We start from the raw sequence: 54,774 nt of genomic DNA, 5'->3' as shown, positions 1-54,774 counted from the left end.
GATGATGTGCGGGGCCTGATGCGCGCTCGGTATCAGCAGGTCGGCCCAGGATAGCGGCGCCTGCTGAAGACGGTCGGCGCGGTACGCGATGCCCAGCGTTCCCCACAGGTAGGGGACGCTGTAGGGGCCGCAGCTGTCTCGCCAGCGCTGTGAGACGTGGCGCAGGTTCGGCAGCTTCTCATCCTCGATGGTATCGAGCAGGGCGCGCTCCCCGAAGCGCCCGGAGCTGATGCGCTCGGTCAACACCAGATCGATCTGGTGATCCGGCCTGGCGAGTATCTCGTCGCGCTTGTCACCGCTGTCGAAGTAGATCTGCTGGATGCTCACGCCGGTCTCGGCCTGCCAGCGCTCGATCGCCGCCTCGCTCAGGTACTCCTCCCAGTTCAGCAGAGTGAGTGTCTGCGCAGCGCGTACCGCCGGCGCGGGAATCAGCAGGCTGGCGGCAATCAATGTGGCTGCGCAGAGGCGCCGCAGCTGAGGCAAAGCCGGTGTCGTGCTGTTCATCGATTGCTCCATCCGCTGGTTTCCTTGCCCGGATCGACGCGCTGAGTCCGGCTGCATGGCGAAGCCGAATGCCCACCCGCTTCCGCTCAGCAATGCTGGGCATGGCTGGTTGAGAGTTGGGCAAGTTGTCGGCTCGCGATGGTGGCACTTTAATGACGTCAGACGAATGGCAGCAATGCTTTTTGATGGCTTTTTGCTTTCATCCGATCAGCGGGCGGAGAGCGGCTGCTTGGATTCGCGGATGGGTGGGCGTCGCGGGGCGTGCAGCCAGGGCGCCAGCAGGCGCGTGGACAGCGGGATGAAGAGATAGGTCATCAGTGGCGTCAGGGCCAGGGTGCTGAGCAGAATGCGCGTCACCAGGTTGAGTTCGCCGAGCAGACCTCCGAACAGCGTGTTGAACAGCAGCGAGACCGGAAAGAACGCCAGCCAGATCGCCACGCTTTGCTTCCAGCGCGGCGGCGGTGGGCTGTCGGTGCCGCCGAACCAGGCATCGATGCCGCGGGCCCGGTGCTCGTGGGGCTGGCCGAACAGCTCGCTACCCCGCTGCAGCCAGGCCCGACGCGAAGCGGAATGCTCCCAGGCGTCCAGGGTGTGTTCGTCGACGAAACGGAAGACGATCTGGAACTCGTCGTCGCCAGGCGGCGGGGCCAGCACGCCGGAGCCGAGGTAGCCAGGAAAGTCCGCGGCCAGCAGTTCACCTTCGTGCAGCCAGGCCAGAAGATCGTGATAACGGCCATCGCGCACGCGGCGGGCCACCATCAGGGTGACGGGTTTGGTAGACATTCGTGTATCTCCAGCATCAGGCCGGCCACCCGGATAGGGCATTCGGCAAACGCAGCGCCGGGGTGATGGGCTGCGGTATAGGTCAGGCAAGGATCATGCCCTGAGCTTCGGCAAGCGCCAGACCTGGTGAAGTCGGCGCACCCGAAGGCGACGGCGCACTATACGGGGAATTTCTGCACTTGGAAGGGGCGTCCCTGCCCGGGATGGGGCGAGTGCCGCTGTTGCAAGGCAGCAACGCCTGCGCGATGCGCTGATCGCTCGATGGAAGCGGGCACGCAGCCTCGCTTGAGCGTGTGGGCTCAGCGAAACGCGCTACCGGCAATGCATTGAAACAAGCCTGAGCACCTGTTTGGCGGAACGCTGCACCGCCCGTCCGTTCAATACAGAACGTGGCACGACAAGGAGGGGCAGCAATGAGCGGACTCAGGGGGCAGCACCGCTGGCTGGACGGGCTGGGCTGGGTGGCCCTGTACGCATTGATGTGGGCGCTGTTTACCGAAGGTGATGGTTGGAGCCTTGGCGTGCCGAGCGTGCTGCTTGCTGCCGCGTTGTCGCTCTGGTTGGGCCTGCGACCCTGGCATCCCTCACTGCCTGCGCTGCCGGGCTTCCTCGGGTTCTTTCTCGGCAAGATGGCTGCGGGCGCCTGGGATGTGGCGTTGCGCGCACTGCATCCCAGGCGATCGCTGCAGCCAGCCTGGCTTGATTACAGCCTCACGTCTCCTTCATCCCAGGTGCGGCTGGTGCTCTCGGCGCTGGTCGGCCTGTTGCCGGGGACCCTGGCGTCGCGGGTCGACGGTGACCGCATGCGCGTGCACGTGCTCGATCAGCGCCAGCCCTGGGAAGCCACCGTGCAGGCCCTTGAACGGCGACTGGAGCGATTGCTCGCCCCCGGGGCCTGGCGTTGATGGCGCTGTACTCTGCTCTGTTGCTGCTGACCATCCTCGTTGGCCTCGGGCGCGTGGTGCTTGGCCCGGCACGGGTCGACCGGCTGTTGGCCATCCAGCTGTTCGGCACCACCGGCACCGCCCTGCTGCTGGTGCTGGCCCAATGGCAACAGCAGCCGGCGTTGCGTGATGTAGCGCTGCTGCTGGGGCTGCTCGCAGCGGTGGCGAGCGCCGCGCTGGTGCAATTGCTGCGCAGGGGCGGGCATGGCTGAGCTGCTGGACGGCCTCAGCTGGCTGTTGCTGATCGGCGGCCTGTTGTTCTTTGTCGCCGGTAGCGTCGGCCTGCTGCGCTTTCCCGATACGGTCAGCCGCCTGCACGCCCTGACCAAGGCCGACACCCTGGGACTCGGGCTGGTCATCGCCGGTCTGTCGCTGCGTGCCGACAGCCTTTGGGAAGTCGGGCAGATGCTGCTGATCTGGCTGTTGCTGCTGGCCTCCAGCGCCACGGCGTGCCAATTGCTGGCGCGGCAGGCCGACGAGGAACCACGCGATGACTGAGTGGCTGTTCGACGGGGTGCTCGGCGCGCTGCTGCTCGGGCTTGCCTTCGGTGCGCTGCACGGACGCAACCTCTACGCCAGCGTGCTGCTGTTCATTGCCTTCGGCCTGGCGCTGGCGCTGATCTGGGCGCGGCTCGGCGCTGCGGACCTGGCGCTGGCCGAAGCGGCGATCGGCGCGGGACTTACCGGCGTTCTGCTGTTCACGGCACTGGCGGGCCAGCCCGGCTCGGCCGATCTGCCGGATGTCTCCCGTACGCGACTGCGCCTCGGCGCGGCAGCTGTGGTGCTGCCACTGCTCATCCTGCTGGTGCAAGGGCTCGCGCCGCTGAGTGGATTGGAGCCGCGTTTGCCTGCGCTGATCGCTCGGCACCTGGATGAAAGCGGCGTCAGCCATCCGGTGACCGCCGTGCTGCTGAACTACCGCGCCTGGGACACGCTGTTGGAGCTGGCCGTCCTGTTATTGGCGCTGCTTGGCGCCCGGCAACTCGGCCCGCGACCGCTGGACCTGGCCGAACCCTGGCCGCTGTTGCGGGCTTGGGCACGGGTGCTGGCGCCGTTGCTGGTGCTGGCCGCTGGCTACATTCTCTGGCGGGGCGCCAGTGCGCCGGGTGGCGCCTTTCAGGCTGGCGCTTTGCTCGCCTCGGGGGTCGTGCTGCTGCGACTGTCCGGGCACCTGCCTCGGGTGCGCTGGTCGTTCGCGCCGCTGCGCCTGCTGGTGCTGGGCGGCTTGCTGGTGTTCATCAGCGTCGCGCTGGCAACCGCCTGGCTGGGCGAGGGCTGGCTCACCTACCCGGATGGCGCGGCCAAGCCCCTGATCGTGCTGATCGAAGCGGTCGCGACGCTGGCGATTGGCGCCAGCCTGAGTCTGCTGGTGGTGGGCGAAGGCGAGGAGGTCGCCCCATGAGTAGCAGTCTGTTCTGGATGATCATCGGTGCGGCCCTCTGGCTGCTTGGGCTGCACGGACTGCTGACCTTGCGTCAGGCGCTGCGGCGGATCATCGCCTTCAACCTGATGGGCAGCGGCGTGTTTCTGGTGATGATCGCGCTGGCGGCGCGCCGCCAGCCAACCGATCCGCTGCTGGTGGCACTGGTGGTGACCGGGCTGGTGGTCGCGGTCAGCGCCACCGCTCTGGCGCTGCGGCTGGCCGGGGTGGCGCATCGAGAGGAGCCGCGCCGATGAGTGCGGCGTTGCTGAGCCTGTCGTTGCCGCTGGTTGGGGGCCTGCTGCTGGTCTTGTTGCGGCCAGGTCGCAGTGGCCTCTGCGTGATCCTGATGAGCATCGCGAGCCTGGTCGCGGCGGCGTTTGCCTTGCAACAGGCGATGCACCTCGGGCCGCAATTGCTGCAGATCGGTGGTTGGGAAACGCCGCTGGCGATCCGTTTCCAGCTGACGCCACTGACGGCGCTGCTGTTGGTGTTCACCGCCGGGTTGCACCTGCTGGTGGCGTTGTACGCCGCGCGTAGCCCGCACGCCACAGGCAGTGAAGATTACTGGCCTTTGTCCTGTCTGCTGCATGCCTCGCTGGCGGCGCTCTGGCTGTCGGCGGACCTGTTCAACCTGTATGTGACGCTCGAACTGCTGAGCCTCAGCGCCGTGGCACTGGTGGCTCTGGCCGGGCGCAAGGCGTATCGCCCGGCGTTCAATTACCTGATGCTGTCGCTGGCCGGCTCGCTCGCCTACCTGTTCGGCGTCGCGTTGTTCTATGGCCGTTACGCTGTGCTCGATGTCCAGGTGCTGGCGGAGCTCACCGAGGCCGATCGCACAACCCGGTTGGCACTGCTATTGATGAGCCTGGGGCTGATGCTCAAGGCGGCGCTCTGGCCGCTGCACCTCTGGCTGCCGCCCGCCCATGCTGGCGCACCGACGGCGGTCAGCGCCTTGCTTTCCGCGCTGGTGGTCAAGGGGCCGATCTACATCCTCTGGCTGATCTGGAGCGAGATCGCACCGCCGGAGTTGGGGCGCCAGGCCGGGGTTCTGTTCGCCGGTGCCGGCATCCTCGCGCTGCTGTCCGGTGGCTGGTCGGCGTTGCGTGCGCCGCGTCTGAAAGTGCTGGTGGCCTATTCGACGGTCGCGCAGCTGGGCTATGCGCTGCTGGCGCTCGGCCTGCTGTTGCATTGGCAGGAGCCGCGCCTGGAGGCCGCGCTGTGGCTGTTCATCCTCGCCCATGGCCTGGCCAAGGTGTCGATGTTTCTGGCGGCCGGCGAGCTGCAACGTGTGCTGGGTACCCGTCGGGTGCGCGCATTGAAGGGCGCCAGCCAGAACATGCCGGTGGCGATGGCGACGTTCGCCGTCGCGGGCGGTAGCCTGATCGGCCTGCCGCCCAGCGGCGGGTTCCTGGCCAAGTGGTTGATGCTGCAACCCTTGTTCGAGCATCCGCAACACTGGCCCTGGGCATTCGGCGTGTTGCTCGGCACCTTGATGTCCGCTGCCTATGTGTTCCGCGTGGTGGCGCTGGGCTTCGACCGTGCGCGGCCCAATCCGCCCAGCCTCAAGCCCGATGCGGTGGCGCAATGGCTGGCGATGCTGCCGGCACTGTTGGTGCTGAGCCTGGCGCTGATCAGCGAACCCTTGCTGCTCTGGCTTGGTGGGGTGGCCCGATGAACTGGACCCACTGGTTACCGCTGGCGATCGTGCTCAGTTCGCTGATCCCCGGGTTGCTGATTTTCACCCTGCGAGAGGACCAGCAGCGTCTGCGGGTCACGCTCAACCTCGTAGGCGTGGTGATCAAATTGCTGCTGGTCGCGGCGATGATCTACGGCGTCAGCCGCGGCCTGGAGTTTCGTTTCAGCTTGCCATTTCTGCCCGGCGCGCCGCTGGTTCTGCAAGGCGATGCGCTGTCGCTGCTGTTCGTCACGCTGTCGTCGGTGCTGTGGATGGCCACGACCATCTACGCCATCGGCTATCTGGAACACTCGCCGGCGCAATCGCGTTTCTTCGGCTATTTCAGCCTCTGCGTCAGTGCCACGGTAGGGCTCGCGCTGGCCGGTAATCTGGTCAGTTTCCTGCTGTTCTACGAAATGCTGACCTTGGCGACCTTTCCGCTGGTGGTGCATCGCGGCACGCCGGAATCGCTGCGGGCCGGGCGCGTTTACCTGACCTACACCATAGGCGGTGGCGCGCTGGTGCTGATGGGCGTGGCCCTGCTGCATGAGCTGGCCGGCGGCCAGGATTTCCAGCCGGGCGGTTACCTGCTGCAGGCGGTAGACGAGCACGGCCTGGCCTTGCGGGTGGCCTTCGTGCTGCTGATCGCCGGGCTTGGGGTCAAGGCGGCGCTGATCCCGCTGCATGGCTGGCTGCCCAAGGCGATGGTGGCCCCGGCGCCGGTCAGTGCGCTGCTGCACGCCGTCGCGGTGGTCAAGGCCGGTGCGTTCGGCATCATCCGAGTCGTTTACGACGTCTACGGCGCCGAGGCGATGGAACAGCTGGACATGGCCGGCCCGCTGCTCTGGCTGGCCGCGGCGACCATCCTTTACGGTTCGTTGCGCGCCCTGCAGCAGCAGGAGCTGAAGAAGCGCCTGGCCTATTCCACCATCAGCCAGGTGTCGTACGTGACCCTGGGCGTTGCGCTGCTCGGGCCGATCGCGGCAGTTGGCGGGCTGGTGCATCTGGTCCATCAGGGGCTGATGAAGGTGACGCTGTTCTATTGCGCAGGCAACTTCGCCGAAACCCTGGGCATCCATCGCATCCGCGAAATGGACGGCGTCGGCCGGCGTATGCCGCTGACCATGGCGGCGTTCAGTATCGGGGCGCTGGGCATGATCGGGATTCCACCGATCGCCGGTTTCGTCAGCAAATGGGCGCTGGGCATGGGCGCGCTGGAAGTCGGGCAGGATTGGGTGCTGCTGGTCCTGATGGGTTCGGCGCTGCTCAACGCGGGGTACTTCCTGCCGCTGCTCTGGCGTGGCTGGTTCGCCGCGCCGGCCGACTGGCATGCAGACAGCTGGCGCGAGGAGCGCTGGGAAACCCATTGGATGCTGCTCTTGCCCGCGCTGTTCACCGCTGCATTGTCGGTGCTGGTCGGGGTATTGGCGGGCACGGCCTTGAGCCCGTTGGGCTGGGCGCAACTGATCGTCAACCGGGAGTTCGCGCTATGAGTGCGGGGCTCTGGCTACTGGTGCCGCTGGCGCCACTCCTGGCCGCCGTTGGCCTCGCTGTCTGGCGCGAGCACGCGATCGGCTGGCTGTGGCTGGCCTGCCTCCCGGCCCTGGCGATGGTTCTCTTTCCGGCGCCGACATTGGCCTTGCCAATGCTTTGGGACGGCGTGCGCTGGGGCGCTGCGGACGACCTCTCCCGCGCCTGGTTGGCGTTCACGGCGTTGCTCTGGGGCTGTGCGGGTATCTTCGCCAGCAGCAGCCAGCAGGACGACCCGCAGCGGCTGCGCTTCTGGACCTTCTGGCTGCTGGCACTGGCCGGGAACCTGCTGCTGATCATCGCCACTGACGCGCTGAGCTTCTATCTGGGATTCAGTGTCATGAGCCTCGCCGCCTACGGGTTGATCGTTCACCAGGGCGGACCGGGCCCGCGCCGCGCCGGGCGGCTGTACCTGCAACTGGCGATCTGCGGCGAGATGGCGCTGTTGGCCGGCTTGATGCTGCGCAGCCATGCCGCGGACGGCGCTTTCAGCTTCGCCGCCTGGCAGGCGCTGCCTCTGGACGGCCTGACGCTGAGCTTGTTGTTGCTCGGTCTTGGTTTGAAGGCCGGCTTCTGGCCCCTGCATGTCTGGTTGCCGCTGGCACACCCGGCCGCACCCGCGCCGGCCAGCGCTGTTCTGTCCGGGGCGATGCTCAAGGCCGGCTTGCTGGGGCTCTGGCGCTGCCTGCCGCAGAGCGATCCGCTGCTCTCGAGCTGGGCGGAGGTATTGCTCGGCGTGGGTATCTTCGGTGCGGTCTATCCGGCACTGCTCGGGCTGGTTGCGGACAAGGCGAAGGCAGTACTGGCGTACTCATCGGTCAGCCAGATGGGCTACCTGGTGATGCTGCTGGCGCTGGTCTGGCGGCATCCGGAGCAGTGGCAGGCGCTAACCATCGTGCTGATGCTCTACGGCGTTCATCACGGCCTGGCCAAGGGCGCGCTGTTTCTGGCAGCGGGGTTGATTCACGCCGGTCGTCTGCCGCGTATCGGCTGGCTGCTCTTGGCGCTGCCGGCGCTGGCAATCGCGGGGCTGCCGCTGACCAGCGGCGGGGCAGTGAAGACGGCCTTGAAAGACGCCTGGCACACCGGTGAGTTCGAAGGCTGGCTGATCTGGCTGAGCCTCGGCAGCCTGACGACCTCGCTGCTGCTGATCCGCGCACTGTGGCGACTGGGTCAGGATGCCCGCGATGCCCCAGCGAGGCCGCTGCCGCTGGCTCAGCTGTTGCCTTGGGCTCTGCTCAGCTGCTGTTCGTTGCTATTGCCCTGGCTGTGGCCCGCCTTGCGCGATTCGATGCTGCACGGCCTCTATCCGGGGGGCATCTGGGCTGCGCTATGGCCGCTGCTGCTCGCGCTGGGTATGGCAGCCGTGGCGCTCAAGCGCGATTGGACGGTCCCGACACGCCTGGCCCATCTACCCAACCCGGCGCTGACGCTTTCGTTACGGCTCCGACGGCTGGTGTTGCGCCCTCCGTTGGCTGTGCCGACTCTCCACCCGGATGCCTCGCGCTGGCGACAACGGGAGCGCCGCTGGAACCGTTTCTGGAAGGCCGGCGTGCTGGCGTCGAGCGCCTGGTTTCTGGCGGCTTTACTGTGGTTGGGCTGGTTGTGGTGATTGTTTCTTACAGTGTCTGGTTTTTTTCGAGACGACTCGACTACAGGCACTCGAATTAAATGCACTTCTAATAACAGCAAAAATTAACTCAATAAAAAAGGCGCCTACGGCGCCTTGAGTTGAAACATCAGGTTCAGACCGAACCTAATGCGGTGCGGTCGCTGCCGTCCTCAGCCACCAGTTGCCCAAGCGGGGTGCGGTCGAAACCGTCGTCTGCAATCTGATCTGCTTGGGGCGTCAGGTCAAACCCGTCCTCGGCGACCTGGTTGGCTTGAGGTGTGTAGTCGAATCCGTCTTCTGCAACTTGCTCGCTGATCGGCGTGCGATCGAAGCCGTCTTCCGCAATTTGCTCGCTCAGCGGCGTACGATCGAAACCGTTTTCCGACACGGTGCGATCAAGTAGAACCGGTGCGTTAACGGTTGAAGCGCCCTGAGCTTCGCCCACGATAGGTTGCGGATGGCTGGGCGGCACGGCGAAGGCAGTAGAGGCGACGCTGGCCAGGATGACGCTTGCAAAGAGCTTTTTCATGAGAGTGTCCTCGGTAGTAGTTGGGTACGGGACTTATGCTACGGACGAAGACAAGTTGGACAAACGCGAGCGTATCAATAGTGAAAATCGACGGAGCTGATATATATGTGGTGCCGGAATTATTGATTAATTCAGCCAATAATATTATTCAATTAAATCGATAGTTATTTTTTAGTGATTCCCTTATCCCGATGGCCGTTCAACGTGGCTGGGTAGCGCCGCAGGTCCAGGCGTCGGCGCCCTGGCTTCGCTCAGGGCAGCGCTTTTTCCGCAAAGGGACGCGTCGCCAAGCCGAGCTGAGCGCGGAAGCTTTCCATGTCGAATATGGTGCAGATTTCGCGAATCTGCTGCGCAGGCGTCAGGGTCCAGAAGGCCATCGCGGAGATGCTCAGCACCTTGTCGCTGGGCGGGTAGCCGAACGCCGGTTTTTCGATGGTGCCAATCAGGGTGCTCCAGGTGACCACCTTGTCGCCCTCGGCAATGCACTCCTCGATGACCACCTCGAGATCGGGCATGGCGCTGCGGATCTCGCTGACCATCGCGGCGAACGCGGGGCTGGCCAACGGGTGGCCGACGAAGGAGCTCTTGTAGAGGAAGTCCTTGCTGTGCAGCTGCTCGGCCAGCGCCATGTGGCCGCGGTTCCAAGTCAGTTCGATGTGTTGACGGACCAGCCGCTTGTTGTCGTCCAATGACATCTGTCGCATCCGGTAGTGTGCCGAGGGATTAGGAACTTTAGCAGCCGATGCGAGCATCTGACAGCCATCGTCAGAGCCCTTCGTCTTGTTCAGTCGAGCGGCAGACACAGTCGGAACGCCGCGCCACCAAGCGCGGAGTCTTCCAGCCTGAGCTCGCCGCGGTAGCTGTCGAGTATGTCTTTAACCACGGCCAGGCCGATGCCCTGACCCGGGTGCTGGGCGTCCAGCCGTTCGCCGCGACGCAGAATGCGCGCACGTTGGTCGACCGGCACGCCTGGGCCGTCGTCTTCCACGCTCAAGGTCAGATAGCCGTTGCCCTGCTGAAGGCTGACGCGTACCTGATGCAGGCAGAGCCGATAGGCGTTTTCCAACAGGTTGCCGAGCAGCTCCATCAGCGCGCCCTGCTCCAGCGGCACGGTGGCGTCCGCCGGGAGGTCAAGCGCGACCTGCACGCGCTTGTCCTGGTAGACCTTGTCCAGCGTGCTGCACAGGCGATCCAGCAACGGTTGCAGTGCCACTCGATGGCGCACCAGACCGCTCTGACCCAGGCTGGCGCGTTGCAACTGATAGCCGATCTGTTGGCTCATGCGCTCGATCTGGTCCCGCATGACACGGGCCTGCTCGCGATTGTGCGGTTGGGTGCTGATCACCTCGCCAACGCTCTGCAGCACCGTCAGTGGTGTTTTCAGGCTGTGCGCCAGATCGCCGAGGGAGTTGCGGTACTGCTCGCGCTGGCGGCGCTCACCGTCAAGCAACCGGTTCAGCGAGCGGGTCAGGCGCAGCAGTTCGCGCGGGTGTTGGTCGCTGAGGCGATCCCGCCGTCCGGCCTCGGCCTGATCCAGTTCGTGGCTGAGCCGCTTGAGCGAGCGAAAGCCCCAGGTCAGGCCCAGCCACAGCAGCGCCAGCAAGACCAGCAGGCCGCCGCCTAGCCAGGGATAGAGCTGCTGGCGGAATTCGTCGAAGAGGCTGCGGTATTCACTGGTGGGTTGCATGGTGACGAAGCTGAAGGCCTGCTGTTCGTCATTGGTCAGGCGCAGCTCGACGTCGTAGACGAAGTACTCGATGCCCTCAGCGTCGCGGACCCGCCGGAACTCGGTGATGTGGCCGTTCAGACGCGGGTGATAATCGATGCTTTCGTCTTCGGCCGAGCGGGACTGCCAGAGCCGTTTACCCTGCGGGTCGAAGATGTAGCCGAGCAGCTTGGCATCGGGCAGGTCGAATTCTTCATCCGGTAGCCGCTCCGGCATGATCAGCCGCCCGTCTTCGATACGCGATGCGGTAATCAGCGTGTTGGCGTCGGCAGCGAGGCGATCTTCGATGACCCGCTCGAATGCGAGGCTGAAGGCGGCCTGCAGCACGGGCAGCAGGGCGAGCATGAACACAATGGCGAGGCAGGCCGCGCCGAGCATCAGCCGCAGGCGCAACGACGAGTTCTCGTTGCGAGACGCTTTTGCCCGAATCCATCCGCTATGCCCGCGCCGGCTCATCGACAGCGCTCGGTGAACAGGTAACCCAGGCCGCGAACGGTATCGATGGGTTTCAGCCCGCCGTGGGCCTCCAGCTTGCGCCGCAGCCGGCCGACCAGCACTTCAATGATGTTGGCGTCGCGTTCGTTGTCGTCCGGGTAAAGCTGCTCCATCAGGCGTTCCTTGGCCACCACCTGCTGCTGATGGCGCATCAGGTATTCGAGGATGCGGTACTCGAAGGCGGTCAGCGGCAGCGGCTCGTCATCGACCAGCGCCTGCTTGCGGTTGAGGTCGAGCTTGAGCGGGCCGGCCTCGATACTCGCCTGGGTAAAGCCGGACGAGCGTCGCAGCAACGCGTTGAGCCGCGCCTCCAGCTCCTCGAACTGGAAGGGTTTGACCACATAGTCGTCGGCGCCGGCGGCCAGCCCTTCGACCTTGTCCTGCCAGTTGCCGCGTGCGGTGAGGATGAGAATGGGGAAGCGCTCGCCATTGCTGCGCAGCTGGCGAATCAGGTCCAGGCCGGAGATGCCCGGCAGGCCGAGGTCGACCACCGCCAGGTCATGATTGAACTCACGGGTCTGGTACAGCGCCTCTTCGGCATTCGCCACCGCGTCGACCACGTGCCCGCTTTCGCTCAGGCGGGTCAGGAGGTGGTGGCGCAGCAGCGCCTCGTCTTCCACCACCAGTACTTTCATGTGCGGCTCCTGTCATGCAAACGGCCGGGACAATCCCGGCCGTGTTCCTGTCGATGCAAGCGTGCGGCCTGGGGCCGCCGGCTCAGAACTTGTAGTTCACGCCCAGGTAGGCCTGCTTGGTGCTGTGCAGGTCGATCGAGCCGACCTTGCCAACGCCGCGCTCGGACACTTCGGTACCCGCGTTGCTGCGCAGATAGCGGTAGCCCGCTTCGATCGACGCATTGTTGCCGAGGTCTTGCAGAACGCCCGCCTGCAAACCGACCAGATAACCGATGTCGCTGTCGCGGCTATAACCGCTGGACTCGTTCTCGAGCTTGGTCAGACCGGCACTGGCGCCGCCGAACAGGCGAGTGGTATCACCCACCGGCAGGAACATGTCGTAGCTGCCGATCAGATTTTGCTGGCGCAGCTTGAGTGAACTGCCGTAGTTGTCGGAGACGTTTTCGTAGGTCGCATAGTAGCGTGCCTCGTCGGTCATCTGACCGGCACGGATGCCCCAGGTGCCGCTGTTCTTGATGGTGTCATCGAAACGGTTGGCCCCCGGCATGTTCTGCTTCAGGCTGCCGGAACGGTCAGTGTTGATGGTGCTCTTGCCCCAGGTGAGGCCGGCGAAGTTGTCCGCGGCTTGGGCGCTGACGGCGAAGACGCTGAGGGTCGTGGCGATGGCCAGGGTGTGCAGCTTGTTCATGTGTCGCTCCTTTGCAGGCATGGAAAAGTGACGTTTCCATCGTGCCTGCGCGCCGCTGAACCGCGCCTGAACCCTGGCTGAACCTGAGCTGAACGACGATGCAACCGGCGCAACCAGGCTGCGCTGGTGATCCGTTAGTGCCCGCGACGTCCCAGCAGGGCGACCAGCGCTGCGGCGCCCACGGCCACGGCGGCGGTAGTCGCGACGGGGTGCTGCGTGGCGCGGGTGTAAAGGCTGCGTGTCAGCACCAGGCCGGGGTAATTGCCGCTGACGCTGCCGTCGCCTGCACGGCCGACGTCGCTGGCATGAAGCGCGCCGTGCGGGTGCCGGTCCGGGCGGCCGCTCTTGATGGTGTCGTAGACAAAGGTGCGGTTCACCCAGTCCGCCAGGCGCGGTGCGTTTTGCGCGAGCCGCGAGAGCAACTTGGCATTGCCGATATAGACGTCGCGCTGCGGATGCTCGGCAGCATGGAGGATCGCGCGGGCGACGACCTCGGGTGCATAGACCGGTGGCGGAAACACCGGCGCGCTGGGCAGGTAGTTCTTGGAATGGTCCATGAACTGGGTATCGGTCGAGGAGGGGCGCACCAGGGTCACCGATACCGGTGTGCGCGATTTCTGCAGCTCGACGCGCAGCACGTCGGTCATGGCCTTGATCGCATGCTTGCTGGTGCTGTAGCTGCTATGGAAGGGCAGGGCATTGGCTGACTCGACACTGCCGATGTTGATCAGAGCCCCGCCTTTGTCTCGCAGGTGCTTCACCGCGATGGACGAGCCGTAGTGGGTGCCCCAGAAGTTGGTCTGCATGACCTGGTAGTGGTCCTCGTCGCTGACCTCGTCGAAGCGGCCCCAGACCGAGCTGCCGGCGTTGTTGATCCAGGTGTCGAAGCCGCCGAAGCGGGCAATCGTCTCGCTGGCCACGCGTTCCAGCTGCGCGCGTTCGCCGACGTCGGCCATGACGTGGAGCACGCGACTACCGGCATTGAGTTCGCGCTCGATGTCGATCAGGGCTTCTTCGTTGCGTGCCACCAACACCACGCGTGCGCCTTGCTCGATGGCAAGGCGGGCGGTCGCCAGGCCGATTCCGCTGGAGGCGCCAGTGATGACGATGACTTGTTCATGCAAGGGTTTCAGGGAAATGCGCATCGGGTCTCCTCGGAGGTCGGCAATGGGGCTGGCTCGGTAGAAGCCATGGCCCCGCTTGCGGTTCCGGGCAGGCGATGGATGGCGGAGGTGAGGTGAGCCCAACCTGGAGGTCGACGCTGCTGTGCTGGAGGCGAATCGCTTGCTCGAGGCTTGTCTGGTCAGGAGTGGCTCGAGGAAATATGTAGAAATGTTTCAGATTTGTCGGAACTCTTTTGATGGCCAATTGCTCTCAATCTTGCACGGGAAATTCCTCCCGCTTACCCCATTGACAGGAAGCCTGCACGTCCCTCGTGCAGCGGTATGCCTCGGCTTCGAGCAAGGTGAAAGGAATGAAACGCTTTGTCGTACTGGATAGTTTTCGCGGTGTGTGTGCGGTTGCGGTGGTGTTGTTTCATACCCAGATCTTGCTGAGTTTCTCCGAGCTCAGTCTTTTTCGGCACGCTGATCTGTTCGTCGAGTTCTTCTTCGTACTCAGCGGTTTCGTCATGTTCCATGCCTACGGCACCCGCGAATTCGGTCCGCACGTGCTCAAACGCTTCGTCATCAGCCGGACGTTCCGCCTGTACCCGCTGCACCTGCTGATGTTGCTGGTGTTCATCGGCCTGGAGTTCGGCAAGCTCTGGGCCGAGCATCATGGTTTCTCGTTCAACGATGCGGCGTTCAGCGGCAAGACCGCCCCGAGCGAAATCCTGCCCAATGCGCTGCTGTTGCAAAGTTGGATCAGCAGCTTCAACAGCCTGTCATTCAACACACCCGCCTGGAGCATCAGCATCGAGTACTACCTGTACATGCTGCTGGGGTTGGTGCTGCTGTGGGTGCCGCGTTATTGCGGACAAGTACTGGCGTTGGCCACGCTGGTGTCCTTTTCGGCACTGTACGTCGAGCTCGACGTGATCAAGCCGTTCATCTGGCGCGGCGCGTCGTGCTTCTTTGCCGGCGCGTTGACCCATCAGGTCTATCGGCGCTTGGAGCCGGCCGTCAGCCGCATGACCGACCGGGCGTTTTTCAACGTGCTCGAGCTGGTGTGCCTGCTGCTGGTGTACCGCACGCTCACCCACGAGACGCCGCATCAGGGCATCATCGCCAGCCTGCTGTTCTGCGTGGTGGTGCTGGTGTTCGCCTACGAGCGCGGCGTGGTCTCGCAATTGCTGCAGCGGCGCGGCTTCGCGCGCCTGGGGGAGCTGTCCTTCTCCATTTATCTGACTCACGCGGCTGTGATCTTCGCCTTTACCAGCGCGGCGGTGGTGCTGTCCAAGCTCACCGGGACGAGTTACACCGTCATCCTCGATAAACCTGGGACCGACCAGATCATGCGCTACATCAGTTCGGGCAGCGTGCTGATCGACGATCTGCTCACCTTGTTGGAGCTGGCGATGGTGCTGGCCATATCGACCTTCACCTATCACTACGTCGAGCTGAAGGGTATCGAGGTCGGGCGCCGTCTCGCGCGCAGCGAGCCGCTGCGGCTATCGCAGGTGTGAATCGGCGTTGACGAACAGCTCGCCGGGCGCACGCGGCTCTTCCAATGGCGGCAGGGCTGGCTCGGGAGGTACCGGGCTGGCCGGTTGCGTTGCAGGATAGGCCTGGTGCAGCGGTGGCTGCTCTTGGCCGTCGACGGTCCAGGTCAGCGTCGCTTCGATTCGGCTGTCGTCAGCCAAGCCGAGACGGTTGTTCAGCGGGCATTGCTCCATGGGACCACTGATCAGTTCGCCCGACTGGCGGCTGCGGCTGGTGCCGGCGCGTCCATTGGTACGCACCTCGAGGTGGTAGGTCAGCGGGTGGGGCTGCGAACTGCTGAAGCACAGCCGCAAACGCAGCTGGTCATCGTCAGGGCTCAGTTCCAGCCGCGCCTGGACGGGTGCGGCAGTGGTGGTCAGCATCAAGGTTGCCAGGGTAAGGGTGAGCATGGGCGAACAGTCATGCGCGGGTGCGATCAGGCGCAGCGGCTTACTGCTGAGTGATCATGGCCTGGTTGCCGCTGCCGGTCTGCTGGATCACGGCATGCATGCCCGCGGCGCTCTGGGTGATTGCCGCCTCGTTCGCTGTGCCGACCTGGCTGACGCGAGCCTCGTTGTATTCGGCCAGTTGGCGGATATCGGCGAGGTTGCCATCGCCGGTCTGTACGACGCTGGCCTGGTTGCCGTCGTACCACTGCACCAGTTCGACGTCGTTGCCGTTGCCGGTCGATGAGCCCCGGAAGCCGTTGCCGCGCCCACTCTGCTCCACGTTCAGACGATTGTCGTCACCGAGCTGCTGGAAAACGACCTCGCCGAACAGCGTGTTCTGCAGGATCTGAGCACTGTTCCGGTTGCCGTTCTGGGCCAGTTGCAACTGGCCGGCATCGCCCTGGTCGATGTTGGCCAGGTTATCGTCGCCGACCTGGTAAACGGCCAGCCGAGTACCGTGGTAGATGCCGTCCTGGGTGAGCGTCACCGAGTTGTCGTTACCGATCTGGTAGGCCTCGGCCTGGGCGAGGCCCTGTTGCGTGGCGGAGATGAAGTTGCCATCGCCCACGCTGCTCAGTTGCAGGTCGTTGGCGTACCAGCTCTGCTCGACCTCGGTGCGGTTGCCGGTGCCCTGCTGGTAGACGCTCGCGGTGCCGAAGTGGCTTTCGGGACCCTGATAGACGGAGACCTCGTTGCTGCTGCCGATCTGCACGACGCTGGCCTGGTTCGACTCGGCGAACTGGGAAACCGAAGCGTCATTGCCGACGCCGTTCTGCCGGATTACGGTTTCGTTGAGCGTGCCGGTCTGATCCGCGATGGCCGAATTGTCGTTACCGTTCTGTGCGATCCGGACGCTGTTGTCGGCATACAGGTGCGGGGCGGTGCTCAGCAGCACGGCGAGGGTGAAGAATGGCAGGCGGCTGCGCATGGCAAAGTCCCTTTTCGGTCGACTGGCTATTGATGTTGCACGATCTGAATGTGCTGACCGCTTCCGTATTGGATGACGCTACTGCTCAGGCCACTGCCAAGCTGCTCGATGCTGGCGTTGTTATTGGCGCCGATCTGGGCGATGGCGGCCTGGTTGTCGCTGCCGATCTGGCTGATGCCGGCGATATTGCCCTGGCCGACCTGAAGGATGCTGGCCAGCTGGTTGTCGCCTTGCTGCAGGATGAAGGCTTGCTGATCGCTACCCTGCTGGACGATGCCGGCCAACTGACGGTCGCCGACCTGGGTCAGCTCGGCCAGGTTGTCGTTGCCCTGCTGCAGCACCTGCGCGCTCTGTCCGTCCAGCGGCAGCGCCAGCATGGCGGGGTTTTCGAGACTGAGCGGGCCCTCGGCCAGGTCGCCATTGTCGAGCAGGTCTGCAGCCTGCGACGCGGCGTGGCCGATGAGCAGAAGCGCGGCGAGCACGCCACGGCGAAACAGGGCTAGACGATCCATGCAGGCACCTCGGAGTAGTGCTCGGATTCTTGACTGGCAGCAAGCCGCTGAACATCCATCGAACGGTTCAAAGCGTCGCGCCACGATAGGTGGAGCGGATTAATCCCTTGGCCCCGGTCAGAGTTCATCACGGTCCATGTCGAAGGTGTCCTGCAGCAGGCTTTCGAGCTTGCTGCGGCTGACTTCCTCGAGTATCAGTTGCGCGGCCTGTGCCGCGATCGGCTCGATCTCCGCCGCGTTGGGCTGCAGGAAACGGCGATAAACCGTGCGCTGCCCATATTCCACCCAGACCAGGCTGCCCCAGCGGGCCGACGGCCGTTCGCGGACCACCAGATCGGCCTCCAGCTCGCTCGCGTCCTGTAAACGGGCGCTCAGGTAGCGGTGGAAGTCGTGGCCGAAGCGGCTGATGGTGTTGTCGATGATCAACCCGCTCAGCGCTGCCTCGCGCTGTGCCTGCCCAGCCGCCGCTTGCGCCTGCGGCACGGCGAGCAGGGCCAGGAGCAGCAGGTGCGTCAGGCGTGGCACGACTCGGACCAATCCAACCGCCCACGCAGCAGGAACGCCGCCTCGGCACGGTTGGAGGCGCCGATCTTGCGCAGCAGGTTGTGGATATGGCTCTTGATGGTGTGTGGGCTCAGGCACAGCTGCTCGGCGATCTCGGCATTGGACAGGCCTTTGCCGGCCAGGCTGAGAATCTCGCGTTCGCGCAGGGTCAGCGACGGCTTGCTGCCGGCCAGCTGACGCATGCGACGCCATTGACTGAGCAGACGCTCGGTCAGGACCCTGGGCAGCCAGTCACCGCCGTCGAGCAGGACCTGGATGCCATCGAGCAGGTGCTCTCGGGTGGCGTGGCTGTAGAACACGCCACGAATGCCGGGGTGCTTGTCCACCAGCAGCTCGGCTTGTTCGGGGGCGATGTTCACCAACGCCACGGGGGTGTCGTCCTCGAGCTGGTCAAGAAGCCGCGAAAGCTGTTCGGTCTGGCTGCTGCCTGCGTCGACGAGAAACAGGTCGCTGGTCTCGCGGACGCTCTCCCCGATCCGTGACAGGGCGACGTCGAGCTGGGCCTGTTCGCCGAGGAAATGTCTGAAGAACAATCCCAGGAGTTCATTGCCGGTTAACAGAGTGACGGTAGGCCGGGTACGTTCCTGGTGGGTGAAATCCGCTTCGTCCATGGTCGATCCTTGGTCTGAGTGCCGTTATGCCACATAGAAAAGTTACTAAACGACCGACGCTTATTGACGAAGTTCAGCGTTTACGCGTCGATTGGGTCGGTATCTGCGCTGGGATGGCAATAACCCGACGAGCGGTTGAGCGATCGAGTCGGTGGAAACGATGGGCTAAGGTGAGTCAATCACCCATTCGATGGAGCTGGCATGAGTGAACCCCAACGCGAATTAACGCTGCGCGCATTGGCGACCGGCCTGCTGCTCGGTGCCGTGCTGACGCCTTCGAATGTCTACTCCGGGCTGAAGATCGGTTGGTCGTTCAACATGTCGATCATTGCGCTGCTGGTCGGCTTCGGCTTCTGGCAGAGCCTGGCGCGAACCGGGCGCCAACCGGCCTGGTCGCTGCATGAGAGCAATATCAACCAGACCGCCGCGTCCTCCGCGGCGTCGATCATCTCCAGCGGACTGGTGGCGCCCATTCCGGCCTACACGCTGATCACCGGGCAGTCGTTCGATACCTTGCCGTTGATGGCTTGGGTGTTCTCGGTGAGCTTTCTCGGTATCTGGGTCGCCTGGTACCTGCGGCCCTCATTGATCGTCGAAGGCGGTCTGCGGTTTCCCGAGGGGATGGCGACCTTGGCGACCATGCAGCAGATCTACAGCCACGGCGCCGAAGCGGTCAGGCGGTTGTGGGTGCTTGGCGCTGCCGCCGTGCTGGCCGCACTGAGCAAGCTGGTCGACAGCCTCTGGACCTTGCCGCGCTGGGCGCCTGGCATGCAGCTGGAACGCCTCACGTTCAGCCTCGAACCCTCGCTGCTACTGGTGGGCTTTGGCGGCATCATCGGTTTGCGGGTCGGCCTGTCGCTATTGCTCGGGGCGGTGCTGGCCTGGGGGCTGCTGTCGCCCTGGCTGATCGCCGAAGGCCTGGTCGCGATGCCGGCCGACGCGCGCGGGCCGCAGTTCGCCCTGCTCATCGAGTGGTTGCTCTGGCCCGGTGTCAGTCTGATGGTGTGCGCCACCTTGACCTCCCTCGGGTTGCGAGCGGTGCGCGCCCGCCGCGCGCCGGCGTCACGGGGGTGGGCACCTCGTCGGCCCAGCCCGCTTCCGCTGCTCGGATTGGCTTCGGCGGCGTTGTGGGTGGTGGCCATGCAGGTGATCTTGTTCGACATCCAGCCGCTGATGGCTGCGCTGTCGATCCCCTTGGCGGTGCTTCTGGCAATGGTGGCTGCGCGAGTGGTCGGCGCGACAGGTATCCCGCCGATTGGCGCGATCGGTCAACTGTCGCAATTGAGCTTCGGCGCCGTTGCGCCGGGTCAGGTGGCGATCAATCTCATGAGTGCCAACACGGCCGGTGGCGCCGCGGGCCAATGCACCGATCTGCTCAATGACTTCAAGGTGGGGCACGCCATCGGCGCGGCACCGTCACGCCAGGTGGTCGCTCAGTGTCTGGGCATTCTGGTGGGCAGCCTGGTGGGGGTGATGGTTTACCAGCTGCTGATCCCCGATCCGCAGGCCATGTTGATCACCCCCGAATGGCCGGCGCCCGCGGTGGCAACCTGGAAGGCTGTCGCCGAGGCCCTGACCGCCGGACTCGGGTCGATCGGTCCGGACATCCGCTGGGCGATGCTGGTTGGCGCGCTGGCCGGTATCGGTCTGGGCATTCTCGAAGGGCTCGCCTCGGTATCCCGCTTGCGCTGGCTGCCCAGTTCCGCCGCGCTGGGCTTGGCCTTCATCATTCCCGCCTCGATCTCGCTGATGATGGCGTTCGGTTCGCTGCTGGCCTGGGCGTTCGCGGCGCGCTGGCGCGGCCTCGCCGAGCGATTCGTGATCGTGGCGGCGGCCGGGTTGGTGGCGGGCGAAAGCATGGCGGGCGTCGGCATCTCGCTCTGGCAGTTGCTGCGCTGAGGTCGAGCCGTCCGGTTTCGACCGGCTGAGGTGGCCAAAAGCGGCGACGAACGGTCGTCTTCGGCGATCGGCGACGAACGGTCAACCTGCACCGGGCGGCTTGGCATGGCGCTTTGCGCCCTGTGGAAACAATTTATCGCATGCGCTGTGCAACCCCTGCGCCCGGGTAATGCCCGAATAGATGTAACCCACGGAAACAGGAGAGCACACATGCAAATGACCAAATTGGCTGCCTTGACTCTGGCCGGGCTGATGTCCACGGGTGTTTTCGCCGCGGGTACCACCAGCACCGACAGCGCCACCAGTGCTGAAACCAAGCAGGAGTCGATGGACGGAAAAACCACCGACGACACCAATCGCTCCGGCCTGACCACCGGTGCGGGTACCACGACCGGTAGCGGCGAGGCAGCAGGCCCCGGAACCGGGACGGGCACCAGCGTGGGCAATACCACCGGGACCGGCAGTAGTGAAACCGGCGCGGGTACTGGTTCGGGTACCGGTACCGGTGGCACCGGCGGCAGTAACTGACCGGGCGTCAGCAGACCCGAAGCCCCGGCGTCTTGCTGGGGCTTTATACCGAGGGCAGTCTCGTCGCCTGGCGCTTCGCTGAGGGTTGCCACGCGGCGGGCTGTCCTCGAGGAGCAGGCCATGGACCTACGCCTTGGGTTTTTCATTGCCAGCCTGATGCTGGCCAGCTCGGCAAGCGCGACCGGCACCGGTCCGACCTTGCCGGAGAAAAGCCGCGAGCATCCGCTGGATAATCGCGAGCCGCGCCAGGAAATCATCGACCGCCAGGATGACCGCCAGCCTCGTCCACCGACGCTCGAGGCACCTCCCGAAATCCCGCCGCAAGCGCCGGTCGAGCGCAGGCTACCGTCGGAAGGGCCCGCGCCGCATGGCAGCGAGGCCGGCAGCCACAACCGGCCGGCCAGCTGAGCTTTTTTGGCCGCCAATGAAAAAGGGAGGCCGGAGCCTCCCTTCCTACCCGCTGCGCTGCGACTTAGAACAGTACGCGGCTGCGGATGGTGCCGTTGACCTGCTGCAGTTTTTCCAGCGCCAGGTCGGAGTACTCCTTGTCCACGTCGATGACCACGTAGCCGACCTTGTCGTTGGTCTGCAGGAACTGGCCGCAGATGTTGATGCCGTTGTCGGCGAACACCTTGTTGATTTCGCTCATCACGCCCGGGATGTTCTCGTGGATGTGCAGCAGACGGTGCTTGCCCGGATGCGACGGCAGGGCCACTTCAGGGAAGTTGACCGAGGACACCGAGGTGCCGTTGTCGCTGTACTTGACCAGCTTCTCGGCGACTTCCAGACCGATGTTGGCCTGGGCTTCGGCGGTGGAACCACCGATGTGCGGAGTCAGGATCACGCGATCCAGACCGCGCAGGGGGCTTTCGAATTCCTCGTCGTTGGACTTCGGCTCGACCGGGAACACGTCGATGGCGGCACCGATCAGGTGCTCGTCCTTGATCGCTTCGGCCAGGTGGTCCAGCTCGACCACGGTACCGCGGGCAGCGTTGATCAGGATGCTGCCCTTCTTCATCGCGCGGATTTCCTTCTCGCCGATCATCCATTGGGTCGACGGCAGTTCCGGAACGTGCAGGGAGACGATGTCGCACATGCCCAGCAGCTCGTACAGCGAGCCGATCTGGGTGGCGTTGCCCAGCGGCAGCTTGGTCACCACGTCATAGAAGTAGACCTGCATGCCGAGGCTCTCGGCGAGTACCGACAGCTGCGTGCCGATCGAGCCGTAACCGATGATGCCAAGCTTCTTGCCGCGAATTTCGAACGAGTTGGCCGCGGACTTGATCCAGCCGCCGCGATGGCAGGAAGCGTTCTTCTCCGGGATGCCGCGTAGCAGCAGGATGGCTTCCGCCAGCACCAGCTCAGCGACCGAACGGGTGTTGGAGTAGGGCGCGTTGAACACCGCGATGCCGAGTTCGCGCGCGGCATTGAGGTCGACCTGGTTGGTGCCGATGCAGAAGCAGCCGACGGCAATCAGTTTGCTCGCGGCTTCGAAGACTTCCTTGGTCAGCTGGGTGCGCGAACGAATGCCGATGAAGTGGACATCAGCGATCTTTTCCTTCAGCTCCGCGTCGGTCAGCGCAGTCTTGAGGTACTCGATGTTGGAGTAGCCTGCGGCCTTGAGGGTGTCGACCGCGTTCTGGTGAACGCCTTCGAGAAGAAGGAACTTGATCTTGCTCTTGTCGAGAGAGGTCTGGCTCATCTGCATTAAAACCTTAAGGCCGAAGGGAAGGACAAAGTGTCCAGCGAAGGCTGGCCAGCCCGGTAGTACCGGTGCCGGGAGTCTGCCGAGGCACGTTTCAAAGGGGGGCGTATGCTAGCATACGGGCCCCTCGAAACACTCCCTGTCCTGAGCTGAAGCGTACTCAGGGTGACCATGAATCGAATGAGAGTTCCGATGATGACCGATTCTGTCCTGATCGACGAGCTGAAGGCCCTGGTCGAGCCCGGCAAGGTGCTGACCGATGCCGATTCGCTGAACACCTTCGGCAAGGACTGGACCAAGCATTACGCACCGGCCCCCACCGCCATCGTGTTCCCGAAAACGGTCGAGCAGGTGCAGGCCATCGTGCGCTGGGCCAACGAGCGCCGGGTCGCCCTGGTGCCGTCCGGCGGTCGCACCGGACTCTCCGCCGCGGCGGTCGCCGCCAACGGTGAGGTGGTGGTGTCCTTCGACTATATGAACCAGATTCTCTCGTTCGACGAGATGGATCGCACCGTCGTCTGCCAGCCCGGGGTCATCACCGCCCAGCTGCAGCAGTTCGCCGAGGACAAGGGCCTCTACTACCCGGTGGATTTCGCCTCGGCCGGCTCCAGCCAGATCGGCGGCAACATCGGCACCAACGCCGGTGGGATCAAGGTGATTCGCTACGGCATGACCCGCAACTGGGTGGCGGGCCTGAAAGTGGTCACCGGCAAGGGCGACCTGCTGGAGCTCAACAAGGACCTGATCAAGAACGCCACGGGTTACGACCTGCGCCAGCTGTTCATTGGTGCCGAGGGTACGCTGGGCTTCGTCGTCGAGGCGACCATGCGCCTGGAGCGCCAGCCCACCAACCTCACCGCGATGGTGCTGGGCACGCCGGATTTCGAGTCGATCATGCCGGTGCTGCACGCCTTCCAGGACAAGCTGGACCTGACCGCCTTCGAGTTCTTCTCCGACAAATGCCTGGACAAGCTGCTCGGTCGCGGTGACATCCCCGCACCGTTCGAGACCCGCACGCCGTTCTATGCGCTGCTCGAGTTCGAGGCGACCACCGAGGAGCGCGCCGAGCAGGCCCTGGCGACCTTCGAGCGTTGCGTCAACGAAGGCTGGGTGGTCGACGGCGTGATGAGTCAGAGCGAACAGCAGCTGCAGAACCTCTGGAAGCTGCGCGAATACATTTCCGAGACCATCTCGCACTGGACGCCCTACAAGAACGACATCTCCGTGACCGTTTCCAAGGTGCCGGCCTTCCTTGCCGATATCGACGCCATCGTCACGCAGAACTATCCGGACTTCGAGGTGCTCTGGTACGGCCACATCGGCGACGGCAACCTGCACCTGAACATCCTCAAGCCCGAGGCGCTGTCCAAGGATGCCTTTTTCGACAAGTGCGCCGCGGTCAACAAGTGGGTGTTCGAGACGGTTGAACGGTATAACGGCTCGATTTCCGCCGAGCATGGCGTCGGCATGACCAAGCGCGATTACCTGACCTATAGCCGTTCGCACGCCGAAATTGCCTACATGAAGGCGATCAAGGCGGCCTTCGACCCCAACGGCATCATGAATCCGGGCAAGATTTTCGCCTGAGGCCCCTTTGAGGATTGCGCGATGAACTACAAGCATCAGTACACCGACGGCACCACCATTCATTACCCGCTGGGCAAGGTGGTCTGCATCGGTCGCAACTACGCCGAGCACGCCAAGGAACTGAACAATCCGGTGCCGACCGAGCCGCTGCTGTTCATCAAGGCCGGCAGCTGCACCGTGCCGCTGGAAGGGGGCTTCAGCATCCCCACCAACCGTGGCGCTGTGCATTACGAAGCGGAAATTGCCGTGTTGATCGGCAAGCCACTGTCACGCAAACCGAACGAGGAAGAAGTGCGTGACGCCATTTCCGGCTTCGCCCCGGCGCTGGATCTGACCCTGCGCGACGTACAGGCCAAGCTGAAAGAGAAGGGTCATCCATGGGAAATCGCCAAGAGCTTCGACGGTGCCTGCGTGCTTGCGCCCTTCGTCCCGGGTGATGCGGTGCAGGACCTGACCGATATCGGCATTCGCCTGACCATCAACGGGGAAGTTCGCCAGGACGGCAACAGCAGCCAGATGCTCAACGCCATCCTGCCGCTGCTGCAGCACATCGCCGGACATTTCAATCTACAGCCCGGCGACGTGGTTTTGACCGGCACGCCCGCGGGCGTCGGCCCCTTGAACCAGGGCGACGAACTGGTCCTCGAGCTGGTCGGCCTGTCCCGTTTCGAGAGCCGCGTGCACTGAACGCCTGGCGATCGAGCGCCTCGCGCGCCGGTCGCCGTTTCCCTGCCGTCCCCGGCCATGCTGTAATCGGGCGCCTGTTTCCAGGAAGTCCCCGATGACCGCGATTTTCGCCCGACCGTCGCGCCTGCGCCGGTGCCTTTACGTCTTGCTCTTGCTCACCGTCTGCGCCGCCCTGCTGACCGGCTGGATGCTGCACTGGAACGATCAGCTCGGCCTTTACTGGCGGGAGCAATCGGTGAACGCCGAGGAGCGTGCGGCGAGTGTCTGGCTGCCGGACTACGAGCTGGTACTGGAAACCACCCTTGCCGGCCTGGAGGACGACCAGACTTCGGGGCTGACCTGGAACCCGTCAACCGGCACCCTGTTCACCGTGACCGGGCATACCCCACAGCTGATCGAGTTCTCTCCGGGCGGTGTGGTGCTTCGGCGTATCCAGCTGACTGGCTTTTCCGATCCCGAAGCGGTCGAGGCATTGGACGATGGACGCATGGGTATCGTCGACGAGCGCCAGCGGCTGGTCGCCGTGTTCCGGCTGCGCCCGGGCGCCGAAAGCCTCGATGTGACCGAGGCGTACCGCTACGACCTGGGTTTCGAGCACGCCGGCAACAAGGGCTTCGAGGGCCTGGCCTGGAACCCGCGCACTCGCCGCTTGCTACTGGCCAAGGAGCGCGATCCGCAGGGCTTGTTCGAGCTGCAGATCCCCGACAATGGCGGCCTGGCCAGTGCGCTCGAAGCACTGCCTGAGCAGCCGCTGCTGGTGCGCGATATTTCGTCGGTGGCAATCGATCCGCGCACCGGCCATACCCTGATGCTGTCCGATGAATCCCGCCTGCTGGTCGAGCTCGACCTGCAAGGTCGACCGCGTAGTTTCATCCGGTTGCTCGGCGGGCTCAACGGCCTCGTGGACGGCATCGATCAGGCCGAGGGCGTGGCGATGGACGAGCGCGGCAACATCTATGTCGTCGGCGAACCGAATCGCTTCTATGTTTTCAGTCGGCGACGGTGACACCCGGCGCGCGGCGTGGTCCTAGCGCTGCGGTAGCGGCTCGTCGTTAAGTTTCGGCTAAGCGACGCGACGGACAATCGCGCTTCCTTTCCGGTAAACGAGTATTCCATGCGTCGTGCATCAACCATCGTGCTGGCTGGGCTGGCCAGCCTCGGCCTGTTGCTGGCCATCGCAGCCGGGCTGCACTTCAAACTGTTCGAACGTGCCTGGTTCAACCTGGCCCAGTGGTACCACGCCGATACGCGTCAGGCCGCCTCGTTGTGGCTGCCCGACTACCGCGCGGTTATCCAGGCTCGCCAGGTGGAGGGCATCGATGACGACCTGTCGGCGCTGACCTTCGATCCCGACCGCCGCAGCCTGATCGCCATTACCAACGGCGACCCGCAGCTGCTCGAGCTCAGCCTCGAAGGCGAGCTGCTGCGCTCGATTCCATTGGTGGGATTTGGCGACCCGGAAGCCATCGAGTACATCTCCCGCGGCGTCTACGTGATCAGTGATGAGCGGCTGCAGCGCCTGTTGCGCGTGGACATCAGCGAGCACACCGAGCGGATCGACGCGGCCGCCAGCCAACAGCTTTCGCTGGGCCTCGGCCAGAATGGCAACAAGGGGTTCGAGGGGCTGGCCTATGACGTTGCGGGCCAGCGGTTGTTCGTCGCCAAGGAACGCGATCCGGTGCGCATCTACGAAGTGGAGGGCTTTCCCTACGCCGACGATGGCCAGCCACTGGCCGTGCACGTGAGTGACGATCTCGAGCGCGACGCGGATCTCTTCGTGCGGGACCTGTCGAGCCTGCAATACCACGCGCAGACCGGTCACCTGCTGGCGCTGTCGGACGAGTCGCGCCTGATCGTCGAGCTGGACACCCACGGCAAACCCATCAGCACGCTATCGCTGCGCGGTGGCAGGCATGGACTGGAGCGGGACGTGCCGCAGGCCGAAGGGGTCGCCATGGGGCCGGACGGCACGTTGTACCTGGTGAGCGAGCCGAATCTGTTCTACGTGTTTCGCAAGGACGATTAGCCCGCTCCCTTGCGGCTCACTCGGGCTTGAGCGTCTGCACGCCTTCTGCCGTGCCGAGCAGCAGGATGTCGGCCGGACGCGCGGCGAACAAGCCGTTGGTCACCACGCCGACGATATTGTTGATCTTCGCCTCGACCTCAGGTGCGAAGCCGATCATCAGGTTGTGCACGTCGAGGATGACGTTGCCGTTGTCGGTCACCACGCCTTCCCGGTAGACCGGATCGCCGCCCAGCTTGACCAGCTCGCGGCCGACATGGCTGCGCGCCATGGGAATGACCTCCACCGGCAGCGGGAAGGTGCCGAGTCGGTCCACCAGCTTGCTGCCGTCGGCGATGCAGATGAAGGTCTTGGCCACGGCGGCGACGATCTTCTCGCGAGTCAGCGCGGCACCGCCGCCCTTGATCAACTCCAGATGGCGGTTGGTTTCGTCGGCGCCATCGACATAGAACTCCAGATCGGCGACCGAGTTGAGGTCATACACCGGGATGCCATGGCCCTTGAGGCGCTCGGCGGTCGCGTCGGAACTGGCCACGGCGCCGTCGAACGCTGCCTTGTGCTTGGCCAGCAGATCGATGAAGAAGTTGGCGGTGGAGCCGGTGCCGACGCCAACGATACTGCGGTCGTTGAGCTGCGGAACGATGAGATCGACAGCCGCTTGGGCGACGGCCTGCTTGAGTTGATCCTGGGTCATGGCGTAAGGCTCCGGGCGAGAGGAAACGAGGGGCGAAAGTATAGCGGGGCCGCACCGGTGGGTCTGTACAGGAAGCGGTAACGCCGTGTGCCGCGCTGATTGTCGGTGGTCGACGGCAGGTTCGCGGGGTAGACTCGTGGACCCCGCAACGCCCGCCAAGATAGCCCACGATGCTCGAAAACTACGTCAAGAAGATCCTCACCTCGCGCGTCTACGACGTCGCCGTCGAAACCCCCTTGCAGCCCGCCCGCCAGCTGTCCGAGCGGCTGGGCAACCAGATCCTGCTCAAGCGCGAGGATTTGCAGCCGGTGTTTTCCTTCAAGATTCGCGGCGCCTACAACAAGCTGGCGCAGTTGTCCGCCGAGGAACTGGCGCGTGGTGTGGTCACCGCCTCGGCTGGCAATCATGCCCAGGGCCTGGCGCTGGCGGCGCGGGAGCTGGGTATCAAGGCGACCATCGTGATGCCGCGCACCACGCCGGAATTGAAGGTGCAGGGCGTACGCGCCCGCGGCGGCAAGGTGGTCCTGCAGGGCGACGCCTTTCCGGAGGCGCTGGCCTATTCGCTGAAGTTGGTCGAGGAAAAGGGCTACGTCTATATCCATCCCTATGACGATCCCCACGTGATCGCCGGGCAAGGCACGGTGGCCATGGAGATCCTGCGCCAGCACCAGGGCCGGCTCGACGCGGTGTTCGTGCCGGTGGGCGGCGGTGGCTTGATCGCGGGCGTGGCTGCCTACATCAAGTATCTGCGGCCGGAGGTCAAGGTCATCGGCGTCGAGCCGGACGATTCCAACTGCCTGCAGCAGGCGATGGCAGCGGGCGAGCGCGTGGTGTTGCCGCAGGTGGGACTGTTCGCCGACGGCGTCGCGGTGGCGCAGATTGGCCAGCACACTTTCGACATCTGCAAGCACTACGTCGATGAAGTGATCACGGTCAGCACCGACGAGATCTGCGCGGCGATCAAGGACATCTACGATGACACCCGTTCGATCACCGAGCCGGCCGGGGCCCTGGCTGTCGCCGGGATCAAGCGCTACGTCGAACGCGACGGCGTGGCCAATCAGGTGCTGGTCGGCATCGATTCGGGTGCCAACGTCAATTTCGATCGGCTGCGCCACGTGGCCGAGCGTGCCGAGCTGGGCGAGAAGCGCGAGGCGATCATCGCCGTCACCATTCCGGAAGAGCCGGGCAGCTTCAAGGCCTTCTGCGAGGCCATCGGCAAGCGCCAGATCACCGAGTTCAACTACCGCTACCACCAGGACCGCGAGGCGCACATCTTCGTCGGCGTCCAGACGCACCCGGAAAACGATCCGCGGGCGGCCCTGGTAGAGGGGCTGCGCGCCAAGGGCTTCCCGGTGCTCGACCTGACCGACAACGAACTGGCCAAGCTGCACACGCGGCACATGGTCGGCGGGCATGCCTCGGGTGTCAGCGACGAAGTGGTCTATCGGTTCGAGTTCCCCGAGCGTCCGGGCGCGCTGTTCAACTTTCTCAATAACCTCGGCGGGCGCTGGAACATCTCGATGTTCCACTACCGCAACCATGGCGCGGCGGACGGCCGGGTAGTGGCTGGCCTGCAGGTGCCGGCGGAAGAGCGTCACCTGCTGCCGGCGGCGCTGGACAAGATCGGCTATCGCTACTGGGACGAAACGGACAACCCTGCCTATCAACTGTTTCTCGGCTGAACGGCCGTACCGCGAGGATCCATGGAACACTATCAGCTGTTGAACATCGTCCATGCAGCCCTGGCGATCCTGCTGACCCTCGGGCTGATTGCCCACATCGCCATGCTCTGGAAGGCCAAGCGGCGTGGCGACCCTGCCGTGCTGCAAGCCAAGTTGCGGCGCACGCGCCTGATGTCGCTGCCGCTGCTCGCCTTGCTGGGCCTGCTGCTGCCGGTGACCGGCTGGTGGATGGCTCATCTGGCGGGCTTTGCGCTGGGTCAGCTGTGGCTGCTGGCGAGCTCGATCCTGTTCCTCGTCCTGGTGCCCCTGACGCTGCTGCTCGGCGGGCGCCTGCGCGCCTGGCACGCGCTGGGGAACAGCCCGGCGCCGGCGGCATTGCCGCGTTTCGCGCTGGTCTACGCCGGGCTCATCCTGCTGATTCTCGTGGCGATCATGGGTCTGATGGGCGCCAAGCCAGTCTGATTTTCAGCCGAGCGGATGCGGCATCAGGGCGGTTCTCCGCGTTTGGAACGCTGCCACCAATAGCCGGCAAGCAGGGTGAGCAGCAGGCTGCCGCCCGCGTAGAGCCAGCCAAAGCCGCCGGTCAGGCTGAACAGGATGTAAGCCAGGAGCGGGCCGCAGGCGGCGCCCAGATCCTGGCCGATGGAATAGCGGGTCATGAACCCCACCGCATCGAGGCGACTGGCGGTTTCGGCGGCCAGTGCGTCGCCAAGCGTGGTCAGCGCCGTGGCGGCGAGCAAAGCCAGCAGCGCCACCAGCAGCCACAGGGGCAGCGGCAGACCCAGCGCCAAGGGCGCAAAGCTGGCCGCGCCTAACAGCAGTGCGCCGGCCAGCAGGGGCAGGCGCTGCTGCGGCTTGTCGGACCAGCGCCCCATGCGGTGCGCGAGCCAGGGCTCCCAGCCCCAGCGCAGCGCCTGCAGCGTGCCCGATGCCGCGGTGGCGCTGATCGCCAGGCCGAACAGGTCGAGCTCCACGCCTTGGTAATGGCCGATCAGCGCGCTCAGGGTCGACGCGAAGATGCCCTGTATGAGCAGGGCGATCACCAGGCCGGTGAACATCACGGGCCAGTTGTGCGTCTGGCCGACGGCATGGCTATGCGAAGCGAACGCCTGAGGCTGAGCGGCGCTTGGAGCCGCCAGCTGAAAGCCGAAGAACAGCAGCGGCAGCCCCAGCAGGGACAACAGGCCAAAGGCCCAGGAAAGGGCCGGCAGCCCGATGAACGCCACCAGCAAACCGCCGAACAACATGCCGAACAGGCTGCCCAGGCGATACAGGCCGTTGTACAGCCCGATCGCATGCCCCTGGCCGCCAGGTTCGGCGCAGCGCACCACGGCGGTCAGCCCACCGATGCGAAACAGCGACCAGGCGATGCCCCAGAGGCCGCGTAGCAGCAGCCAGGCGATGAAACCCTGGGCCCAGCCGTAGCCGCAGGTGCTGATCGCTCCGAGCAGCACGGCCAGTAGCAGGCCGGTCCGCAACGAAATACGCTGGTAGAGCAGGCCGATCAACGGATTGACCGGCAGGCGCACCAGGCGATTGACCGCCAGTAACGCGCCGACCTGCCACAGCGAATCCAGTCCCGCCTCCTGCCAATGCAGGGGCAGGGCGATGTAGAGCATCGAGTCGCCCAGCAGGCTGAGTGCGGTGGCCAGCGACACCATGACCACGGGCCGCATGCCGGGCTTTATTCTGTCATCCCTGTTCACGCGGCTCTCCTGGGTTCAGCGCAGGCTGATGATCTCCCAACCGCGCTGTTCGGCGATGGCGCGCAGGGTCGGGTCCGGATCGACCGCCACCGGATGGCTGACGCGCTCGAGCAGCGGCAGGTCGTTGCGCGAGTCGCTGTAGAAATAGCTGTCGTCCAGGCTCTGGTCGTTCTCTTGCAGCCAGCGTTCGATCCGCGTGACCTTGCCTTCCTGGAAGCACGGCACGTCGGTGAGCCGTCCGGTGTAACGGCCGTCCTGCATTTCGCATTCGGTGGCCAGCAGCGTATCGACGCCCAGGCGTTTGGCGATCGGCCCGGTGATGAAGCGGTTGGTCGCGGTGATGATCACCACCCGATCCCCGGCCTGATGATGCTGGCGCACCAGCGCCTCGCCCTTGGCCAGCACGATAGGCTCGATATGGTCGCGCATGAACTCGGCGTGCCACTGCTCTAGCTGGCTCATTTCGCTGCGGCCGAGCAGTTCCTGGCAGAAGTTCTGGTACGCCAGCACGTCCAGCTCGCCTGCCAGATAGTCCTGATAGAAGGCGTCGTTGCGCGCGCGATAGGCATCGGCTTCGACCAGCCCGCGCTGGCAGAGGAATTCGCCCCAGGCATGGTCGCTGTCGCCGGCCAGGAGTGTGTTGTCGAGATCGAATAGAGCCAGGCGCACGCTGCGTTCCTCGGGCGATGAAAAGAGCGCGAAGCATAGCGGGATTGCCCGCTGCCTGGCACCCTCGGGCCTTGCGGCTACGCCTCGGCCGGGTGGATCAATGGCCCGTCAGCGTGCTTCCTGCTTTTCGTCTTTTTGTGGAACAATGCCGTGACATGCGTTTGCGAGGTTGTATGCCGTGATCGACTCCGATGGTTTTCGCCCCAATGTCGGCATCATCCTGACCAATGACGCCGGCCAGGTGCTCTGGGCCCGGCGGATCAACCAGGATGCCTGGCAGTTTCCGCAAGGCGGAATCAATCCACGTGAAACGCCCGAAGAGGCGCTTTACCGCGAACTGAACGAAGAAGTAGGGCTCGAGCAGCAGGATGTGAAAATCCTCGCCTGCACCCGCGGCTGGTTGCGCTATCGTCTGCCGCAACGCCTGGTGCGCACCCATAGCCAGCCGCTGTGCATCGGGCAAAAACAGAAATGGTTCCTGCTGCGCCTGACCGGCGCCGAAGACCGCGTGCGCATGGATCTTACCGGTAAGCCCGAGTTCGATGGCTGGCGCTGGGTCAGCTACTGGTATCCGCTGGGGCAGGTCGTCACCTTCAAGCGCGAGGTTTACCGTCGCGCCTTAAAAGAACTCGCCCCGCGCCTGTTGGCGCGGGACTGACGGGAGAAAGCCCCTGAGCATGCTCGGCACGCTGCGCAAGATTGTCCAGGAAGTCAACGCTGCCAAGGACCTCAAGGCGGCCTTGGGCATCATCGTACTGAGGGTGCGCGAGGCCATGGCCAGCCATGTCTGCTCGGTCTACCTGCTCGATCCGGAGTCCGGCCGATTCGTGCTGATGGCGACCGAGGGTCTGAACAAGAAGGCCATCGGCAAAGTCAGCATGGCGCCCAACGAGGGCCTGGTCGGTCTGGTCGGCACGCGCGAGGAACCGCTCAACCTCGAGCACGCTTCCGAACACCCGCGTTATCGCTATTTCGCCGAAACGGGCGAAGAGCGCTACGCGTCCTTCCTCGGCGCGCCGATCATCCACCATCGGCGGGTGATGGGCGTCCTGGTCATTCAGCAACGCGAACAGCGCCTGTTCGACGAGGGTGAAGAGGCCTTCCTCGTAACCATGAGTGCGCAGCTCGCCGGCGTCATCGCCCACGCCGAGGCGACGGGCTCGATCCGCGGGTTGGGCCGGCAGGGCAAGGGCATTCAGGAAACCCGCTTCATCGGTATACCCGGTGCGCCCGGCGCGGCGGTGGGTACCGCGGTGGTGGTTCTGCCGCCGGCGGACCTGGACGTGGTGCCGGACAAGTCGATCAGTGATATTCCCGCCGAGCTAGCGCTTTTCGAGTCCGCGCTCGAGGCGGTCCGCGCTGACATGCGCGCGCTGTCGGAGAAGCTCGCCACGCAGATGCGCAAGGAAGAGCGCGCGCTGTTCGATGTCTACCTGATGATGCTCGACGATTCCGCGCTGGGCGGCGAGGTCACCAAGGTGATTCGCACCGGGCAGTGGGCCCAGGGTGCGCTGCGCCAGGTCGTCAGTGACCACGTCGGCCGTTTCGAGATGATGGATGATGCCTATCTGCGCGAGCGCGCCTCGGACGTCAAGGATATCGGTCGGCGTCTGCTCGGCTATCTGCAACAGGCCCGCCAGCAGACCCTGACCTACCCGGACAACACCATTCTGGTCAGCGAAGAGCTGTCGCCGTCCATGCTCGGCGAGGTGCCGGAAGGCAAGCTGGCGGGCATGGTCTCGGTGCTCGGCTCGAGCAACTCCCATGTGGCGATCCTGGCCCGCGCCATGGGCATTCCCACGGTCATGGGTGCAGTGGACCTGCCGTATTCCAAGGTCGATGGCATCGAACTGATCATCGACGGTACCCGCGGCGAGATCATCACCAACCCGGCCAAGGTGCTGCGCGAGCAGTATCTGGTCCTTGCCGAGCAGGAACGCCAGTTGTCCGCCGGCCTGGATATCCTCCGGGAATTACCCTGCGAAACCACCGACGGCCGACGCATCCCGCTATGGGTCAACACGGGGCTGCTGGCGGATGTGGTGCGTGCGCAGGAGCGCGGTGCCGAAGGCGTCGGTCTGTACCGCACCGAAGTGCCTTTCATGATCAAGGAGCGCTTCCCCAGCGAGAAGGAGCAGATGGCGATCTATCGCGAACAGCTGCAAGCCTTCCATCCGCTGCCGGTGACCATGCGCAGCCTCGACATCGGCGGCGACAAGAGCCTGCCGTATTTCCCGATCAAGGAAGAGAACCCCTTCCTTGGCTGGCGCGGGATTCGCGTGACCCTGGATCATCCGGAGATCTTCCTGCTGCAGACCCGCGCCATGCTCAAGGCCAGCGCCGGGTTGAACAACCTGCGCATCCTGCTGCCGATGATTTCCGGAACCCGCGAACTGGAAGAGGCGCTGCACCTGATTCATCGCGCCTGGGGAGAGGTGCGCGACGAAGGCACCGATGTCGAGATGCCGCCCGTGGGGGTGATGATCGAGGTGCCGGCCGCGGTCTACCTGACCCGGGAACTGGCACGTCAGGTCGACTTCATCTCGGTCGGCTCCAACGACCTGACCCAGTATTTGCTGGCGGTCGACCGCAACAATCCTCGGGTCGCCGATCTCTACGACTATCTGCACCCGGCGGTGCTCGAGGCGCTGCAGCGGATCGTTCGCGAGGCGCATGACGAAGGCAAACCGGTGAGCATCTGCGGCGAGATGGCCGGCGATCCCGGTGCGGCTATCCTGCTGTTGGCCATGGGCTTCGACAGCCTGTCGATGAACGCCACCAACCTGCCGAAAGTGAAATGGATGCTGCGCCAGATCAGCTCGACGATGGCCAGCGAGTTGCTGACCAAAGTGATGGTCATGGACAGTCCGCAGGTGATCCACGCCACCGTGCAGCTGACGCTGCGCAATCTCGGCCTGGACCGCATGGTCAATCCGTCGGCAGCGCTCTAGGACTCATCCACCTGGGCCAGTGGGGATAGCTCGATCCGGCTCTGGCCCAAGAGGCCGGCCGGGCCGAAACGGCGCTCGGTAATCTGTGCTGCACCGTTGACGTGGCGGATCAGGACAGTGCTGGCGCGGGTGCCGTAATCGGTGCCGGTTATGAACACGCTGGACAGCCGCTTTTCCCATTCATAGGGCACGCCCGTGCTGGGCAGTTCGTGATCGTCCGCCAGTTGCGGATCGCTTAGCAGCTGCAGCAGCGTCTCGGCCTGCGGCGCCTCGATCGGCTCCTCGAGACAGTCCCTGAGGGCCTGGCGAGCGCGCAGAAGCTTCGGCCATGGCGTATCCAGCGCTGCATTGGACAGGCCGTAGATCCCTTCGCCGAGCTGCTGCGGCGTGCCCCGCTGTGAATTGAGGTACCACAGTTCACGCGCATCGCCGACCAGCAGGTTGAATCCCGAATAGTGCTCGAGATGGCCCGTCAGTTCGGTCAGATACGCCTCGGGCGACAGCGCTCCGCGCAGATAGCGCTCCGGTAGTTCGCCGCGGGAACGGGTTCCGAGCCGGGCGCCTGGTGCGCGGATGTTGGTCAGTGCGGCGAAACGGCCGGCAGTATCGACCCCGAGCCAGGTACCTCCTGCCTGCAGGTCGCGCCCGGCGACGAGGGTGGGTGCCTCGTCCCAGGCCGCCAACGGCAGGCTGGGGCGCGCGTGGAACTCGTCACGGTTGGCGGCGACGATCAGCGGCAGCGCATGGCTCGGGCGCCAGGCGAACACGATCAGGCACATTAGGTCGGCTCAGTTGCAGGCATAAGCCGGAAGCTTGCAGCCAAGCAACCGACTCGGCAACCTGTTCCTGCTTTTCGGCTACCATGCGGCTTTGCTTTTCAGGGTGTCCCAATGGAGTTCGTGCTTTACCTGCTGCTGGGCGGGTTTGCTGGCGTGCTGGCGGGGTTGTTCGGCGTCGGCGGCGGGATGATCATCGTCCCGGTACTGGTTTTCAGTTTCACCCTGCAAGGGTTCGATCCGTTGGTGCTGACCCACATGGCGGTGGGCACCTCGCTGGCGACCATTATCTTCACCTCGCTGAATTCGATCCGGACCCACCATCTCAAAGGCGCAGTGCTCTGGCCGGTGGTGTTGTGGATGACCATCGGCATCCTACTCGGCGCAGCGCTGGGCAGTGTGACCGCCGCCGCCATCCAGGGGCCGGTGTTGCAGAAAATCATCGGCGTCTTCGCCATCGCCATGGCGATCCAGATGGCCTTTTCGCTGCAGCCCAAGGCCAGCCGCGGCGTACCCGGCAAACCGGGCCTGACGTTGGCGGGGGTAGTGATCGGCTGGGCCTCGGCGATCTTCGGCATCGGTGGTGGATCACTCACGGTGCCCTTCCTCAGTTGGCGCAGCGTACCCATCCAGCGAGCAGTCGCGACCTCCGCCGCCTGCGGGTTGCCGATCGCCATCGTCGGTGCGTTGAGTTTTGCGGTGGTCGGCTGGCAGGATGCGCGTCTGCCAGCCTGGAGCCTGGGTTTCGTTTATTTGCCGGCGGTGCTGGGCATCGCCCTGACCAGCGTGTTTTTTGCCCGTCTCGGCGCACAGCTGGCGCATCGGTTGTCGGCGCTGGTGCTGCGGCGGCTGTTCGCGTTGTTGCTGCTGGCCGTTGGTATCAATTTCTTGATCTGAGGAAAACCGGATGCTGCCTTATCCGCAGATAGACCCTGTGGCCGTTTCGCTAGGCCCGCTGCAAATCCACTGGTATGGCTTGATGTACCTCGTTGGCATCGGTGGTGCCTGGTTGCTGGCGTCGCGCCGGTTGCACCGTTTCGATCCCACGTGGGACAAGGACAAGCTCTCGGACCTGGTGTTCTGGGTGGCCATGGGGGTGATCGTCGGCGGGCGGCTGGGCTACGTGCTGTTCTATGATCTGCCGTCCTACCTCAACGACCCGACCTTGATCTTCCAGGTGTGGAAGGGCGGCATGTCGTTCCATGGCGGGCTGCTCGGCGTACTGCTGTGTACCTGGATCTTCGCTCGGCGCAACGGCAAGAAGTTCTTCGAACTGATGGATTTCATCGCGCCCTTCGTGCCCATCGGCCTGGGTGCCGGGCGCATCGGCAACTTCATCAATGCCGAGCTCTGGGGCAAGGCGACCGATGTGCCCTGGGCCATGGTCTTTCCGACCGATCCACAGCAGCTGGCACGGCATCCCTCGCAGCTCTACCAATTCGCTCTGGAAGGTGTGGCGCTGTTCATCATCCTCTGGATTTATTCCAGCAAGCCGCGGCCGACCATGGCCGTGTCCGGCCTGTTCGCCGTCTGCTACGGCTTCTTCCGCTTCATCGTCGAATTCGTGCGGGTGCCCGACGCGCAGCTCGGCTACCTGGCGTTCGGCTGGTTGACCATGGGCCAGTTGCTCTGTGTGCCCATGGTGTTGTGCGGCCTCGGCATGATCGCCTGGGCCTACCGCCACGAGCCGGCCAAGGCGTCGGCGTGATCGGCGTGGTTCGGCTTGTCGCCCAGCAGGCGACAAGCCGAACGCGGCCTTTTACTATGTCCTGCTTACTTGTCACCGCGCCTCGGCGCCCGCTTCGAGCCCATCGATGAAACAGTACCTCGACCTGATGCGCCATGTGCGCGACAACGGCACCTTCAAGAGCGACCGCACCGGCACCGGCACCTACAGCGTCTTCGGCTACCAGATGCGCTTCGACCTGGCCGACGGCTTTCCGCTGGTGACCACCAAGAAGTGCCACCTCAAATCCATCATTCACGAGCTGCTGTGGTTCCTCCAGGGCGACACCAATATCAAGTACCTGCAGGAAAACGGCGTGCGGATCTGGGACGAGTGGGCCGACGAGAACGGCGAGCTCGGCCCGGTCTACGGCTACCAGTGGCGCAACTGGCCGGCCCCCAATGGGGAGTCCGTGGACCAGATCGCCAAGCTGGTGGAGATGATCAAGAGCAGGCCGGACTCACGCCGGCTGATCGTCTCGGCCTGGAACCCGGCGCTGGTCGATCAGATGGCGTTGCCGCCGTGCCATGCGCTGTTCCAGTTCTATGTGGCAGAGGGCAAGCTGAGCTGCCAGCTGTACCAGCGCTCGGCAGACATCTTCCTCGGTGTCCCCTTCAACATCGCCAGCTACGCGCTGCTGACCCTGATGGTCGCGCAGGTCTGCGACCTGCAACCGGGGGAGTTCATCTGGAGCGGCGGCGACTGCCACCTGTACGCCAACCACCTGGAGCAGGCCGATCTGCAGCTGAGCCGTGAGCCGCTGCCGCTGCCGACCATGAAGCTCAATCCGGCGGTAAAAGACCTGTTCGCCTTCCGCTTCGAGGACTTCGAGCTGGTGGGCTACGAAGCGCATCCGCACATCTCGGCCCCTGTCGCCGTCTGATACGCGCTTTGGTCGGGTTTGTCCCTGCGGGTAACCCGACTGTCACATTTGCCGTATAGACTCGACCGCTCAGGGTCTCGAGGGTTTGGCATGCGCAGGGTCGTGTTCAATCAGAAGGGCGGTGTCGGGAAGTCCAGCATCGCCTGCAACCTGGCGGCGGTGAGCGCGGCGCAGGGTTATCGCACGCTGCTGATCGACCTGGATGCGCAGGCCAACTCCAGCCATTACCTGTCAGGCCTGACCGGCGATGCGTTGCCCACGGGCATTGCCGACTATTTCAAACAGGTGCTGGCCGGTGGCGCGGCCGGCAAGAAAGCACGACCGCCAATCACCGAAACGCCCTTCGACAACCTGCACCTGATCACCGCGACCGCGGAGCTGGCCGACCTGCAACCCAAGCTCGAAGCCAAGCACAAGATCAACAAGCTGCGAAAACTGCTCGAAAGCCTTTCCGAAGAGTACGAGCGGATCTACCTCGACACACCGCCTGCACTGAATTTCTTTACCGTCTCGGCATTGATTGGTGCCGATCGCTGCCTGATTCCCTTCGACTGCGACAGCTTCTCGCGCCAGGCGCTGTACAGCCTGCTCGATGAAATCGAAGAACTGCAGGAAGACCACAACGAAGGACTTGAAGTCGAAGGCATCGTGGTCAACCAGTTCCAGCCGCGGGCGGCGCTGCCGCAGCAGATCATCGACGAGTTGTTGGCCGAGGGGCTGCCGGTGCTACCGGTGCACCTGATGAGCTCGGTGCGGATGCGCGAGTCGCACCAGGTCTGCACGCCGCTGATCCACTTCGACGCCCGGCACAAACTGACCCAGCAGTTCGTCGAACTGCACGAGTACCTGGACCGCCAGGCCTGAAGCGGATCACTCGTCGCGCGAGCGCTCGATCCAGCGGCCCAGGCGTGAGGCGTAGAGCTCGCCGATAATGCCGCGGCGGAAGATCAGGACACAGACCATGAAGATGATCCCGGTGACCAGGGTGACCGGCAGTTCCGAGGTCGCGAAATAATTGCCCAGCGTGGTCACCAGCGCGGCACCGAACACCGGCCCCACCAGCGTGCCGATGCCGCCGAGCAGGGTCATCAGTACGACTTCGCCGGACATCTGCCAGCTGACATCGGTGAGGGTGGCGAACTGGAACACCAGCGCTTTCATGCCGCCAGCCAACCCCGCCAGGGCTGCCGACATGACGAAGGCGCCGAGCTTGTAGCGCGACACCGTATAGCCCAGGGAAATGGCCCGGTTCTCGTTTTCGCGGATCGACTTGAGGATCATCCCGAAGGGCGAGTTGATGATCCGCCAGATCGCCAGCATGCCGAGCAGGAACACGGTCAGCACGAAGAAATACATATTCAGCGGTTCTTTCAGGTCGATCAGGCCGAACAGGTGGCCGCGCGGAATGCCCTGGATGCCGTCCTCGCCATGGGTGAAGGGCGCCTGCAGGCAAAAGAAGAAGAACATCTGCGACAGCGCCAGGGTGATCATCGTCGAATAGATGCCTTGCCGGCGGATCGCCAGGAAACCGATCACCAGCCCCAGCAACGCGGCGCCGATGACGCCGACCAGTACGCCGAGCTCCGGCGTCAGACCCCATTCCTTCACCGCATGGGCGGTGAAGTAGGCGGCGCCGCCGAAGAACGCCGCGTGGCCGAATGAGAGGATGCCGGTGTAGCCCAGGAGCAGGTTGAAGGCGCAGGCGAAGAGTGCGAAGCACATCACCTTCATCAGGAACACCGGGTAGAAATGCAGCGGGGCCAGGACCAGTCCGACGACCGCGATGAGGATCAGGATCGTCTCTGGATTCCAGGTCTTTCGCTTTGCTGCTTGGGTCATGGTCGTTTGCTGCATGTCAGCCATCCCTTCCCATCAAGCCCGCAGGGCGCACGAGCAACACGATCGCCATGACCACGAAGATCACGATATTGGAGGCCTCGGGGTAGAACACCTTGGTCAGGCCTTCGAGGATTCCCAGCATATAGCCAGTGATGACCGCACCAAGGATCGAGCCCATGCCGCCTACCACCACCACGGCGAACACCACGATGATGAGGTTCGAGCCCATCAGCGGACTGACCTGATAGATCGGCGCTGCGAGAATGCCGGCCAGCCCGGCCAGGCCAGCACCCAGCCCATAGGTGAAGGTCAGCAGCAGCGGCACGTTGATGCCGAAGGTGCGCACCAGCGTGGGGTTCTCGGTGGCGGCCCGCAGGTAGGAGCCAAGCTTGGTTTTTTCGATCAGCAGCCAGGTACTCAGGCAGATCAGCAAGGAGGCCACCACCACCCAGGCGCGGTACTTGGGCAGGAACATGAAGCCCAGGTTGTAACCGCCTGACAGCAAGCTCGGCACCGCATATGGCTGGCCGGACGAGCCGTAGTAGTAGCGGAAGGCGCCTTCCAGCGCGAGGGCCAGGCCGAAGGTGAACAGCAGGCCGTAGAGATGGTCGAGGTTGTACAGCCGGGACAACGCCAGCCGCTCCACCGCCGCACCGACCAGGCCGACGATCAGCGGTGCCAGGATCAGCGCCGGCCAGTAGCCGATGCCCAGCACCTTCAGCAGCAGAAAGCCGGCGAAGGCGCCCATCATGTACTGCGCGCCGTGAGCGAAGTTGATCACCTTGATCAGGCCGAAAATGATCGCCAGGCCCAGGCTGAGCATGGCGTAGAAGGAACCGTTGATCAGGCCGATCAGTAACTGCCCGAGAAAGGCCTGTACAGGTACGCCGAAGATCGCCGTCATCAGACCCCCAGGGTTTCGTTGAGTATGGTCATGCGGTCCGACAGCTCGCCGACCTGGAAACTGTCGACGATCCGCCCATGGTCGACCAGGTAGAAGCGGTCAGCGACTTTGCTGGCGAAGCGGAAATTCTGCTCGACCAGCAGGATGGTCATGCCGCGCTGCTTGAGCGTCAGCAGCACATCGCCGATGCGCTGGACGATCACCGGGGCCAACCCTTCGGTGGGCTCGTCGAGCAGCAGCAGCTTCGCGCCGGTGCGCAAGATGCGCGCGATCGCCAGCATCTGCTGCTCCCCGCCGGACAGCTTGGTGCCCGGGCTGTTGCGGCGCTCCTTGAGGTTGGGGAACAGCTCGTAGATCTCGCTGGCGGACATGCCGCCCTTGGCGATGATCGGCGGCAGGTTGAGGTTCTCGTCCACCGTCAGGGTGGCGAAGATGCCGCGCTCCTCCGGCACGAAGCCCATGCCCGTATGGGCGGCGCGATGCAGCGGTATGCGCATCATGTCGTGGCCGTCGAAGTGGATGGTTCCGGTCCGTTTGCGGATGATGCCCATGATCGAGCGCAGCGCCGTGGTCTTGCCCACGCCATTGCGGCCGAGCAGTGTCACGGTCTCGCCCTGATGCACGTCCAGGTCGATGCCGTGCAGGGCGTGGCTCTCGCCATACCAGGCGTTGAGTTCGCGCACGCTCAACAAAGGGGTCGCGTCATTCATCTTCGGTCCCCATATAGGCTTCGCGCACGCGGGCGTCCTGGCTCACGCTGCGGTAGTCGCCGGACGTGAGGATTTCCCCGCGCTGCAGCACCGTCACCTGATGACAGAGATCGGCGACGACCTTCAGGTTGTGCTCGACCATCAGCACCGCGCGATCACGGGCGACCTCGCGGATCAGGTCGGACACGATGTGCACGTCTTCATGGCCCATGCCCGCCATCGGCTCGTCGAGCAACAGCACTTTCGGTTCCAGGGCCAGGGTGGTGGCGATCTCCAGTACCCGTTTGCGGCCGTAGGATAGATCCGCCGCCGGGCTGTTGCAGGCGTCCTGCAGGCCGACCGACTCGATCAAGGCCATGGCGCGGTCGTTCAATCGGTTCAGCGAGCGCAGCGGCAGCCAGAACTGGGTCGCCAGGCCGCCGGGCCGCTGCAGCGCTACGCGGACGTTCTCCAGTACGCTCAGGTGCGGAAACACGGCGGATATCTGGAACGAGCGCACCAGTCCCATACGGGCCACCTTGGCCGGGTCGGTGCGAGTGATGTCGTGGTCGAGCAGGCGGATAGTGCCGCTCGAGGGTTGCAGGAATTTGGTCAGGAGGTTGAACACCGTGGTCTTGCCGGCACCGTTGGGGCCGATCAGCGCATGGACCCGGGCGTGGTGCACGTCCAGGTCGACGTTGTTCACCGCCACGAAACCGCCGAAGTCGCGGCGCAGCCCGCGCGCCGAGAGTACGACGCGCGGCTGATCGTCCGTGCGCGGGGACGCCGTGGCGTCCCCGGCGAGGTTGCTACTGCTGGTCGCCATGCTTATTGCTTGACCAGATCGCAGCCGCTGTCGGCTGGCTTGATGTAGGCCTCGTCGCCCGGAACGGTGGCCAGCACCTTGTAGTAATCCCAGGGTTGCTTGCTTTCGTCCGGCTTCTTCACCTCCATCAGGTATACGTCGCTGATCAGGCGGCCGTTGGCGCCAACCTTGCCGTTACGGGCGAAAAGGTCGTTTACCGGCATCTCGTGCATGGCCTTGGCGACCGCTTCGGTGTCATCGGTGCCGACCTTGTCGATGGCCTTGAGGTACTGCATCACGCCCGAATAGGTGCCCGCGTGGACCATGTTCGGCATGCGCCCGGTGCGCTCGAAGAAGCGCTTGCCGAATTCACGGGATTGATCGTCACGGTCCCAGTAGAAGCTTTCCGTCAGGGTCAGCCCCTGCGCGGCCTCGAGGCCGAGCCCGTGGACTTCCGACAGGGTGAAGAGCAGCGCTGCCAGGCGCTGACCGCTGGCGACGATGCCGAACTCCGCGGCCTGCTTGATGGCGTTGGCGGTGTCCAGGCCGGCGTTGGCCAGGCCGATGACCTGAGCGCCTGACGACTGGGCCTGGAGCAGGAACGAGGAATAGTCGTTGGTCGCCAGTGGATGGCGCACGGCGCCTTTGATCTCGCCGCCCTTGGCTTTGACGAACTCGCTGGTCTGTTCTTCCAGCGAATAACCGAAGGCGTAATCGGCAGTGAGGAAGTACCAGCTCTTGCCGCCCTGGGATACCAGCGCACCGCCGGTACCGACTGCCAGGGCATGGGTGTCATAGGCCCAGTGGAAGCCATAGGGCGAGCACTGCTTGCCGGTCAGCTCCACCGTGGCCGCACCGGTCACCAGGTCGATCTTCTTTTTTTCCTTGGAGATGCCTTGCACCGCGAGCGCCACGGAGGAGGTGGTCAGCTCCATGATCGAGTCGACCTGCTCGCGGTCGTACCACTGTCGAGCGATGTTGGAGGCGATGTCAGGCTTGTTCTGGTGGTCGGCCGTCACGATTTCGATCGGCGCGCCCTGCACCTTTCCACCGAAGTCCTCGGCCGCCATCTTGGCCGCCTCATAGGACCATTTGCCGCCAAAGTCGGCGTAGACCCCGGACTGGTCGTTGAGGATGCCGATTTTCACCTTGCCATCGGATATCTCGGCGGCTGTCGCGGGTATCGCCGCCGCCGCGCTCAGTGTTGCCGTTGCAATTGCCAGAAGCTTCATCATCGCCTATCTCCTTGCAGGGGTTGACCGCTTACAGGACGGCCCGGGTGGGCTGCCACGACGGGACGGTGTGCGTGGCTAGCGAACGGCAGGTCGACCTGCCGAGCATCACGGCGGTCGAACGCCAACCGGCACTGCACAGGGAAGCAGGTGCCGGGCGTGGACGTATCGATCGCATTGAGGTTGGGGCTAAGGCAGTAACGCGTGTCGCGCCATTGAAGGCGTCTGCCGTCGTGCCGAGGCGGGTGAGTTCGTTCGACGCGGATTGGGTCATTCGGCCTGGCATACGACGCTTCTAATTATTGTTGTCAGAACTAAACGTAGCAGGGGATCGGCCAGACGCAACTGCGCACGAGGGCGCAATTTCGCTGGGTCGGCAGGCAATCTCGACGCAACCCGCGAGCTTGACGCTGCCGTTAAGGTCAACCGATAACGAAACGGCGCAGGTGCCGCTGTCGATCGTTCGAGGCGTCATGATCAGCGCGCGGATCAGCTCGGCAGGCGAGGCCGTCGCCGGCCGATGAGTCGAGCGGTCGAGGCCCTGCTGGTCGGCCGTGCTTTTTTCAATCGGCCTCTGCCGCTATGCTGGCGGGCATTCAAGCAGGAGCGATTGATGAGCAAGGTCAGTGTGCTGGTTGTGGATGACGCGCCCTTCATCCGGGATCTGGTCAAGAAAGGGTTGCGCAGCCACTTCCCCGGCATTCGAATCGAGGACGCCGTGAATGGCCGCAAGGCTCAGCAGATGCTCGATCGCGATAGCTTCGATCTGATTCTCTGCGACTGGGAAATGCCCGAGATGTCCGGCCTCGAGCTGCTGACCTGGTGCCGTGCCCACGACCGGCTCAAGACCACACCCTTCATCATGGTCACCAGCCGCGGTGACAAGGAGAACGTGGTCCAGGCGATCCAGTCCGGGGTGTCCGACTTCATCGGCAAACCCTTCTCCAATGAACAGCTGACCACCAAGGTGCGCAAGGCGCTGGGTCGCGCTGGCAAGCTCGATGCGCTGGCGGCCAGTGCGCCGCCTCGGCCGACCAGCACCGGCATGGCCAATGACTCGCTGGCGGCACTGACCGGCGGCAAGGCCGATGTGATCAAACCCGCGTCCGCTGCACCGACGTCCTCGCCGGCGCCCGGATTCGCTGCGCCGTTGGTTCAGCCAGGTGCGGCCAAGCCGACCGCTGCCAGCGGTGGCCGCGGCCAGGGCCAGCTGCGCCTGGCCAGCGGCACGCAGCCCTGCGTGATCAAGGCGCTGAGCCTCAAGGAAGGACTGTTGGTGGTCAAGCGCGGCGAGAACCTGCCGCAGGTATTGGAAAGCGCCGTGCTCGATCTGGAGCAGGGGGAGGGCGGCGAGGTGGCCCGCCTGAACGGCTATTTGCATGCGGTGGCGGCGCTGGAGCCGAAGCCGGACAGTGAGTGGTTGCAGTTGACGTTCCGATTCGTCGACCGTGATCCACAGAAGCTCGACTACCTGTCGCGGTTGATCGCCCGCGGTACGGCGCAGCGGCATTTCGTGCCAGGTGCCTGATCGGCGCGATTAGCGTCATTGCGCTGTGAACTGACGAGCCGTTCATCCGAAAAGCAGCACCTGGCGGGAACGATTTCACAGGCCGACAGTCGGTGGCTCGCGTATGCCCCGCTGCGCTGCTAGTCTGCAGCGCTCTGAATACATAACCACATGAAGTCTGCCGTTATGTTAGGGCGCATCATTCTGGGGCTCGGGTTGTGCTGGCTGGCGTCGTCCGCCTCGGCCCTGACCATCTACAAATACACCGACGCCAACGGCGTGGTCACCTATAGCGACCAGGCCGCACCGGGCGCGAAGGTGTTCACCTTCAGCGACCGCATGGTCGAGAAGCTCGATACCCAGGTGAAGCTTGAAACCCGCAAACATGCCGGCGGGGAAACCCTCGTGGTGCGCAACGACCTGTTCGCCCCGGTCGACGTCGAGCTCAAGCTGACCGGCGTGCAGAACGCTGTCGGCGCCCCGGACAAGCCGATCCGCTGGGTGCTGCCGCCGCGCAGCCAGATTCGCCTGGCGACGCTGGCGCCGCTGGACCCGAGCAAGCCGCTCAAGTACACGCCCAAGCTGCGCCACGCCCTCGGCGATCCGCGCCTGCTGCCCAAGCCTTACAAGTACCCGCTGCCCTGGCGTGGCGGCCCGTTCCGTCTGACCCAGGGCGCCAACGGCAAGTACAGCCATTTCACCCCGAAAGGCCGATACGCGGCCGACATCGCCATGCCCGAGGGTACGCCGATCATCGCGGCGCGCGGCGGCATGGTGGTCAAGGTCGAAAACGCGCAGAGCGGCCGTGGCAACAACCCGGCCGGCAACTTCGTCCGTGTGCTGCATGACGACGGCACCATGGGTGTCTACCTGCATCTCATGCAGGGTTCGGTCAGCGTTCGGGAGGGCCAGCGCGTCGAGACCGGCAGCCTCTTGGCCCGCTCGGGCAACACTGGCAACAGCACCGGTCCTCACTTGCACTTCGTGGTCCAGCGCAACGTTGGCCTGGCGGTCGAGTCGATTCCCTTCGACTTCTCGCAGCCGGTCAACAGCCTGCCGAATTTCGCGGTTGGCGGCGACTGAACGCTGCTTGACCGCCTGGCTGCGAAGCGCTGATGGGCGGTCGGGCATCAGCGCTGTTCATGCGACATGCGACTTGCTGCTGCGCTCAGTGGCTGATGCCGATGCCGCGCAGGGCGGGGCGATGGCGCCACAGCAGCAGTGCCAGGGTCGCGGCATACAGGCCGATCACCACCAGGCCCACCCACTGGATTTCGAAGGGGGTGAACTTGAACAGCAGCACCAGACTGATCAGCAGGCCGACGTTCAAGGCAATGAAGCGCGGCCGGCCGAGCCTCTCGACGCTGATGCCGAGGTTATCGGTGTACAGCCGTACCAGCGAATCCACCGAGTTGATGACGAAGATCACCCCGACGCCGAGCATGGCGAGCTTGGCGAACTGACCGACCTCGATATCCAGCGTGAAGTAGCCGTAGAGCACCGAGAACCAGATCGCCAGGGGAATGGACGGGATGACCAGCAACGCCAGCAGCAGTTGCCAGGTGCGCAGGCCACCGACGAAGCGCGAGACGAACTGGCCGATCATCACGCTCCAGGCGAACCACCAGAACAGATAGAAAGCGTGGTAGTCACCCAGCGGCAGGATGAAGCCGGGCAGTTCGGCGAAGTAGCCGGTGCCGATCTGCGTTGCCGCCTCGCCGAAGAAGGCCAGGCCGAGATCCGCCGCCCACCACATGCCGACGATCAGCGCGAAGAACAGCCAGGTCGAGCCGACGCTGAGCAGTTTCAGGTAGCGGATGTCGGTGCTCGAATAGACCGCTGCCAGAACGATTGCCGCTACCACCAGGTAGTTCAGGCTGTCGCCGAGCTCGGGCGCGTACCAGGCAATGTTGACCAAGAACAGGTAGGCGGTGAAGGCGCAGGTGGTGACGATCACCACGTTGTTGACGAGCTTCACCGGTCGCAGCTCGAACAGCTTGACCCGCGGCTCGACCACGCAGAAGTAGAAGGTGGTGATGAAATAGAAGGCCCAGATCAGGAAGCCCCAGAAGCCGAACTCCACCGCCAGGGGGTTGGAGAACTGGTAGATGGTTTCCTTGGCGTAGGTGGGAAATTCGGTCAGTGGGAAGATGATCAGGCCCATGTCCAGGCCGGACGTGAACAGAATGGCGAGAAAGGTGAACAGGCCCACTGGCTCCGTTCCGGTACAGCGCAGGTTGCCCCAGCGCATCAGGATCAGCAAGGTGGTCGCGAGCAGGACAATGATCGCGCCCGATAAAATCATATTCATAGGGGCTCCCTCGCGCCGCTCCGGCTCGTCGGCTGCGCCGGGACACCGGGGTCGGCGGGTATTGTATTTATTGGATGGCGCCGTGGTTTTGGCCTTCGGAGTGACGTCGGGGCTGTGTAGGCAGCTGAAGGCCAAGGACCATCCTGGCGTGCTGAGCCGGCTGTCGCTTGTCTGGATGCGTCCTCGAAAATCCTGTGACCGGCCTCCAGGCCAGGCCGGCGTTCAGCGTCTGCCGCGTTCCCGTTGCCCGCGGGAGTCGGCGAGATGCCTGGCCTCCAGGGGCTGCTGGCGATCGTTTAGCCACCTGGGACTGTCTGGCGCGCGCTGTTGCGGGCAATGAAGAAATGAGCGAAGGGGCGTTCGCGCGGGTGAAAAACCGTCAGCTGGGCGTGTTCAACCGACGGGCACGGCCTTGAGCGACCGCATCGAGCCGTCTGCGACTACGCGCAGCGGCGCAGGGATGGCGGGAGCGGCCCGGAGGGCCGCCCGAAGAAACACAGAAAGGGCTCAGGCCAGCGAGCCCAGGCTATAGCGGTGCAGCCTCATGATCCAGGCGCAGCACCTTGGCCAGCACGATCTTGGGGCCGCGCATTTTCTTGATGACGATCTGCAGGTCGTCGACCCGTAGCACTTCGTTCTCTTCCGGAACGCGTTTGAGGCTCTCATAGATCAGGCCGGCCAGGGTGTCGGCCTCGATGTGGTCGAGGTCAACGCTCAACAGCCGTTCGACCTTGTACAGCGGGGTGTCGCCGCGGACCAGCAGCTTGCCCGGCTGATAGGCGAGGATGCCGCGCTCGGTCTTGCGGTGCTCGTCCTGGATATCGCCGACCAGCACTTCAAGCACGTCTTCCATGGTCAGGAAGCCCACCACCTTGTGATCGCCTTCTTCCACCAGCACGAAATGCGCGCCGCCCTGGCGCAGCTGCTCGAGCAGCGTGCTCAGCGGCAGATGTCGCGACACCCGATCCAGCGGCCGCAACAGCGCGGTGATATCGAAATGCTGTGCAAGCTGCTCGTCACCCGCCAGTGCCAGCAGCAGGTCCTTGATGTGCAGCAGGCCGATGTAGTCGCCCTGTTCGCTGTCGTAGACCGGGTAACGGCTGTACTTGTGGCGGCGGATCAGCTCGAGGATCTCCGCCAGTGAGGCGTCATGGTCCAATTGCAGCAGGTCTTCACGCGAGTTGGCCCAGTCGGCCACCTCCAGCTCGCTCATCTCCACGGCGGACGCCAGCACCTTGATGTCCTGGTTGGCCGGGTCCAGCGCACGGTTCGAATGCAGAATCAGCTTCAGCTCGTCGCGGCTGTAGTGGTGCTCGTGATGGCTGCCCGGCTCGCCCTGGCCGGCGATGCGCAAAATGGCGTTGGCGCTGGCGTTGAGCAGGTAGATGGCTGGATACATCGCCCAGTAGAACAGGTACAGCGGCACGGCCGTCCACAGCGACAGCAGCTCGGGCTTGCGGATTGCCCAGGACTTGGGCGCGAGCTCGCCGACGACGATATGCAGGTAGGAAATGATGAAGAACGCGGTAAAGAAGGCGATGCCATGCACGATCGCGGGCGACTCGACGCCGATGGCGGCCAGCAGCGGCTCGAGCAAGTGGGCGAAGGCCGGCTCGCCGACCCAGCCCAGGCCCAGTGACGCCAGGGTGATACCCAGCTGGCAAGCCGACAGGTAGGCGTCGAGTTGGTGGTGCACCCGGCGCAGGATATGCCCGCGCCAGCCGTGCTCCTTGGCGATAGCCTCGACCTTGGTCGCGCGCAGCTTGACCATGGCGAACTCGGCGGCGACGAAGAAGCCGTTGAGCAGGACCAGGAACAGCGCAAAGAGAATCAGGCCGAAATCGGCGAAATAGGAAGAAGCGGCGTAGCTCGGGGATAACGCAGGGGAAGGGTCCATTGAGGTATCGGGTAGTCGATGAGGCCCCAAGGATGGGGCCGCTCGGGGGTTATTTCAAGGCGCCGCCTGGCGGTAGGGCGCCGAGCGGTCGTGGCTGGATCATTTCACCGTCGCTTGCGACAACGGAAAGTGGCAGGTGAAGGTGCTGCCCTTGCCAGGGGTGCTGTTGACGTCGAGGCGGCCTTCGTGGCGCAGCAGCACGTGCTTGACGATGGCCAGGCCGAGCCCGGTCCCGCCGGTGTTGCTGGCGCGGCTGGAGTCGACCCGGTAGAAGCGCTCGGTCAGGCGCGGCAAGTGCTTGGATTCGATGCCAATCCCCGAATCCTGCACCGCCAGATGCGCGCCGTGCTCGTTGCACCACCAGCGGATCTGGATCTCGCCGTTGTCCGGGGTGTATTTCACGGCATTGAACACGAGGTTGGAAAAGGCGCTGCGCAGCTCGCTCTCGCTGCCCTTGAGCAACAGCGTCGGGTCGGCCTCGACGTTGATGTGATGGTTGCGCTCGGCGGAAAGCGCCTGGGCATCGCTCTTGATCGACTGCAACAGGGCGGCCACGTTGACCGGTGGGGTGTTGGTCGGCGGGCTGGTGGCCTCGAGTTTCGCCAGCAGCAACAGATCGTTGAGCAAATGCTGCATGCGCCCGGCTTGCTGGTTCATCTGATGCAGTGCCCGTGGCCAGCGCGGGGGCATCTGCTCGGTGTGCTCGAGCATGGTTTCCAGGTACCCGGCGATCACCGTCAGCGGCGTGCGCAACTCGTGCGAGACGTTCGCCACGAAATCCTTGCGCATCTGCTCGAGCTGATGGAGTCGGGTGATGTCACGCACCACCATCAAGTGTTCGCTGTTGCCGTAGCGGGTGATGGTGACCTGCAACCAGAGGCGATCATTGACCGGTGAGGACAGTTCCAGCGGCTCGTCGTGGCGGCCGTTGTCGAAGTACTCCTTGAAGCTGGGATGCCGCACCAGGTTGGTCACCGGGTGGCCGGTATCCTGCGGCTTCTTCAGGCCGAGCAGGCGCTCGGCAGCCGGGTTCCACCACTCCAGATTGCCATCGCTGTCGAGCATCACCACGGCGTCCTTCAGCGCCGTGGTCGAGCCCTGGACGCGATCGATCACCGCCTGCAGCTGGCCGCGCTGGCGGATATCGCGGCGCTGCATCTGGTACAGGTTGTCGAAGATGTCGCCCCAAAGGCCATGGCCGTCCGGCGGTGGCTCGTCCGGCTGGCTGCGCTTGAGCCAGCGCTGCAGGCGGCGCATCTGTTGAAGCGTCCAGGCCAGGTAGCCGGCCAGACCCACCGCCAATGCCCAGCCGTACTGACCGGAGATCAGCCCGACCAGCAGGCAGCCGGCCAACAACAGAAGCAGCTGGCGCACCAGAGCGCCTTGCCAGTCTTGGTTCACCGCGTGTGCTCCTCTAGGCAGCCTGGGCTGGCCGGTTCAATGCTCGGCGACGCTGGCTGAAGTTCGGTCCCTGAACGGTCGCGGCACGCGCCCGGTTGCCGCGTATGCCGACCGGATGCGGTTTCGTCAGCTCTTGGTGGAAAAACGATAGCCCGTGCCCCGTACGGTCTGCACCAGGTTCTCATAGGTCTCGCCCAGCGCCTTGCGCAGGCGGCGGATGTGCACGTCCACGGTGCGTTCCTCGACGTAGACATTGCCGCCCCAGACCTGGTCGAGCAACTGGCCGCGGGTGTAGGCGCGCTCCTGGTGGGTCATGAAGAACTGCAACAGCCGGTATTCGGTCGGGCCCATGTCGGCCGGCGTGCCGTCGATGGTGACGCGATGGCTGATGGGGTCGAGCAGCAGGCCACCGATCTCGATCGGCGTTTCGTTGTCGCTCGGCGCCGCGCGACGGAGCACGGCCTTGAGCCGCGCCACCAGTTCACGCGGTGAGAAGGGCTTGGTGATGTAGTCGTCGGCGCCCACTTCCAGGCCCTGGATCTTGTTGTCCTCGGCATCCTTGGCGGTGAGCATGATGATGGGCGTACTGGCCGTCATCTCGTCGCGCTTCAAGCGCCTCGCCAGCTCGATGCCGGAGGTGCCTGGCAGCATCCAGTCGAGCAGGATCAGGTCGGGTTGACGATCGATGATCAGCGCATGGGCCTGCTGGATGTTTTCCGCCTCGAGGCACTCGTAGCCAGCCATCTCCAGCGCCACCACGATCATCTCGCGAATCGGCGCTTCGTCATCGACGATCAGTATGCATTTGCCGTTCATGTCCGCTCTCGGTCCGTTTCTTGTCGCTCGGCATTAGATAACGGAAATGTTGCAGGGATGTGACAAAAAAGGCATCGCGCGCTTCGTGGGAATCGAGCCGAAGCGCTCTAGCTCGCCTTTGTCGCGTAATCCATCACGATTCCCGCCAGAATCGCCAGGCCGGCCCAGTGGTTATGCAGGAAGGCCTTGAAGCAGACCTGGGGCTTGCGCGAGCGCGTCTTCCAGAATTCCCAGGCGAAGCAGGCGGCGGCAATGGTCAGGCCGAGGTGGAACCACTGGCCCAGCTCGAACCGCACGCCCGCCAGGATCAGGCAGAACAGGGCGAGGCCCTGGAGCGTGGCGATGATCACCCGATCGGCTTCGCCGAACAGGATGGCGGTGGATTTGATGCCTATCTTCAGATCGTCCTCGCGGTCGGCCATCGCGTAGTAGGTGTCGTAGCCGACCGTCCACACCACGTTGGCGATGAACAGCAGCCAGGCTTCGGGCGGCAGCTCGCCGCGTTCGGCGGTGAAGGCCATCGGAATGCCCCAGGAGAAGGCGGCGCCCAGCACCACCTGCGGGTAATAGGTGTAGCGCTTCATGAAGGGATAGAGCGAGGCGACGCCCAGCGCGCCGAACGACAGCCAGATGGTCGTGGCATTGGTCAGCAGCACCAGGCCGAAGCTCAGCGCGACCAAGACGGCGAAGAGGATCCAGGCTTCCTTCGCGGTGATTTTGCCGGTCGCCAGCGGACGGCCCTTGGTACGCGAGACGTGGCCGTCGAAGTTGCGGTCGGCGAAGTCGTTGATCACGCAGCCGGCGGCGCGCATGAGGATCACGCCCAGCACGAAGATGAGAATGTTCTTCACGCTCGGCGAGCCCTCGCCGGCAATCCACAGCGCCCAGAGCGTTGGCCAGAGCAACAGATAGGTGCCGATCGGGCGATCCAGGCGCATCAGCTGGATGAAGTCCCAGGCGCGCGGGTGCAGGCGATTGCTCGATTGCAGAAGCTTCTGATACACGGCGGTCTCCGATCGATTGAGGGCGTGGGGGCAGTCTCTGCCGGGCTCAGGCCGCGATCCGTGCGGCGTGCCACAGCGCCGGCAGAAAGACCTCGGCGACCAGCACCCGCAAGTCGCCCTGGCTGAAGCAGGAGCGGCGGGCCCAGAGGCCGGTCTGTCTGACCAGCGGCGGTAGCCAGTCAGCCGGGTAATGGCGCGCTTCCAGCGGGCCGCGGGCGAACGCCGGATCGCTGAACAGCAGCTCGCCCAGCGAGCGGCTGCCCAGGTGCGGCAGGTCCAGCCCGGACTGCTCGAGCACGCGGCGCGCCGCGACGCTGCGAGCGAACACCCAGGGTTGCTCGTGGCCGCGAAGATAGACCTCGCGCACCCAACCCTCGCTGCCCGCGACCACACCCAGCGCGGCGCATTCGTCGTCGCGCAGCACCTGCCAGCCTTCGACCAGTGGCGTCACGCTGAAGGCGCCGTCGGCCAGGTCGGTCAGGCGATGCGTCAGCGAACCGCGGTCGGTATAGAGCCAGTCATGCACATCGGCAGGTAGCGGCGAAGCGAGGCGGTCGGCGAGCGACCAGGTTTGAAAATCGGACACGGCAGTCAAGGGCGGCAAAAAAGAAGCCGCGAGTCTAGCACGCGCCCCGACACCCGCCTCAAACCGCCTGCGGAGGCCACGTTACGCCCGACCGCGTGGCGCGTGCAGGTCCAGCCCATCCTCTCGGGGACTGCCGCTCCTGCTACGCCCAGCCCTCCAGTCGCATCGTCGCGCGCACCAGGCGCTGTTCCTCCAGTTCGATCTCCTTGAGGTTGTCACGAATGCTGTGGATGTGGTCGCGGGCGGCGCGCTGCGCCTGGTCCGGCAGGCGTTCGGTGATGGCGTGAAACAGCCGCGAGTGCTGGCGGTCGATCTGCCGCTTCTGTATCGGCCGGTGGTAGAGGTTGTTCACCGAGGCGAAAACGGTGGAGAGCATCAGGTCGGTCAGCGACTGCAGCGTGTGCACCAGCACCGGATTGTGCGAGGCCTCGCTGACGGCCAGGTGGAAGGCATGGTCGAGGCGTGCATGCTCACGCGGGTCGGCCTCCTCGGCGGTATGCGCGGCGAGCATTTCTTCATAACGCCGGCGCAGCAGGATGAAGTCGGCCTCGGTGCCGCGCAGCGCGGCCAGCCTGGCCGATTCGCCTTCGAGCAGGGCGCGCACTTCGAGCAGGTCGTAGAGCGTGCGCGGCTGCGAATTGAACAGGTGCATCAGCGGGCTGGCATCCTGCTCGCCGGAGAGCTTCGCCACGTGCGAGCCGCGTCCCTGCGCGGTCTCGATGATGCCGCGGCCGCGCAGCACGCGCAGCCCTTCGCGCAGGGCGGAACGCGAGATGCCGAGCTTCTCGCACAGGCGCCGTTCCGATGGCAGCGCCTGGCCGACCTTGAGGACGCCGTCGACGATCAGGCGCTCGATGCGCTCGGCGACGACGTCGGCCAACTGGCGCCGTTCCGGGGTGTTTTCAATCAGCATGGAGGTGTCCTCTACTGGTAGGACCAGTTTGGGCAGATGTTACCTCAAGCAGCGAGCAAGCGGCCAAACCCCCTGATATTAGGCGCTGTGGCAAAAAGCGCCTGAAAGGCTCCTGAAAGAAACTGGTAGGACCAGTGCCGTCGAGTATGGACTGTCGCGGGTGCGTGGGCGGATCATGCGACAAACCACCGCAGCGGGCCGTGCGCGCGGTGAATCATCAAGAGCACCGACTGCCATGAATATCCTCTACGACGAACGCGTCGACGGTGAGCTGCCCAAGGTCGACAAGGCCGCGTTGCTGGCCGAGTTGCAGGCGCAGCTGCCGGGCATGGACATCCTCCATCGAGGCGAAGACCTCAAGCCCTATGAGTGCGACGGCCTGTCCGCCTACCGCACCACGCCGATGCTGGTGGTACTGCCAGAGCGCGTCGAACAGGTCGAAACCCTGCTGAAGATTGCCCACAAGCGTGGCGTGCCGGTGGTGGCGCGCGGTGCAGGCACCGGACTTTCCGGCGGTGCGCTGCCGCTGGAGCAGGGCATCCTGCTGGTGATGGCGCGCTTCAACAAGATTCTCGAAGTCGACCCGGCCGGTCGCTTCGCCCGCGTTCAGCCCGGCGTGCGCAACCTGGCGATTTCCCAGGCGGCGGCGCCCTATGACCTCTACTACGCACCCGATCCGTCCTCGCAGATCGCCTGCTCCATCGGCGGCAACGTCGCCGAGAACGCCGGCGGCGTGCACTGCCTGAAATACGGCCTGACCGTGCACAACCTGCTGAAGGTGGACATCCTCACCGTCGAGGGCGAGCGCATGGTGCTCGGATCCGACGCGCTGGATTCGCCGGGCTTCGACCTGCTGGCGCTGTTCACCGGTTCCGAAGGCATGCTCGGCATCGTGACCGAAGTGACGGTCAAACTGCTGCCCAAGCCGCAGGTGGCCAAGGTGCTGCTGGCGGCGTTCGATTCGGTGGAAAAGGCCGGCCGTGCGGTGGGCGATATCATCGCCGCCGGCATCATTCCCGGCGGCCTGGAGATGATGGACAACCTGTCGATCCGCGCCGCCGAAGACTTCATCCGTGCCGGCTACCCGGTGGACGCCGAGGC

Annotated in this window: 57 protein-coding genes (2 of these 57 running past the window's edge); 27 read left to right on the top strand and 30 right to left on the bottom strand. The window is 64.5% G+C overall.

What is annotated here, in order from left to right; translation table 11 throughout:
- Both KVO92_RS21155 and KVO92_RS21150 read right to left on the bottom strand, forming a co-directional pair.
- Positions 1–504: the start of a polyamine ABC transporter substrate-binding protein gene (locus KVO92_RS21155; protein ID WP_217477548.1), read on the bottom strand. 585 nt of this gene lie to the left of the window's left edge; only the first 504 of its 1,089 coding nucleotides appear in the window; the start codon lies at positions 502–504; its stop codon lies beyond the left edge, outside the window.
- Between the two features lie 207 nt (positions 505–711).
- The gene (locus KVO92_RS21150) at positions 712–1,287 is read right to left on the bottom strand and encodes an antibiotic biosynthesis monooxygenase (protein WP_217477547.1); all 576 of its coding nucleotides are present in this window, start codon (positions 1,285–1,287) and stop codon (positions 712–714) included.
- Positions 1,288–1,700: 413 nt separating this feature from the next.
- Between KVO92_RS21150 and KVO92_RS21145 the strand changes: the two genes are divergently transcribed.
- The 8 genes from KVO92_RS21145 to KVO92_RS21110 are packed head-to-tail and all read left to right on the top strand — an operon-like array spanning position 1,701 to position 8,471.
- Positions 1,701–2,192 carry a Na+/H+ antiporter subunit E gene (locus tag KVO92_RS21145; RefSeq protein ID WP_217477546.1) on the top strand — a complete coding sequence of 164 codons (492 nt, stop codon included), beginning with the start codon at positions 1,701–1,703 and terminating at the stop codon, positions 2,190–2,192.
- Positions 2,192–2,443 (top strand): monovalent cation/H+ antiporter complex subunit F, encoded by a 252-nt coding sequence (locus tag KVO92_RS21140; protein ID WP_217477545.1) that lies wholly within the window; start codon positions 2,192–2,194, stop codon positions 2,441–2,443. The genes KVO92_RS21145 and KVO92_RS21140 overlap by 1 nt, the downstream gene beginning before the upstream one ends.
- On the top strand, positions 2,436–2,729 hold the full coding sequence (locus KVO92_RS21135; RefSeq protein WP_217477544.1) for a cation:proton antiporter: 294 nt from the start codon (positions 2,436–2,438) through the stop codon (positions 2,727–2,729). The genes KVO92_RS21140 and KVO92_RS21135 overlap by 8 nt, the downstream gene beginning before the upstream one ends.
- On the top strand, positions 2,722–3,633 hold the full coding sequence (locus tag KVO92_RS21130; RefSeq protein ID WP_217477543.1) for a hydrogenase subunit MbhD domain-containing protein: 912 nt from the start codon (positions 2,722–2,724) through the stop codon (positions 3,631–3,633). The genes KVO92_RS21135 and KVO92_RS21130 overlap by 8 nt, the downstream gene beginning before the upstream one ends.
- Complete coding sequence (locus tag KVO92_RS21125) at positions 3,630–3,908, top strand: NADH-quinone oxidoreductase subunit K (protein WP_217477542.1); 279 nt, start codon at positions 3,630–3,632, stop codon at positions 3,906–3,908. The genes KVO92_RS21130 and KVO92_RS21125 overlap by 4 nt, the downstream gene beginning before the upstream one ends.
- Entirely contained in the window at positions 3,905–5,329 is a 1,425-nt protein-coding gene (locus KVO92_RS21120) for a complex I subunit 5 family protein (RefSeq protein WP_217477541.1), read from the top strand. The genes KVO92_RS21125 and KVO92_RS21120 overlap by 4 nt, the downstream gene beginning before the upstream one ends.
- Positions 5,326–6,822: a complex I subunit 5 family protein gene (locus tag KVO92_RS21115; RefSeq protein WP_217477540.1), complete on the top strand. Its 1,497-nt coding sequence runs from the start codon at positions 5,326–5,328 to the stop codon at positions 6,820–6,822. The genes KVO92_RS21120 and KVO92_RS21115 overlap by 4 nt, the downstream gene beginning before the upstream one ends.
- Positions 6,819–8,471 (top strand): proton-conducting transporter membrane subunit, encoded by a 1,653-nt coding sequence (locus KVO92_RS21110; protein ID WP_217477539.1) that lies wholly within the window; start codon positions 6,819–6,821, stop codon positions 8,469–8,471. Before KVO92_RS21115 ends, KVO92_RS21110 begins: the two co-directional genes overlap by 4 nt.
- Before the next feature lie 133 nt (positions 8,472–8,604).
- On the opposite strand, the gene KVO92_RS21105 is transcribed toward KVO92_RS21110, so the two are convergent.
- The 6 genes from KVO92_RS21105 to KVO92_RS21080 all read right to left on the bottom strand — a co-directional run bounded on the left by KVO92_RS21105 (position 8,605) and on the right by KVO92_RS21080 (position 13,689).
- Complete coding sequence (locus KVO92_RS21105; protein WP_217477538.1) at positions 8,605–9,000, bottom strand: hypothetical protein; 396 nt, start codon at positions 8,998–9,000, stop codon at positions 8,605–8,607.
- 251 nt (positions 9,001–9,251) lie between these two features.
- Positions 9,252–9,695 (bottom strand): ketosteroid isomerase-related protein, encoded by a 444-nt coding sequence (locus tag KVO92_RS21100; protein WP_217477537.1) that lies wholly within the window; start codon positions 9,693–9,695, stop codon positions 9,252–9,254.
- A gap of 89 nt (positions 9,696–9,784) precedes the next feature.
- Positions 9,785–11,182, bottom strand: a complete 1,398-nt coding sequence (locus tag KVO92_RS21095) for an ATP-binding protein (protein WP_217477536.1) — start codon at positions 11,180–11,182, stop codon at positions 9,785–9,787.
- The gene (locus KVO92_RS21090; protein WP_217477535.1) at positions 11,179–11,856 is read right to left on the bottom strand and encodes a response regulator; all 678 of its coding nucleotides are present in this window, start codon (positions 11,854–11,856) and stop codon (positions 11,179–11,181) included. The genes KVO92_RS21095 and KVO92_RS21090 overlap by 4 nt, the downstream gene beginning before the upstream one ends.
- Positions 11,857–11,938: 82 nt before the next feature.
- Positions 11,939–12,544: an outer membrane beta-barrel protein gene (locus tag KVO92_RS21085; RefSeq protein WP_217477534.1), complete on the bottom strand. Its 606-nt coding sequence runs from the start codon at positions 12,542–12,544 to the stop codon at positions 11,939–11,941.
- A gap of 134 nt (positions 12,545–12,678) precedes the next feature.
- A complete protein-coding gene (locus KVO92_RS21080; protein ID WP_217477533.1) occupies positions 12,679–13,689 on the bottom strand; it encodes an SDR family oxidoreductase in 1,011 nt (336 codons plus the stop codon).
- Positions 13,690–14,018: 329 nt separating this feature from the next.
- Here KVO92_RS21080 and KVO92_RS21075 point away from each other — a divergent pair, with 329 nt between their 5' ends.
- The gene (locus KVO92_RS21075; RefSeq protein ID WP_217477532.1) at positions 14,019–15,170 is read left to right on the top strand and encodes an acyltransferase family protein; all 1,152 of its coding nucleotides are present in this window, start codon (positions 14,019–14,021) and stop codon (positions 15,168–15,170) included.
- Here the strand turns inward: KVO92_RS21075 and csgH are convergent.
- From csgH to KVO92_RS21050, 5 genes are all read right to left on the bottom strand, one after another.
- Positions 15,156–15,596: a curli-like amyloid fiber formation chaperone CsgH gene (gene csgH, locus KVO92_RS21070; RefSeq protein WP_254621601.1), complete on the bottom strand. Its 441-nt coding sequence runs from the start codon at positions 15,594–15,596 to the stop codon at positions 15,156–15,158. The genes KVO92_RS21075 and csgH overlap by 15 nt on opposite strands.
- A gap of 40 nt (positions 15,597–15,636) precedes the next feature.
- Positions 15,637–16,563 (bottom strand): hypothetical protein, encoded by a 927-nt coding sequence (locus KVO92_RS21065; protein ID WP_217477531.1) that lies wholly within the window; start codon positions 16,561–16,563, stop codon positions 15,637–15,639.
- A 26-nt stretch (positions 16,564–16,589) separates the two neighbouring features.
- Entirely contained in the window at positions 16,590–17,075 is a 486-nt protein-coding gene (locus KVO92_RS21060) for a curli production assembly protein CsgB (protein WP_217477530.1), read from the bottom strand.
- Between the two features lie 117 nt (positions 17,076–17,192).
- Positions 17,193–17,600: a curli production assembly/transport protein CsgE gene (locus KVO92_RS21055; protein WP_217477529.1), complete on the bottom strand. Its 408-nt coding sequence runs from the start codon at positions 17,598–17,600 to the stop codon at positions 17,193–17,195.
- A complete protein-coding gene (locus KVO92_RS21050; RefSeq protein ID WP_254621625.1) occupies positions 17,588–18,172 on the bottom strand; it encodes a helix-turn-helix transcriptional regulator in 585 nt (194 codons plus the stop codon). The genes KVO92_RS21055 and KVO92_RS21050 overlap by 13 nt, the downstream gene beginning before the upstream one ends.
- A 279-nt stretch (positions 18,173–18,451) precedes the next feature.
- Here KVO92_RS21050 and KVO92_RS21045 point away from each other — a divergent pair, with 279 nt between their 5' ends.
- The 3 genes from KVO92_RS21045 (at position 18,452) to KVO92_RS21035 (ending at position 21,085) form a co-directional block, all read left to right on the top strand.
- Positions 18,452–20,149, top strand: coding sequence for an OPT family oligopeptide transporter (locus tag KVO92_RS21045; protein ID WP_217477527.1), 1,698 nt, complete (start codon positions 18,452–18,454; stop codon positions 20,147–20,149).
- A 210-nt stretch (positions 20,150–20,359) separates the two neighbouring features.
- Positions 20,360–20,677: a hypothetical protein gene (locus KVO92_RS21040; RefSeq protein ID WP_217477526.1), complete on the top strand. Its 318-nt coding sequence runs from the start codon at positions 20,360–20,362 to the stop codon at positions 20,675–20,677.
- Between the two features lie 120 nt (positions 20,678–20,797).
- Positions 20,798–21,085 carry a hypothetical protein gene (locus tag KVO92_RS21035; RefSeq protein ID WP_217477525.1) on the top strand — a complete coding sequence of 96 codons (288 nt, stop codon included), beginning with the start codon at positions 20,798–20,800 and terminating at the stop codon, positions 21,083–21,085.
- A gap of 64 nt (positions 21,086–21,149) precedes the next feature.
- On the opposite strand, the gene serA is transcribed toward KVO92_RS21035, so the two are convergent.
- A complete protein-coding gene (gene serA, locus KVO92_RS21030) occupies positions 21,150–22,379 on the bottom strand; it encodes a phosphoglycerate dehydrogenase (protein ID WP_217477524.1) in 1,230 nt (409 codons plus the stop codon).
- A gap of 198 nt (positions 22,380–22,577) precedes the next feature.
- On the opposite strand from serA, the gene KVO92_RS21025 reads away from it, so the two are divergent.
- The 4 genes from KVO92_RS21025 (at position 22,578) to KVO92_RS21010 (ending at position 26,682) form a co-directional block, all read left to right on the top strand.
- Positions 22,578–23,969: an FAD-binding oxidoreductase gene (locus tag KVO92_RS21025; RefSeq protein ID WP_217477628.1), complete on the top strand. Its 1,392-nt coding sequence runs from the start codon at positions 22,578–22,580 to the stop codon at positions 23,967–23,969.
- Positions 23,970–23,990: 21 nt separating this feature from the next.
- On the top strand, positions 23,991–24,656 hold the full coding sequence (locus tag KVO92_RS21020; protein WP_217477523.1) for a fumarylacetoacetate hydrolase family protein: 666 nt from the start codon (positions 23,991–23,993) through the stop codon (positions 24,654–24,656).
- Positions 24,657–24,759: 103 nt separating this feature from the next.
- On the top strand, positions 24,760–25,662 hold the full coding sequence (locus KVO92_RS21015) for an SdiA-regulated domain-containing protein (RefSeq protein ID WP_423836250.1): 903 nt from the start codon (positions 24,760–24,762) through the stop codon (positions 25,660–25,662).
- Between the two features lie 108 nt (positions 25,663–25,770).
- The gene (locus KVO92_RS21010; RefSeq protein WP_217477521.1) at positions 25,771–26,682 is read left to right on the top strand and encodes an SdiA-regulated domain-containing protein; all 912 of its coding nucleotides are present in this window, start codon (positions 25,771–25,773) and stop codon (positions 26,680–26,682) included.
- A gap of 16 nt (positions 26,683–26,698) precedes the next feature.
- Here KVO92_RS21010 and rpiA read toward each other — a convergent pair whose 3' ends face one another.
- Entirely contained in the window at positions 26,699–27,373 is a 675-nt protein-coding gene (rpiA, locus tag KVO92_RS21005; protein ID WP_217477520.1) for a ribose-5-phosphate isomerase RpiA, read from the bottom strand.
- Positions 27,374–27,543: 170 nt separating this feature from the next.
- Between rpiA and ilvA the strand changes: the two genes are divergently transcribed.
- Together ilvA and KVO92_RS20995 are read left to right on the top strand one after the other, a co-directional pair.
- Entirely contained in the window at positions 27,544–29,058 is a 1,515-nt protein-coding gene (gene ilvA, locus KVO92_RS21000; RefSeq protein WP_217477519.1) for a threonine ammonia-lyase, biosynthetic, read from the top strand.
- Between the two features lie 21 nt (positions 29,059–29,079).
- A complete protein-coding gene (locus KVO92_RS20995) occupies positions 29,080–29,520 on the top strand; it encodes a DUF2269 family protein (RefSeq protein WP_217477518.1) in 441 nt (146 codons plus the stop codon).
- Between the two features lie 23 nt (positions 29,521–29,543).
- Here the strand turns inward: KVO92_RS20995 and KVO92_RS20990 are convergent, their stop codons facing one another.
- The gene (locus KVO92_RS20990) at positions 29,544–30,734 is read right to left on the bottom strand and encodes an MFS transporter (RefSeq protein WP_217477627.1); all 1,191 of its coding nucleotides are present in this window, start codon (positions 30,732–30,734) and stop codon (positions 29,544–29,546) included.
- A gap of 45 nt (positions 30,735–30,779) precedes the next feature.
- Complete coding sequence (locus KVO92_RS20985; RefSeq protein WP_217477517.1) at positions 30,780–31,433, bottom strand: HAD family hydrolase; 654 nt, start codon at positions 31,431–31,433, stop codon at positions 30,780–30,782.
- A 178-nt stretch (positions 31,434–31,611) separates the two neighbouring features.
- On the opposite strand from KVO92_RS20985, the gene KVO92_RS20980 reads away from it, so the two are divergent.
- Both KVO92_RS20980 and ptsP read left to right on the top strand, forming a co-directional pair.
- Entirely contained in the window at positions 31,612–32,091 is a 480-nt protein-coding gene (locus KVO92_RS20980) for an RNA pyrophosphohydrolase (protein ID WP_031310843.1), read from the top strand.
- A 19-nt stretch (positions 32,092–32,110) separates the two neighbouring features.
- On the top strand, positions 32,111–34,384 hold the full coding sequence (gene ptsP / locus KVO92_RS20975) for a phosphoenolpyruvate--protein phosphotransferase (RefSeq protein ID WP_217477516.1): 2,274 nt from the start codon (positions 32,111–32,113) through the stop codon (positions 34,382–34,384).
- Here ptsP and KVO92_RS20970 read toward each other — a convergent pair.
- Positions 34,381–35,163 carry an NRDE family protein gene (locus KVO92_RS20970; protein ID WP_217477515.1) on the bottom strand — a complete coding sequence of 261 codons (783 nt, stop codon included), beginning with the start codon at positions 35,161–35,163 and terminating at the stop codon, positions 34,381–34,383. The two genes, ptsP and KVO92_RS20970, sit on opposite strands and share 4 nt — an antisense overlap.
- A gap of 111 nt (positions 35,164–35,274) precedes the next feature.
- Here KVO92_RS20970 and KVO92_RS20965 point away from each other — a divergent pair, with 111 nt between their 5' ends.
- The 4 genes from KVO92_RS20965 (at position 35,275) to KVO92_RS20950 (ending at position 38,633) form a co-directional block, all read left to right on the top strand.
- Complete coding sequence (locus KVO92_RS20965) at positions 35,275–36,057, top strand: sulfite exporter TauE/SafE family protein (protein WP_217477514.1); 783 nt, start codon at positions 35,275–35,277, stop codon at positions 36,055–36,057.
- 10 nt (positions 36,058–36,067) lie between these two features.
- Positions 36,068–36,868 carry a prolipoprotein diacylglyceryl transferase gene (gene lgt, locus KVO92_RS20960; protein WP_217477513.1) on the top strand — a complete coding sequence of 267 codons (801 nt, stop codon included), beginning with the start codon at positions 36,068–36,070 and terminating at the stop codon, positions 36,866–36,868.
- A gap of 106 nt (positions 36,869–36,974) precedes the next feature.
- Positions 36,975–37,769, top strand: a complete 795-nt coding sequence (locus KVO92_RS20955) for a thymidylate synthase (protein WP_217477512.1) — start codon at positions 36,975–36,977, stop codon at positions 37,767–37,769.
- Positions 37,770–37,859: 90 nt separating this feature from the next.
- Positions 37,860–38,633, top strand: a complete 774-nt coding sequence (locus KVO92_RS20950) for a ParA family protein (RefSeq protein WP_217477511.1) — start codon at positions 37,860–37,862, stop codon at positions 38,631–38,633.
- Between the two features lie 6 nt (positions 38,634–38,639).
- Here the strand turns inward: KVO92_RS20950 and KVO92_RS20945 are convergent, their stop codons facing one another.
- Genes KVO92_RS20945 through KVO92_RS20925 form a run of 5 tightly spaced genes read right to left on the bottom strand, consistent with a single transcriptional unit; the run spans position 38,640 to position 43,238 of the window.
- Positions 38,640–39,608 (bottom strand): branched-chain amino acid ABC transporter permease, encoded by a 969-nt coding sequence (locus KVO92_RS20945; RefSeq protein WP_254621600.1) that lies wholly within the window; start codon positions 39,606–39,608, stop codon positions 38,640–38,642.
- 16 nt (positions 39,609–39,624) lie between these two features.
- A complete protein-coding gene (locus KVO92_RS20940) occupies positions 39,625–40,512 on the bottom strand; it encodes a branched-chain amino acid ABC transporter permease (protein WP_217477509.1) in 888 nt (295 codons plus the stop codon).
- Positions 40,512–41,222: an ABC transporter ATP-binding protein gene (locus tag KVO92_RS20935; protein WP_217477508.1), complete on the bottom strand. Its 711-nt coding sequence runs from the start codon at positions 41,220–41,222 to the stop codon at positions 40,512–40,514. The genes KVO92_RS20940 and KVO92_RS20935 overlap by 1 nt, the downstream gene beginning before the upstream one ends.
- Entirely contained in the window at positions 41,215–42,027 is an 813-nt protein-coding gene (locus KVO92_RS20930; protein ID WP_217477507.1) for an ABC transporter ATP-binding protein, read from the bottom strand. Before KVO92_RS20930 ends, KVO92_RS20935 begins: the two co-directional genes overlap by 8 nt.
- Positions 42,028–42,029: 2 nt before the next feature.
- On the bottom strand, positions 42,030–43,238 hold the full coding sequence (locus KVO92_RS20925) for an ABC transporter substrate-binding protein (protein ID WP_217477626.1): 1,209 nt from the start codon (positions 43,236–43,238) through the stop codon (positions 42,030–42,032).
- Between the two features lie 613 nt (positions 43,239–43,851).
- On the opposite strand from KVO92_RS20925, the gene KVO92_RS20920 reads away from it, so the two are divergent.
- Positions 43,852–44,766 (top strand): response regulator, encoded by a 915-nt coding sequence (locus KVO92_RS20920; protein ID WP_217477506.1) that lies wholly within the window; start codon positions 43,852–43,854, stop codon positions 44,764–44,766.
- A 165-nt stretch (positions 44,767–44,931) separates the two neighbouring features.
- Entirely contained in the window at positions 44,932–45,828 is an 897-nt protein-coding gene (locus KVO92_RS20915; protein WP_217477625.1) for a peptidoglycan DD-metalloendopeptidase family protein, read from the top strand.
- Positions 45,829–45,913: 85 nt separating this feature from the next.
- Here KVO92_RS20915 and KVO92_RS20910 read toward each other — a convergent pair whose 3' ends face one another.
- From KVO92_RS20910 to glcC, 7 genes are all read right to left on the bottom strand, one after another.
- Positions 45,914–47,056 carry a BCCT family transporter gene (locus KVO92_RS20910; RefSeq protein ID WP_217477505.1) on the bottom strand — a complete coding sequence of 381 codons (1,143 nt, stop codon included), beginning with the start codon at positions 47,054–47,056 and terminating at the stop codon, positions 45,914–45,916.
- 526 nt (positions 47,057–47,582) lie between these two features.
- On the bottom strand, positions 47,583–48,953 hold the full coding sequence (locus tag KVO92_RS20905) for a hemolysin family protein (protein ID WP_217477504.1): 1,371 nt from the start codon (positions 48,951–48,953) through the stop codon (positions 47,583–47,585).
- Between the two features lie 99 nt (positions 48,954–49,052).
- Positions 49,053–50,354 carry a phosphate regulon sensor histidine kinase PhoR gene (gene phoR / locus KVO92_RS20900; RefSeq protein ID WP_217477503.1) on the bottom strand — a complete coding sequence of 434 codons (1,302 nt, stop codon included), beginning with the start codon at positions 50,352–50,354 and terminating at the stop codon, positions 49,053–49,055.
- A 126-nt stretch (positions 50,355–50,480) separates the two neighbouring features.
- The gene (phoB, locus tag KVO92_RS20895; RefSeq protein ID WP_217477502.1) at positions 50,481–51,170 is read right to left on the bottom strand and encodes a phosphate regulon transcriptional regulator PhoB; all 690 of its coding nucleotides are present in this window, start codon (positions 51,168–51,170) and stop codon (positions 50,481–50,483) included.
- 107 nt (positions 51,171–51,277) lie between these two features.
- Positions 51,278–52,174: a 4-hydroxybenzoate octaprenyltransferase gene (gene ubiA, locus KVO92_RS20890; protein ID WP_217477501.1), complete on the bottom strand. Its 897-nt coding sequence runs from the start codon at positions 52,172–52,174 to the stop codon at positions 51,278–51,280.
- 46 nt (positions 52,175–52,220) lie between these two features.
- Positions 52,221–52,760 (bottom strand): chorismate--pyruvate lyase family protein, encoded by a 540-nt coding sequence (locus KVO92_RS20885; protein ID WP_217477500.1) that lies wholly within the window; start codon positions 52,758–52,760, stop codon positions 52,221–52,223.
- A gap of 142 nt (positions 52,761–52,902) precedes the next feature.
- Positions 52,903–53,673, bottom strand: a complete 771-nt coding sequence (gene glcC / locus KVO92_RS20880; protein ID WP_217477499.1) for a transcriptional regulator GlcC — start codon at positions 53,671–53,673, stop codon at positions 52,903–52,905.
- Positions 53,674–53,908: 235 nt separating this feature from the next.
- Between glcC and glcD the strand changes: the two genes are divergently transcribed.
- On the top strand, positions 53,909–54,774 hold the 5' portion of the coding sequence (gene glcD / locus KVO92_RS20875; RefSeq protein ID WP_217477498.1) for a glycolate oxidase subunit GlcD. 634 nt of this gene lie beyond the right edge of the window; the window shows 866 of its 1,500 coding nt (coding positions 1–866); its start codon is at positions 53,909–53,911; its stop codon lies off the right edge, out of view.

Source organism: Stutzerimonas stutzeri, from assembly GCF_019090095.1.
In the GTDB taxonomy this organism is placed as follows: Bacteria; Pseudomonadota; Gammaproteobacteria; order Pseudomonadales; family Pseudomonadaceae; genus Stutzerimonas; species Stutzerimonas stutzeri_AN.
This window is presented reverse-complemented; position numbering and strand designations above follow the sequence as displayed.

What these genes read in the sequence shown, in the direction of transcription:
- KVO92_RS21150 (WP_217477547.1), bottom strand. Translation starts at nt 1,287, where the DNA reads ATGTCTACCAAACCCGTCACCCTGATGGTGGCCCGCCGCGTGCGCGAT.
- KVO92_RS21145 (WP_217477546.1), top strand. Translation starts at nt 1,701, where the DNA reads ATGAGCGGACTCAGGGGGCAGCACCGCTGGCTGGACGGGCTGGGCTGG.
- KVO92_RS21140 (WP_217477545.1), top strand. Translation starts at nt 2,192, where the DNA reads ATGGCGCTGTACTCTGCTCTGTTGCTGCTGACCATCCTCGTTGGCCTC.
- KVO92_RS21135 (WP_217477544.1), top strand. Translation starts at nt 2,436, where the DNA reads ATGGCTGAGCTGCTGGACGGCCTCAGCTGGCTGTTGCTGATCGGCGGC.
- KVO92_RS21130 (WP_217477543.1), top strand. Translation starts at nt 2,722, where the DNA reads ATGACTGAGTGGCTGTTCGACGGGGTGCTCGGCGCGCTGCTGCTCGGG.
- KVO92_RS21125 (WP_217477542.1), top strand. Translation starts at nt 3,630, where the DNA reads ATGAGTAGCAGTCTGTTCTGGATGATCATCGGTGCGGCCCTCTGGCTG.
- KVO92_RS21120 (WP_217477541.1), top strand. Translation starts at nt 3,905, where the DNA reads ATGAGTGCGGCGTTGCTGAGCCTGTCGTTGCCGCTGGTTGGGGGCCTG.
- KVO92_RS21115 (WP_217477540.1), top strand. Translation starts at nt 5,326, where the DNA reads ATGAACTGGACCCACTGGTTACCGCTGGCGATCGTGCTCAGTTCGCTG.
- KVO92_RS21110 (WP_217477539.1), top strand. Translation starts at nt 6,819, where the DNA reads ATGAGTGCGGGGCTCTGGCTACTGGTGCCGCTGGCGCCACTCCTGGCC.
- KVO92_RS21105 (WP_217477538.1), bottom strand. Translation starts at nt 9,000, where the DNA reads ATGAAAAAGCTCTTTGCAAGCGTCATCCTGGCCAGCGTCGCCTCTACT.
- KVO92_RS21100 (WP_217477537.1), bottom strand. Translation starts at nt 9,695, where the DNA reads ATGTCATTGGACGACAACAAGCGGCTGGTCCGTCAACACATCGAACTG.
- KVO92_RS21095 (WP_217477536.1), bottom strand. Translation starts at nt 11,182, where the DNA reads ATGAGCCGGCGCGGGCATAGCGGATGGATTCGGGCAAAAGCGTCTCGC.
- KVO92_RS21090 (WP_217477535.1), bottom strand. Translation starts at nt 11,856, where the DNA reads ATGAAAGTACTGGTGGTGGAAGACGAGGCGCTGCTGCGCCACCACCTC.
- KVO92_RS21085 (WP_217477534.1), bottom strand. Translation starts at nt 12,544, where the DNA reads ATGAACAAGCTGCACACCCTGGCCATCGCCACGACCCTCAGCGTCTTC.
- KVO92_RS21080 (WP_217477533.1), bottom strand. Translation starts at nt 13,689, where the DNA reads ATGCGCATTTCCCTGAAACCCTTGCATGAACAAGTCATCGTCATCACT.
- KVO92_RS21075 (WP_217477532.1), top strand. Translation starts at nt 14,019, where the DNA reads ATGAAACGCTTTGTCGTACTGGATAGTTTTCGCGGTGTGTGTGCGGTT.
- csgH (WP_254621601.1), bottom strand. Translation starts at nt 15,596, where the DNA reads ATGCTCACCCTTACCCTGGCAACCTTGATGCTGACCACCACTGCCGCA.
- KVO92_RS21065 (WP_217477531.1), bottom strand. Translation starts at nt 16,563, where the DNA reads ATGCGCAGCCGCCTGCCATTCTTCACCCTCGCCGTGCTGCTGAGCACC.
- KVO92_RS21060 (WP_217477530.1), bottom strand. Translation starts at nt 17,075, where the DNA reads ATGGATCGTCTAGCCCTGTTTCGCCGTGGCGTGCTCGCCGCGCTTCTG.
- KVO92_RS21045 (WP_217477527.1), top strand. Translation starts at nt 18,452, where the DNA reads ATGAGTGAACCCCAACGCGAATTAACGCTGCGCGCATTGGCGACCGGC.
- KVO92_RS21040 (WP_217477526.1), top strand. Translation starts at nt 20,360, where the DNA reads ATGCAAATGACCAAATTGGCTGCCTTGACTCTGGCCGGGCTGATGTCC.
- KVO92_RS21035 (WP_217477525.1), top strand. Translation starts at nt 20,798, where the DNA reads ATGGACCTACGCCTTGGGTTTTTCATTGCCAGCCTGATGCTGGCCAGC.
- serA (WP_217477524.1), bottom strand. Translation starts at nt 22,379, where the DNA reads ATGAGCCAGACCTCTCTCGACAAGAGCAAGATCAAGTTCCTTCTTCTC.
- KVO92_RS21025 (WP_217477628.1), top strand. Translation starts at nt 22,578, where the DNA reads ATGACCGATTCTGTCCTGATCGACGAGCTGAAGGCCCTGGTCGAGCCC.
- KVO92_RS21020 (WP_217477523.1), top strand. Translation starts at nt 23,991, where the DNA reads ATGAACTACAAGCATCAGTACACCGACGGCACCACCATTCATTACCCG.
- KVO92_RS21010 (WP_217477521.1), top strand. Translation starts at nt 25,771, where the DNA reads ATGCGTCGTGCATCAACCATCGTGCTGGCTGGGCTGGCCAGCCTCGGC.
- rpiA (WP_217477520.1), bottom strand. Translation starts at nt 27,373, where the DNA reads ATGACCCAGGATCAACTCAAGCAGGCCGTCGCCCAAGCGGCTGTCGAT.
- ilvA (WP_217477519.1), top strand. Translation starts at nt 27,544, where the DNA reads ATGCTCGAAAACTACGTCAAGAAGATCCTCACCTCGCGCGTCTACGAC.
- KVO92_RS20995 (WP_217477518.1), top strand. Translation starts at nt 29,080, where the DNA reads ATGGAACACTATCAGCTGTTGAACATCGTCCATGCAGCCCTGGCGATC.
- KVO92_RS20990 (WP_217477627.1), bottom strand. Translation starts at nt 30,734, where the DNA reads ATGCGGCCCGTGGTCATGGTGTCGCTGGCCACCGCACTCAGCCTGCTG.
- ptsP (WP_217477516.1), top strand. Translation starts at nt 32,111, where the DNA reads ATGCTCGGCACGCTGCGCAAGATTGTCCAGGAAGTCAACGCTGCCAAG.
- KVO92_RS20970 (WP_217477515.1), bottom strand. Translation starts at nt 35,163, where the DNA reads ATGTGCCTGATCGTGTTCGCCTGGCGCCCGAGCCATGCGCTGCCGCTG.
- KVO92_RS20965 (WP_217477514.1), top strand. Translation starts at nt 35,275, where the DNA reads ATGGAGTTCGTGCTTTACCTGCTGCTGGGCGGGTTTGCTGGCGTGCTG.
- lgt (WP_217477513.1), top strand. Translation starts at nt 36,068, where the DNA reads ATGCTGCCTTATCCGCAGATAGACCCTGTGGCCGTTTCGCTAGGCCCG.
- KVO92_RS20955 (WP_217477512.1), top strand. Translation starts at nt 36,975, where the DNA reads ATGAAACAGTACCTCGACCTGATGCGCCATGTGCGCGACAACGGCACC.
- KVO92_RS20950 (WP_217477511.1), top strand. Translation starts at nt 37,860, where the DNA reads ATGCGCAGGGTCGTGTTCAATCAGAAGGGCGGTGTCGGGAAGTCCAGC.
- KVO92_RS20945 (WP_254621600.1), bottom strand. Translation starts at nt 39,608, where the DNA reads ATGACCCAAGCAGCAAAGCGAAAGACCTGGAATCCAGAGACGATCCTG.
- KVO92_RS20940 (WP_217477509.1), bottom strand. Translation starts at nt 40,512, where the DNA reads ATGACGGCGATCTTCGGCGTACCTGTACAGGCCTTTCTCGGGCAGTTA.
- KVO92_RS20935 (WP_217477508.1), bottom strand. Translation starts at nt 41,222, where the DNA reads ATGAATGACGCGACCCCTTTGTTGAGCGTGCGCGAACTCAACGCCTGG.
- KVO92_RS20930 (WP_217477507.1), bottom strand. Translation starts at nt 42,027, where the DNA reads ATGGCGACCAGCAGTAGCAACCTCGCCGGGGACGCCACGGCGTCCCCG.
- KVO92_RS20925 (WP_217477626.1), bottom strand. Translation starts at nt 43,238, where the DNA reads ATGAAGCTTCTGGCAATTGCAACGGCAACACTGAGCGCGGCGGCGGCG.
- KVO92_RS20920 (WP_217477506.1), top strand. Translation starts at nt 43,852, where the DNA reads ATGAGCAAGGTCAGTGTGCTGGTTGTGGATGACGCGCCCTTCATCCGG.
- KVO92_RS20915 (WP_217477625.1), top strand. Translation starts at nt 44,932, where the DNA reads ATGTTAGGGCGCATCATTCTGGGGCTCGGGTTGTGCTGGCTGGCGTCG.
- KVO92_RS20910 (WP_217477505.1), bottom strand. Translation starts at nt 47,056, where the DNA reads ATGAATATGATTTTATCGGGCGCGATCATTGTCCTGCTCGCGACCACC.
- KVO92_RS20905 (WP_217477504.1), bottom strand. Translation starts at nt 48,953, where the DNA reads ATGGACCCTTCCCCTGCGTTATCCCCGAGCTACGCCGCTTCTTCCTAT.
- phoB (WP_217477502.1), bottom strand. Translation starts at nt 51,170, where the DNA reads ATGAACGGCAAATGCATACTGATCGTCGATGACGAAGCGCCGATTCGC.
- glcC (WP_217477499.1), bottom strand. Translation starts at nt 53,673, where the DNA reads ATGCTGATTGAAAACACCCCGGAACGGCGCCAGTTGGCCGACGTCGTC.